General features: G+C 55.7%; 54 protein-coding genes and 1 other RNA gene (2 of these 55 cut by a window edge). 18 read left to right on the plus strand and 37 right to left on the minus strand.

Going from position 1 to position 57671, the window contains the following annotated elements:
• Both ptsP and rppH read right to left on the minus strand, forming a co-directional pair.
• Positions 1 to 577, minus strand: the start of a protein-coding gene (gene ptsP / locus AFL22_RS12185) for a phosphoenolpyruvate--protein phosphotransferase (protein ID WP_010248647.1). Its footprint begins 1670 nt before the window's first position; only the first 577 of its 2247 coding nucleotides appear in the window; it begins with the start codon at positions 575 to 577; its stop codon lies off the left edge, out of view.
• A 12-nt stretch (positions 578 to 589) separates the two neighbouring features.
• A complete protein-coding gene (gene rppH, locus AFL22_RS12190; protein WP_009087042.1) occupies positions 590 to 1117 on the minus strand; it encodes an RNA pyrophosphohydrolase in 528 nt (175 codons plus the stop codon).
• Positions 1118 to 1801: 684 nt separating this feature from the next.
• On the opposite strand from rppH, the gene mutH reads away from it, so the two are divergent.
• From mutH to AFL22_RS12210, 4 genes are all read left to right on the plus strand, one after another.
• A complete protein-coding gene (mutH, locus tag AFL22_RS12195) occupies positions 1802 to 2479 on the plus strand; it encodes a DNA mismatch repair endonuclease MutH (RefSeq protein ID WP_010248652.1) in 678 nt (225 codons plus the stop codon).
• A 99-nt stretch (positions 2480 to 2578) separates the two neighbouring features.
• Positions 2579 to 3289, plus strand: coding sequence for a TerC family protein (locus AFL22_RS12200; RefSeq protein ID WP_010248654.1), 711 nt, complete (start codon positions 2579 to 2581; stop codon positions 3287 to 3289).
• Between the two features lie 118 nt (positions 3290 to 3407).
• Entirely contained in the window at positions 3408 to 3626 is a 219-nt protein-coding gene (locus AFL22_RS12205) for a YgdI/YgdR family lipoprotein (protein ID WP_003853956.1), read from the plus strand.
• Between the two features lie 140 nt (positions 3627 to 3766).
• The gene (locus AFL22_RS12210) at positions 3767 to 4807 is read left to right on the plus strand and encodes an NADP(H)-dependent aldo-keto reductase (protein WP_010248659.1); all 1041 of its coding nucleotides are present in this window, start codon (positions 3767 to 3769) and stop codon (positions 4805 to 4807) included.
• Positions 4808 to 4846: 39 nt separating this feature from the next.
• Here AFL22_RS12210 and AFL22_RS12215 read toward each other — a convergent pair whose 3' ends face one another.
• The 5 genes from AFL22_RS12215 to AFL22_RS12235 all read right to left on the minus strand — a co-directional run bounded on the left by AFL22_RS12215 (position 4847) and on the right by AFL22_RS12235 (position 9281).
• Complete coding sequence (locus tag AFL22_RS12215; protein ID WP_022623821.1) at positions 4847 to 5299, minus strand: GNAT family N-acetyltransferase; 453 nt, start codon at positions 5297 to 5299, stop codon at positions 4847 to 4849.
• The gene (locus AFL22_RS12220; RefSeq protein ID WP_010248663.1) at positions 5296 to 6069 is read right to left on the minus strand and encodes an FCD domain-containing protein; all 774 of its coding nucleotides are present in this window, start codon (positions 6067 to 6069) and stop codon (positions 5296 to 5298) included. Before AFL22_RS12220 ends, AFL22_RS12215 begins: the two co-directional genes overlap by 4 nt.
• A 96-nt stretch (positions 6070 to 6165) precedes the next feature.
• Positions 6166 to 6483 (minus strand): PTS sugar transporter subunit IIB, encoded by a 318-nt coding sequence (locus AFL22_RS12225; protein WP_010248665.1) that lies wholly within the window; start codon positions 6481 to 6483, stop codon positions 6166 to 6168.
• Positions 6484 to 6498: 15 nt separating this feature from the next.
• Positions 6499 to 7926, minus strand: a complete 1428-nt coding sequence (locus tag AFL22_RS12230; RefSeq protein ID WP_052271506.1) for a glycoside hydrolase family 1 protein — start codon at positions 7924 to 7926, stop codon at positions 6499 to 6501.
• Entirely contained in the window at positions 7923 to 9281 is a 1359-nt protein-coding gene (locus tag AFL22_RS12235; RefSeq protein WP_010248669.1) for a PTS transporter subunit EIIC, read from the minus strand. The genes AFL22_RS12230 and AFL22_RS12235 overlap by 4 nt, the downstream gene beginning before the upstream one ends.
• A 178-nt stretch (positions 9282 to 9459) precedes the next feature.
• On the opposite strand from AFL22_RS12235, the gene AFL22_RS12240 reads away from it, so the two are divergent.
• On the plus strand, positions 9460 to 9768 hold the full coding sequence (locus AFL22_RS12240; RefSeq protein WP_052271507.1) for a PTS lactose/cellobiose transporter subunit IIA: 309 nt from the start codon (positions 9460 to 9462) through the stop codon (positions 9766 to 9768).
• A gap of 32 nt (positions 9769 to 9800) precedes the next feature.
• On the opposite strand, the gene lysA is transcribed toward AFL22_RS12240, so the two are convergent.
• A complete protein-coding gene (lysA, locus tag AFL22_RS12245; RefSeq protein ID WP_052271508.1) occupies positions 9801 to 11057 on the minus strand; it encodes a diaminopimelate decarboxylase in 1257 nt (418 codons plus the stop codon).
• Positions 11058 to 11159: 102 nt separating this feature from the next.
• Between lysA and AFL22_RS12250 the strand changes: the two genes are divergently transcribed.
• Positions 11160 to 12080: a LysR family transcriptional regulator gene (locus AFL22_RS12250; RefSeq protein ID WP_010248675.1), complete on the plus strand. Its 921-nt coding sequence runs from the start codon at positions 11160 to 11162 to the stop codon at positions 12078 to 12080.
• Here the strand turns inward: AFL22_RS12250 and AFL22_RS12255 are convergent.
• Positions 12077 to 13240 carry an MFS transporter gene (locus tag AFL22_RS12255; protein ID WP_010248677.1) on the minus strand — a complete coding sequence of 388 codons (1164 nt, stop codon included), beginning with the start codon at positions 13238 to 13240 and terminating at the stop codon, positions 12077 to 12079. The genes AFL22_RS12250 and AFL22_RS12255 overlap by 4 nt on opposite strands.
• Positions 13241 to 13601: 361 nt before the next feature.
• Between AFL22_RS12255 and AFL22_RS12260 the strand changes: the two genes are divergently transcribed.
• Entirely contained in the window at positions 13602 to 14228 is a 627-nt protein-coding gene (locus tag AFL22_RS12260; protein WP_031291943.1) for a serine protease, read from the plus strand.
• A 300-nt stretch (positions 14229 to 14528) separates the two neighbouring features.
• Here AFL22_RS12260 and lysS read toward each other — a convergent pair whose 3' ends face one another.
• The 5 genes from lysS to xerD form a co-directional block, all read right to left on the minus strand.
• Positions 14529 to 16049, minus strand: coding sequence for a lysine--tRNA ligase (lysS, locus tag AFL22_RS12265; RefSeq protein ID WP_010248682.1), 1521 nt, complete (start codon positions 16047 to 16049; stop codon positions 14529 to 14531).
• Between the two features lie 9 nt (positions 16050 to 16058).
• Positions 16059 to 17157, minus strand: a protein-coding gene (gene prfB / locus AFL22_RS12270) for a peptide chain release factor 2 (RefSeq protein WP_099257461.1) whose coding sequence is annotated in 2 segments (ribosomal slippage) — positions 16059 to 17081 and positions 17083 to 17157 — 1098 coding nt in all. Because the reading frame shifts where the segments join, the coding sequence is not laid out codon by codon here.
• A 231-nt stretch (positions 17158 to 17388) separates the two neighbouring features.
• Positions 17389 to 19122 (minus strand): single-stranded-DNA-specific exonuclease RecJ, encoded by a 1734-nt coding sequence (recJ, locus tag AFL22_RS12275; protein WP_033769918.1) that lies wholly within the window; start codon positions 19120 to 19122, stop codon positions 17389 to 17391.
• Between the two features lie 3 nt (positions 19123 to 19125).
• On the minus strand, positions 19126 to 19839 hold the full coding sequence (gene dsbC, locus AFL22_RS12280) for a bifunctional protein-disulfide isomerase/oxidoreductase DsbC (RefSeq protein ID WP_010671049.1): 714 nt from the start codon (positions 19837 to 19839) through the stop codon (positions 19126 to 19128).
• A 21-nt stretch (positions 19840 to 19860) separates the two neighbouring features.
• Positions 19861 to 20754 carry a site-specific tyrosine recombinase XerD gene (gene xerD / locus AFL22_RS12285; protein ID WP_010248689.1) on the minus strand — a complete coding sequence of 298 codons (894 nt, stop codon included), beginning with the start codon at positions 20752 to 20754 and terminating at the stop codon, positions 19861 to 19863.
• 102 nt (positions 20755 to 20856) lie between these two features.
• Here xerD and fldB point away from each other — a divergent pair, with 102 nt between their 5' ends.
• Positions 20857 to 21375, plus strand: a complete 519-nt coding sequence (gene fldB / locus AFL22_RS12290; RefSeq protein WP_010248777.1) for a flavodoxin FldB — start codon at positions 20857 to 20859, stop codon at positions 21373 to 21375.
• 128 nt (positions 21376 to 21503) lie between these two features.
• Here fldB and AFL22_RS12295 read toward each other — a convergent pair whose 3' ends face one another.
• Positions 21504 to 21914, minus strand: a complete 411-nt coding sequence (locus AFL22_RS12295; RefSeq protein WP_052271509.1) for a protein YgfX — start codon at positions 21912 to 21914, stop codon at positions 21504 to 21506.
• A complete protein-coding gene (sdhE, locus tag AFL22_RS12300; protein ID WP_010248781.1) occupies positions 21889 to 22155 on the minus strand; it encodes an FAD assembly factor SdhE in 267 nt (88 codons plus the stop codon). The genes AFL22_RS12295 and sdhE overlap by 26 nt, the downstream gene beginning before the upstream one ends.
• A 226-nt stretch (positions 22156 to 22381) precedes the next feature.
• On the opposite strand from sdhE, the gene ygfZ reads away from it, so the two are divergent.
• Positions 22382 to 23368, plus strand: a complete 987-nt coding sequence (ygfZ, locus tag AFL22_RS12305) for a tRNA-modifying protein YgfZ (protein WP_052271510.1) — start codon at positions 22382 to 22384, stop codon at positions 23366 to 23368.
• Positions 23369 to 23429: 61 nt separating this feature from the next.
• On the opposite strand, the gene AFL22_RS12310 is transcribed toward ygfZ, so the two are convergent.
• Entirely contained in the window at positions 23430 to 24095 is a 666-nt protein-coding gene (locus AFL22_RS12310) for a hemolysin III family protein (protein ID WP_052271511.1), read from the minus strand.
• A 169-nt stretch (positions 24096 to 24264) separates the two neighbouring features.
• Here AFL22_RS12310 and AFL22_RS12315 point away from each other — a divergent pair, with 169 nt between their 5' ends.
• The gene (locus AFL22_RS12315) at positions 24265 to 24984 is read left to right on the plus strand and encodes a MurR/RpiR family transcriptional regulator (RefSeq protein WP_010248792.1); all 720 of its coding nucleotides are present in this window, start codon (positions 24265 to 24267) and stop codon (positions 24982 to 24984) included.
• 115 nt (positions 24985 to 25099) lie between these two features.
• Positions 25100 to 26539: a 6-phospho-beta-glucosidase gene (locus AFL22_RS12320; protein WP_033758722.1), complete on the plus strand. Its 1440-nt coding sequence runs from the start codon at positions 25100 to 25102 to the stop codon at positions 26537 to 26539.
• 30 nt (positions 26540 to 26569) lie between these two features.
• Here AFL22_RS12320 and AFL22_RS12325 read toward each other — a convergent pair whose 3' ends face one another.
• The 8 genes from AFL22_RS12325 to AFL22_RS12360 form a co-directional block, all read right to left on the minus strand.
• Positions 26570 to 27313 (minus strand): SDR family oxidoreductase, encoded by a 744-nt coding sequence (locus AFL22_RS12325; RefSeq protein WP_052271512.1) that lies wholly within the window; start codon positions 27311 to 27313, stop codon positions 26570 to 26572.
• Between the two features lie 66 nt (positions 27314 to 27379).
• The gene (gene gcvP / locus AFL22_RS12330) at positions 27380 to 30253 is read right to left on the minus strand and encodes an aminomethyl-transferring glycine dehydrogenase (protein WP_052271513.1); all 2874 of its coding nucleotides are present in this window, start codon (positions 30251 to 30253) and stop codon (positions 27380 to 27382) included.
• Positions 30254 to 30333: 80 nt separating this feature from the next.
• A complete protein-coding gene (gene gcvH / locus AFL22_RS12335; protein WP_010248802.1) occupies positions 30334 to 30720 on the minus strand; it encodes a glycine cleavage system protein GcvH in 387 nt (128 codons plus the stop codon).
• A gap of 23 nt (positions 30721 to 30743) precedes the next feature.
• The gene (gene gcvT, locus AFL22_RS12340) at positions 30744 to 31841 is read right to left on the minus strand and encodes a glycine cleavage system aminomethyltransferase GcvT (RefSeq protein WP_052271514.1); all 1098 of its coding nucleotides are present in this window, start codon (positions 31839 to 31841) and stop codon (positions 30744 to 30746) included.
• A 432-nt stretch (positions 31842 to 32273) separates the two neighbouring features.
• Positions 32274 to 33476 (minus strand): FAD-dependent 2-octaprenylphenol hydroxylase, encoded by a 1203-nt coding sequence (ubiI, locus tag AFL22_RS12345; RefSeq protein WP_052271515.1) that lies wholly within the window; start codon positions 33474 to 33476, stop codon positions 32274 to 32276.
• Between the two features lie 13 nt (positions 33477 to 33489).
• Positions 33490 to 34668 carry a 2-octaprenyl-6-methoxyphenyl hydroxylase gene (gene ubiH, locus AFL22_RS12350; RefSeq protein ID WP_033758727.1) on the minus strand — a complete coding sequence of 393 codons (1179 nt, stop codon included), beginning with the start codon at positions 34666 to 34668 and terminating at the stop codon, positions 33490 to 33492.
• Positions 34665 to 35987 (minus strand): Xaa-Pro aminopeptidase, encoded by a 1323-nt coding sequence (pepP, locus tag AFL22_RS12355; RefSeq protein WP_082239207.1) that lies wholly within the window; start codon positions 35985 to 35987, stop codon positions 34665 to 34667. The genes ubiH and pepP overlap by 4 nt, the downstream gene beginning before the upstream one ends.
• 46 nt (positions 35988 to 36033) lie before the next feature.
• Positions 36034 to 36612 carry a YecA family protein gene (locus AFL22_RS12360; protein WP_022623836.1) on the minus strand — a complete coding sequence of 193 codons (579 nt, stop codon included), beginning with the start codon at positions 36610 to 36612 and terminating at the stop codon, positions 36034 to 36036.
• Between the two features lie 170 nt (positions 36613 to 36782).
• On the opposite strand from AFL22_RS12360, the gene zapA reads away from it, so the two are divergent.
• The 3 genes from zapA to AFL22_RS12370 all read left to right on the plus strand — a co-directional run bounded on the left by zapA (position 36783) and on the right by AFL22_RS12370 (position 38020).
• Positions 36783 to 37112, plus strand: coding sequence for a cell division protein ZapA (zapA, locus tag AFL22_RS12365; protein ID WP_008925677.1), 330 nt, complete (start codon positions 36783 to 36785; stop codon positions 37110 to 37112).
• A gap of 39 nt (positions 37113 to 37151) precedes the next feature.
• Positions 37152 to 37334, plus strand: a non-coding RNA gene (gene ssrS, locus AFL22_RS23445) — 6S RNA.
• Positions 37335 to 37426: 92 nt separating this feature from the next.
• Positions 37427 to 38020: a 5-formyltetrahydrofolate cyclo-ligase gene (locus AFL22_RS12370; RefSeq protein ID WP_010671060.1), complete on the plus strand. Its 594-nt coding sequence runs from the start codon at positions 37427 to 37429 to the stop codon at positions 38018 to 38020.
• A gap of 344 nt (positions 38021 to 38364) precedes the next feature.
• Here AFL22_RS12370 and serA read toward each other — a convergent pair whose 3' ends face one another.
• Both serA and rpiA read right to left on the minus strand, forming a co-directional pair.
• Complete coding sequence (serA, locus tag AFL22_RS12375) at positions 38365 to 39603, minus strand: phosphoglycerate dehydrogenase (RefSeq protein ID WP_010248817.1); 1239 nt, start codon at positions 39601 to 39603, stop codon at positions 38365 to 38367.
• A gap of 279 nt (positions 39604 to 39882) precedes the next feature.
• A complete protein-coding gene (gene rpiA / locus AFL22_RS12380) occupies positions 39883 to 40542 on the minus strand; it encodes a ribose-5-phosphate isomerase RpiA (RefSeq protein WP_010248819.1) in 660 nt (219 codons plus the stop codon).
• Between the two features lie 182 nt (positions 40543 to 40724).
• Between rpiA and AFL22_RS12385 the strand changes: the two genes are divergently transcribed.
• The gene (locus AFL22_RS12385; protein ID WP_010248822.1) at positions 40725 to 41630 is read left to right on the plus strand and encodes a LysR family transcriptional regulator ArgP; all 906 of its coding nucleotides are present in this window, start codon (positions 40725 to 40727) and stop codon (positions 41628 to 41630) included.
• Positions 41631 to 41886: 256 nt separating this feature from the next.
• On the opposite strand, the gene AFL22_RS12390 is transcribed toward AFL22_RS12385, so the two are convergent.
• The 7 genes from AFL22_RS12390 to tkt all read right to left on the minus strand — a co-directional run bounded on the left by AFL22_RS12390 (position 41887) and on the right by tkt (position 50301).
• The gene (locus AFL22_RS12390) at positions 41887 to 42609 is read right to left on the minus strand and encodes an oxidative stress defense protein (protein WP_010248826.1); all 723 of its coding nucleotides are present in this window, start codon (positions 42607 to 42609) and stop codon (positions 41887 to 41889) included.
• Positions 42610 to 42752: 143 nt separating this feature from the next.
• Positions 42753 to 43376: an arginine exporter ArgO gene (gene argO / locus AFL22_RS12395; protein ID WP_010671062.1), complete on the minus strand. Its 624-nt coding sequence runs from the start codon at positions 43374 to 43376 to the stop codon at positions 42753 to 42755.
• A gap of 124 nt (positions 43377 to 43500) precedes the next feature.
• Positions 43501 to 44382: a small-conductance mechanosensitive channel MscS gene (gene mscS / locus AFL22_RS12400; RefSeq protein ID WP_010248833.1), complete on the minus strand. Its 882-nt coding sequence runs from the start codon at positions 44380 to 44382 to the stop codon at positions 43501 to 43503.
• A gap of 190 nt (positions 44383 to 44572) precedes the next feature.
• Positions 44573 to 45652 carry a class II fructose-bisphosphate aldolase gene (gene fbaA / locus AFL22_RS12405; protein ID WP_010248835.1) on the minus strand — a complete coding sequence of 360 codons (1080 nt, stop codon included), beginning with the start codon at positions 45650 to 45652 and terminating at the stop codon, positions 44573 to 44575.
• 105 nt (positions 45653 to 45757) lie between these two features.
• Positions 45758 to 46921, minus strand: coding sequence for a phosphoglycerate kinase (gene pgk, locus AFL22_RS12410; RefSeq protein WP_010248837.1), 1164 nt, complete (start codon positions 46919 to 46921; stop codon positions 45758 to 45760).
• Positions 46922 to 46972: 51 nt separating this feature from the next.
• Positions 46973 to 47992 carry an erythrose-4-phosphate dehydrogenase gene (gene epd, locus AFL22_RS12415; protein WP_010248839.1) on the minus strand — a complete coding sequence of 340 codons (1020 nt, stop codon included), beginning with the start codon at positions 47990 to 47992 and terminating at the stop codon, positions 46973 to 46975.
• Positions 47993 to 48306: 314 nt separating this feature from the next.
• Positions 48307 to 50301, minus strand: coding sequence for a transketolase (gene tkt / locus AFL22_RS12420; RefSeq protein ID WP_052271516.1), 1995 nt, complete (start codon positions 50299 to 50301; stop codon positions 48307 to 48309).
• A 271-nt stretch (positions 50302 to 50572) separates the two neighbouring features.
• Here tkt and AFL22_RS12425 point away from each other — a divergent pair, with 271 nt between their 5' ends.
• A complete protein-coding gene (locus AFL22_RS12425; protein WP_010671064.1) occupies positions 50573 to 51328 on the plus strand; it encodes a M48 family metallopeptidase in 756 nt (251 codons plus the stop codon).
• A gap of 55 nt (positions 51329 to 51383) precedes the next feature.
• Here AFL22_RS12425 and AFL22_RS12430 read toward each other — a convergent pair whose 3' ends face one another.
• The 3 genes from AFL22_RS12430 to speA all read right to left on the minus strand — a co-directional run bounded on the left by AFL22_RS12430 (position 51384) and on the right by speA (position 55057).
• Complete coding sequence (locus AFL22_RS12430; protein ID WP_010248845.1) at positions 51384 to 51794, minus strand: YidB family protein; 411 nt, start codon at positions 51792 to 51794, stop codon at positions 51384 to 51386.
• 196 nt (positions 51795 to 51990) lie between these two features.
• Complete coding sequence (gene speB / locus AFL22_RS12435; protein ID WP_010248847.1) at positions 51991 to 52911, minus strand: agmatinase; 921 nt, start codon at positions 52909 to 52911, stop codon at positions 51991 to 51993.
• 169 nt (positions 52912 to 53080) lie between these two features.
• Positions 53081 to 55057 (minus strand): biosynthetic arginine decarboxylase, encoded by a 1977-nt coding sequence (gene speA, locus AFL22_RS12440; protein ID WP_010248849.1) that lies wholly within the window; start codon positions 55055 to 55057, stop codon positions 53081 to 53083.
• A gap of 843 nt (positions 55058 to 55900) precedes the next feature.
• On the opposite strand from speA, the gene metK reads away from it, so the two are divergent.
• On the plus strand, positions 55901 to 57052 hold the full coding sequence (metK, locus tag AFL22_RS12445; protein ID WP_052271517.1) for a methionine adenosyltransferase: 1152 nt from the start codon (positions 55901 to 55903) through the stop codon (positions 57050 to 57052).
• A 535-nt stretch (positions 57053 to 57587) separates the two neighbouring features.
• Positions 57588 to 57671, plus strand: partial view of a sugar porter family MFS transporter gene (locus tag AFL22_RS12450; protein WP_010248855.1) — the start only. It continues 1314 nt past the right edge of the window; the window shows 84 of its 1398 coding nt (coding positions 1-84); it begins with the start codon at positions 57588 to 57590; its stop codon lies beyond the right edge, outside the window.

Here is a 57671-nt window from a genome sequence, read left to right on the forward strand (position 1 = left end):
GTGGCTGCGTCTCATCTACCCAGCCCGGTGCCACCGCCACGCCAGGCGCAGCTGCAATCGCGCGCACCCGCGTCTGCCGGAACTGACCAAACAGCTGAGCCATCTGCGACTGCGACAGCAATGCCGCCATCTGGGTGGCAAGGGTGACCAGAAACGACTCTTCGCTTTCATCAAACTGACGGTGCTCGCGCTGCTGTACCACCAGCACGCCCAGTAACTGGCGACGGCTGATAATCGGCACGCCGAGGAAGGAGCGGTAGCGCTCCTCTTTCACTGCGGGGATATATTTAAAGCTGGGATGACTCTGGGCGTCAGCAAGGTTAATCGGTTCGGCCAGACGGCCCACTAAACCGACGATCCCCTCGTCAAACGCCAGGGTCACGGTGCGGCCACGCGGTTTTTTAAGTCCGCGCGTCGCCATCAGGTAGTAGCAGTGACGATCGTGGTCGGCGAGGTAAACGGAACAGACTTCCGTATCCATCGCCAGACAGATCTCATTAACCAGGATGTCGAGTGCTTCATTGAGACGCGGCGCACTCGCCACTTTTTCTACAATTTCGCGCAACTGAGTGAGCATAAAGGGCGTGGCCTATCCTCTCTTACGTCGATGGGCAGGATTATTTCGCTGCCCCGCACTCTCCTGCATAGACATCACCACGCCAGCGAATTCCTTCATCACCCGACGATAAACGTCGCGCTTAAAGGAGACAACCTGACGCACCGGATACCAGAAACTGACCCAGCGCCAGCCATCGAACTCGGGCGTGCTGCTGTGCTGCACATTGATATCCGCGTCATTACACATTAACTGCAGAAGAAACCACTTTTGTTTCTGGCCGATACATACCGGCTTTGTGTCCCAACGCACCAAACGTTTTGGCAACTTGTAACGTAACCAGTTACGGGTAGAAGCAAGTATTCGAACATCTTTCCGGTGTAATCCGACTTCTTCGAACAGTTCGCGATACATCGCCTGTTCTGCGGTTTCACCGGGATTGATGCCTCCCTGAGGAAATTGCCAGGAGTGCTGTCCAAAGCGCCTGGCCCATAACACTTGTCCCTGCCGGTTACAGATTACGATACCAACATTCGGGCGGTAGCCATCATCATCGATCACCGGACTACCTCAAAGCAAAATTTGAATGAGCTGATTGTTTCACACTCCTTACAGGCGGTAAACCACTGGATTCATGGGGGGTTAAGCCATCATCGCCGGGATAACTCACAGAAAATGGCAAAGTTATAAACAATGACCGAGAAAAAGATCGATCTTATTCACCTTTTCTGTGGATAGCTTTGTGCAGAACGCGGGAGTTATCTGAATAACCTTTTCCGTGCGCGCTGAAGAGCCAAAATGAGCCAGCAACACATCCATCTGATTTTTAATGAAATTAAATCGAAAACCTTACCGGTAAATCTTTTATAAACAGTGAATATTTTCATGGCAACTGACAATTGCTTAAAATATAAGCACACTGCTTTTTATCCACAGATAATCGCTCAGGGTTAGGCCAGAGCGGCGAAATTATGGCCAGATCGTGAAAAGTCAAGGCTGTAAATGGAACCAGTACCGCACTCAGACGGTGGTTATCCCATTTTTCTGTGGATAACCGGGCTGGAGATCCTGTTCATTGTTGCGGGTAAGCTGGGATAACCCTGAAGCACCTGGGGCGGCGAGCGTGCAATCCGCTAAAAAAAGCACGATCTATCATGTTATTATCGATCCCTGACGCGGATTATTTATGTGAGAAACGTGAGTCACCTGCTGCTGTACAAATTTTAATCATTGCGAGTGTTCACCATGAGTTACCAGCCAGGACCACCTGAAGATGAAGCCAGCCTGCTGGCACGCGCGCAGGATTTAGCCGGTTTAACCCTGGAAACCCTGGCCGCGCGCGCCGGTCTGCCCATGCCTGCGGATCTCAAACGCGACAAGGGCTGGGTCGGCATGCTGCTGGAGTGGCATCTTGGTGCCAGCGCAGGCAGCAAAGCGGAGCAGGACTTTGCCCATCTGGGTATCGAACTGAAAACTATCCCGATTGATGCGCAGGGTAAGCCGCTGGAAACCACCTTTGTCTGCGTGGCACCTCTGACCGGCAACAGCGGCGTGACCTGGCTCACCAGCCATGTGCGCCACAAGCTGGCGCGGGTATTGTGGATCCCGGTTGAAGGCGGACGTGAGATTCCGCTGCGGGAACGCCGTGTCGGCGCGCCGCTGTTATGGAGCCCCGATGCGGAAGAAGATGAGATGCTGCGGCAGGACTGGGAAGAGCTGATGGATATGATTGTGCTGGGTCGCGTAGAGCAGATTACCGCGCGACATGGTGCCTGGCTGCAAATACGGCCCAAAGCCGCCAATAGCAAAGCGCTGACAGAAGGAATCGGCGATCAGGGCCAGCCAATCATGACGCTGCCGCGCGGTTTCTACCTGAAGAAAAGCTTCACCGGGCCCCTGCTGGCGCGTCATTTTCTCCTCTGAACGTCGCCACCCGCGTTGATGTGTCGCAATTTTGTGGGAGATCGGCGAAATGAATGCGTATAATCGCCGTTTACTTTTCGTTTAGGATTAAATGTCGGTATGTTTGAGTGGATTTCCGATCCCAACGCCTGGCTGGCGCTGGGCACCCTGACCATCCTTGAGGTGGTGCTGGGTATTGATAACATCATTTTCCTGTCGCTGGTGGTCGCTAAACTGCCAAAACACCAGCAAGCCAGCGCACGTCGCATTGGTCTGATGGGCGCGATGCTGATGCGTCTTGGCCTGCTGGCTTCTATCGCGTGGGTAGCCCGTCTGACTAACCCGCTCTTTACGCTGATGGATCATGCGTTCTCGGCGCGCGATCTGATTCTGCTGTTTGGCGGACTGTTCCTGCTGTGGAAATCGAGCATGGAGATCCATGAAACGATCGAAGGCAGCGAAGGCGAACACAACACCCGCGTCCATTCCTTCCTGGGTGCGATTGTGCAGATCATGATGCTCGACATTATTTTCAGCCTCGACTCGGTGATCACGGCCATCGGCCTCTCCGATCATCTGTTCATTATGATGGCGGCGGTGGTTATTGCCGTGCTGATGATGATGTTCGCTGCGCGCGCGATCGGTGAGTTTGTTGACCGCCATCCGTCAGTGAAAATGCTGGCTCTCTCTTTCCTGATTCTGGTCGGTTTCACCCTGATCCTGGAGAGTTTTGCGGTCCACGTACCAAAAGGTTACATTTATTTCGCTATGTTCTTCTCAATGGCGGTTGAGTGTCTTAACCTGATGCGCAGTAAGAAAAAGCACGCCTGATAAAGTCAAGGGCGAGCCTGCTCGCCCGGTTATTTTCAGATTCATACGATTAACCCTGCCGGCAAAACCATTTATTACTACACTGTTTGCACTTGACCATTTGTGAGGATTAGGCGTGATGAAAGGGTTGGCAGGAGTAGCACTGGTGATGGTAACCGCCGCATTCTTAAGTGGATGCAGTTCTGATTATGTCATGGCGACCAAAGATGGCCGGATGATCATGACCGAAGGCAAGCCGAGCATTGATAAAGAGACCGGCCTGGTGGAGTACACTGACCAGACGGGTCATATGGTGCAGATTAACAGCGATGAGGTTTCTACGATCATTGAACGTTAAGTGCCCGATTTAATCACCTGCCACCGATTCCCGGCTGGCAGGTGATTTCCCCGACTTTTCCCCCTTCCTTCCCCGCCATTGCTCGCGCTATAGTCCCTGAGGACACAACATTCCATTCCATAAAGAAAAGGAAGCTGGCAATGCACTATCATCGTATTCCCCACAGCACGCTGGAAGTGAGTCAGCTGGGGTTGGGCACCATGACGTTTGGCGAACAGAACAGCGAAGCCGACGCCCATGCTCAACTGGATTTAGCTATCCGTTCCGGCATCAACTTTATTGATACTGCCGAGATGTATCCGGTGCCCCCGCGTCCGGAAACCCAGGGTCTGACCGAACAATATATTGGCAGCTGGCTTAAACAGCGCGGCAGCCGCGACAAAATCATTCTTGCCAGTAAAGTGGCCGGGCCTTCACGTGGCAATGATGCGTCGATTCGCCCGGATATGGCGCTGGACCGTAAAAACATCCGCGCAGCACTCGATGCCAGCCTGAAACGCCTGAATACTGACTACCTTGACCTCTACCAGCTGCACTGGCCACAGCGTCAGACCAACTATTTTGGCAAGCTTGGCTATCAGTACAGCGAAACCACTGCTCAGGTGACGCTGCTGGAGACGCTGGAAGCGCTGACCGAACAGGTGCGCGCTGGTAAGATCCGCTATATCGGGGTGTCGAACGAAACCGCGTGGGGCGTGATGCGCTATCTGCAGCTGGCGGAGAAGCATGAGCTGCCGCGCATTATCAGCATTCAGAATCCCTACAGCCTGCTGAACCGCAGCTTTGAAGTGGGTCTGGCCGAAATCAGCCAGCATGAAGGCGTAGAGCTGCTGGCGTATTCCAGCCTGGCGTTTGGAACGCTGAGCGGCAAATACCTGAATGGCGCGCAGCCTGCGGGCGCACGCAACACGTTGTTCAGCCGCTTTACCCGCTACAGCGGTGAGCAGTCACAAAAGGCGATTGCCGAATATGTGGCACTGGCTCAGCAGCATCAGATTGACCCGTCGCAGATGGCCCTGGCCTATGTGCGTCAGCAGCCGTTTGTGGCCAGCACGCTGCTGGGCGCCACCACGCCTGAACAGTTGCAGATCAATATCGACAGCTTCAATCTGACCTTAAATGCAGAGATTCTGGAAGGCATTGAGGCGATCCACCGTCGTTATACCTATCCGGCTCCCTGAGCGCTCTGTTGCCAGCTGCCGCGTGGCGGCTGGCATCACTTACAGGTCGCGATAATAGAGTTTTACCGGCTTAGCGGGATACTCCAGCGCTTCGCCCTGTGGCAGCCAGCCATAACGTTCGTAGTAGCCCCCAAACGTTGACCATAACCACAGCCGTGGATAGCCCTGTGCCTGCGCATAGGCGATGACATGCTGCTGCAGTGCTTCACTGACACCTTTGCCGCGCACCGACTCATCAATATAGAGCGCCGCCAGCCAGGGGAAAAGATCCTGACGGCTGATCAGGTCGCAGCGCCAGAATCCCACCGTGCCGACTGCCCTGCCCGCCTCCACGGCAACGAAAGTCACCGGAAAATCAGCACCGATAAGGCTGCTGTTCACCACACTGGCAAAGAACGCCCGGCTGGTGGCTTCACCAAATGCGCGCCACTGCCAGTCGATGATCTGATCGGCAAATTGGGGGGCATCGCTGAGCGATACAATCTCAATCACATCAGTTTCCCCTGAAAGATCGGGACTGAATCAAACAGGTAGCCATCAAAGTCAGGCGCATCGGCGTCGGAAAGCTCCAGCAGCGTATTCTTGACGTTCTCAAGGTGCTGCCAGGTGGATTGCCAGGCCCCCATCACATCACGCCGACGCAGAGCGGCCAGGATTGTCTGGTGATCGCCGAGCCACTTCAGGCGATAGGCGCGGGTTTCAAACTGCGGGCGCAGCTGCTGCCAGAGCGGGCTGCTGTCATGATGTCGCCAGATACTGGTGACGGTATCGAGCAGCATCTGGTTCTGACTGGCACCCGCCAGCAGCAGATGAAACAACTTGTCGTTGTCCTGACTGCTGTCGTTGGCGGCGATAGCACGCTGCTCCTGTTCCAGCGTTCGGCGCAGATTTTCAATGTCCGCTTTGGTCGCCATTTTTGCGGCAAAGGCTGCAATATTGCTCTCCAGCAACTGACGTGCCTGTAGCATTTCAAACGGGCCAACGTCGCTGCGGAAGAAGGCCTCTTCTTCATCATCACTGGCGGAAGGAATACGCATCACATAGACGCCGGAGCTCTGGCGGATATCCACCGTACCTTCCAGCTCCAGCATCAATAATGCCTCGCGCACGATGGTCCGGCTGACGCCCCAGGTTTCAGCCAGCTGACGTTCAGGCGGCAGGCGCGATCCCACCGGATAGTGCCCGTCACAGATCTGCTGACGCAGGTGCTGACCAATTTCCTGATACTGCTTTTTTTCTTGCGGCGCTTCGGCTTTGTCCACACTGTCACCCTTTGCAATCAATGCGCTAACGGCATTGCCGCGGTTCCCTGCGCGACAATGCCCGCGAACCGGAGAGGCTGGCTCGCAAACTGGGGCTCAGTGTATCAAAGCCAGCGCCTGATCGAGTACCTTTGCACCATTCAGCGTGCCGTAAGCAACCGTATCGATCACCGCGATGGGCAACTGATAGCTGTCGGTGAGTTTTCTGTTCTCCTCCAGTTTGAAGCGCACCTGTGGCCCCAGCAGCACGACCACCACCTCGTTGCCGTAGTTTTGCAGCTCTTCACGCAGATTTTGCTCCGGAATGGCGTAGATCTGAAATGCCAGTCCGCGAGCGGCAGCCTCCTTTTCCATCCGCGTCACCACCATTGAGGTCGACATGCCCGCAGCACAGGCCAGAACAATTCGTTTCATGCTCGTTTCCTCGCGTTATTTCGGCTCATCATCAAGCCACAGGGTAAATTGCTGCGTGTCGCGCAGCGTACGGAACCAGTGGGCAGATTTCTTCATACGGCGCTGACGCTGCTTATCTAAGTCGATTTCGATAAGACCATAGCGATTTTTAAAGGCATTCATTGGCGAGACATTGTCGGTAAACGCCCACAGCATGTAGCCCTGACAGTTAATACCCGCCTGACTGGCGCGTATCGCCTGATGCAGGTGCTCGCTGATAAACGCGATGCGGTAATCGTCCTGAATCTCCCCGTCGGCATTTTTGAACTGCGCTTCGTTCTCAATTCCCATACCGCTTTCCGCCACAAACCACGGGATATTGCCGTACTCATCGCGCATCCGCTGCGCCATATCCCAGATAATTTCAGGCTGAATTTCCCAGCCGCGTGAAGGGTTCATCCGCCGCCCCGGCAGTTCAAAGTGTTCGTAATACCAGGCGGGATGAAAGGGCGTCTCGGGATGCCAGGCGCGGGACGGTGCCTTCACGCGATGCGGATAGTAGAGATTAAGCCCGACTTCATCGATGGTATTGGCGGCAATAATCGCCAGCTCTTCCGGAGTGGTTTCCCACTCAATCTGATGCTTATCAAGCAGCGCCAGCAGCTCCGCCGGATACTCGCCTTTAATGGCGGGATCGAGAAACACCCGGTTGTAGAACAGGTCATAAATATGCGCCGCCTTCTGGTCGTGCGGGGCTGACGATCGCGGATAGGTGACTTCCGGATTGAGTATGGTACCAATGCGACCGGCATAGCCTGCCGCGCGGAACAGCTGCACTACCCGGGCGGTCGCGAGATTCTTGTGGTGGTTCCACTGCATCCATTTATGGGTGCTCTGCTCATAAGGCCAGCGCAGCGCGTCGAGATAGACGCGGGTCTGAACCACAATCGGCTCGTTAAACACAAACCAGCGCGTGACCCGACCGGCATAGCGTTTAAACACCTGTTCGACATAACGGACAAAGAGTTCAACGACATGCTTTGACTGCCAGCCGCCATACTGGTCCAGCAGCGTGGCGGGCAGCTCGTAGTGCTCCAGACAGAGCATCAGTTCAATGCCCTGGCGCTGCATTTCATCAATCAGCCGATCATAGTAAGCCGCGTATTCCTCATCGACCGTGGCGGTTTCGTAATCGATCAGGAAACGCGACCAGTTGATTGAAGTGCGGTAGTGGGTCAGCCCGCTGGCCTTCATTAGCGCCACATCCTCACTAAACCTGTTGATAAAGTCGGTGGCAACCGCCGGGCCATAACCGTTGTGCCAGACGTGACGATCCTGCTGATACCAGGCGTCAGGCCAGGAGTCCTGCCCCGCTTTTTTTCCGCTCCAGCCTTCCGTCTGCCAGGCGGAGGCAGCAGCTCCCAGAATGAAATTCTCAGGTATGTGGACAGTCTGACGACTCATAACACCTCCGTTCGGTTGGGGTTCAGCTCAGGTTGCAGGCTCTTTGCTTCCGCTGCTTCTGCTGCATCCGCGCGGCGGGCTGCGACTTTCACAAATGGCAGATAGATAAGTACTGACACCAGAATGCAGACGATCTGCGTCACCACCGCACCCATCGATCCGGCCGTTGACAGCCAGGCATTGATAATCGGAGGCGTGGTCCATGGCACCATCACCACGGCTTTCCCGGCAAATCCCATCACCGTAGCGAAGTAGCCGATAGAACCTGTCACTAGCGGTGTGATGATGAAAGGGATAGCCAGTATCGGGTTAAGCATAATCGGCATACCAAATATAACCGGCTCGTTGATATTGAAAATGCCTGGCCCGAACGACAGTTTGGCGATTTCACGCATCTCTTTGCGTCGCGTTGCCAGCATCACGGCGGTGAGCAGCCCGATGGTCAGGCCGGAGCCGCCGATGCTCATATAAACATCCCAGAACGGCATGGTGATGATGTTCGGTGCCTCTTTTCCCTGCTCAAAAGCGGTCATGTTGACCATAATCGCGCCCAGCAACAGCGGCTCACGGATCGGCTTCACCATCTGGTTGCCGTGAATACCAATCACCCAGAACAGCTGGGCAACGAACATCAGAATCAGAATGCCCCACAGGCTCTGCACCACCGACTCCAGCGGCTGCTGCACCACCTGGTATACCGCGTCGTAAAGGTACATGCCGGTGACGCGATGGAAGATAAAGCCAAAAGTCGCTATCAGCGTCACGGTGATGATTGAGGGGATCAGCGCGGAGAAAGAGGCGGCCACATTGGGCGGCACCGTGTCGGGCATTTTGATTTTCAGCCGTTCAACCTGTTCGAGGCGGCAGTAGATCTCTACCGACAGAATGGCGATAAACATGCCGAGAAACAGGCTTTTGGTATCGGAGAATTGTTTGGCCAGCACGTCGGTGACCAGGTGCATCTGCCCATCGACCATCATCTGTAAGGTGGTCGGCGTTACGGATACAAAGCAGATGATCGCCAGCAGGCCGGGAAACAGCGTTTTTATACCGTTGATGCGCCCAAGCTCAATACCAATCAGGAACACCGCACCAATGTTGAGAAAGCTGAGCGTAGCGTAATTGATACTGCTGGTGATGGGCTTGAGGTCAGCTAAAAAAGCCAGGGCGGCAAAGCTGGCAAGGCCATTTTTGCTGTCCAGCACCATGTTAGAGATCAATACCGAGAAGGCGCCAACAATGATCACCGGCATCAGGGTAATGAACGAGGCTTTAATCGCCATGATGTAGCGATAACTGTTAAAGCGGGTGGCAAAGCTGCCCAGGGAATCGATAAGGCGGTCCTGTAGAGACATGATCAACCCTCAGAGATGTAAGATCGGTATTCCTGTAATCGTCGTGGTCTTCCCTGTTAGTGGCATACCAAAATGACGAATCCCCTCGGTTTTTACTGTGACGAACCTCCCGGAAACGTTTATTGGCATTCCAGTATGATTAAAACGGCCAATTTGGCATACCAATAGCGGAGGCGTTATGGATTACGAACAGACCATGATGGAATTGCTGATCAATGCAGGGGAAGCCCGTTCGTCGGCGATGATGGCGATTCAGTGCGCGCGCAAACGCGACTGGACCAGGGCTGACGCGGCGCTGGCAGCTTCAGATACCGCGGCAAAAGCGGCACATAAAATTCAGACCGCGTTGATTGGTGCAGACGAGGGAAGCGGAAAATTGCCGGTCACGCTGATTCTGGTGCATGCGCAGGATCATCTGATGAATGCAATGCTGTGCCGCGAGCTGGCAGAGGAGCTGGTCATGCTGCGCAAAGAGATCTATGGCTGACAGGCGGCGCGCTGGCCGCCCGGGTGAGGTGATTAGCTGTTTTCCAGTGCCAGTAGCGACTCAATAGTCTGCGCGCGGCGGATTTCGCGCGGCTGGCCCTGCTCAAACAGCACTTCCGGGATCAGCGGACGGCTGTTGTAGTTAGAAGACATGGATGCACCGTAAGCTCCGGTGTCGTGGAACACCAGGTAATCGCCAACCTTTGCCGCCGGAATCGCGCGTGGTTCGACCATGCCGCCCTCCAGCTGGGTAAAAACATCACCCGATTCGCACAGCGGGCCAGCGACCACGGTGTCGATAGTCTGCTGCTCATCAATGGCCCGCTCATCGCCCGCCATCAGCGAGATATGGTGATAGCTGCCATACATGGAGGGGCGCATGAGGTCACTGAAACCGGCATCGACCAGCACGAAGTGACGGCTGCCCATCGACTTAACCGCCCGAACCTGAGAGACCAGCACACCGGCCTCGGCCACCAGGAAACGGCCCGGTTCGATCTCCAGCTTTATCGCGTGACCCAGATGCTGAGCGATACGCTGCCGCGCTGCATCCCACAGGCCGAAATAGTGATCGGTATCGATCGCCTCTTCGCCATAGCGATAAGGCACAGAGAGGCCGCCGCCCGCAGAGATCGCGGTCAGATCCTGACCCGACGCCATCACCAGTTCAACCATCGCATCACAGACCTGCTGCAGATGCGCATAATCGACGCCTGAGCCGATATGCATATGAATGCCCACCAGCTGCAAGCCGTGCTGCTTAATCGCCGCCAGCGCCTCGGCTAAATCGGCATGCCAGATACCGTGCTTGCTGTTTTCGCCACCGGTATTGGTTTTCTGACTGTGGCCGTGACCAAAACCAGGATTGACCCGCAGCCACACCGCATGTCCCGGTGAGACCGCGCCGAGCTGATGCAGCATATCGATCGATCCGGCATTAACCGGCACCTTTAACGCGGTCACCCGCTCCAGCGTCGGCTGATCGAACAGATCCGCGGTAAAGACGATCTCATCACCGCCAGGCTGGTAACCCGCGGCCAGCGCACGTTCGATCTCACCCAGCGATACCGAGTCCACTTTCACGCCTGCTGCGCGCATCAGGCGCAGGATATGCGTATTCGAGCAGGCCTTCTGCGCAAAGCGCACCACATCAAATGCCTGCAGCTGGGCAATACGCGCCTGAATAATCTGCGCATCATAAGCCCAGAATGGCCCGGTGTAGCGGCGTGCCAGCGGCAGCAGGTTAGCGGCGCTGAGTGCGGTTTCGGTACTCTGTAAGGAACGTGGCATGGCAATTCTCCTGTGGCAATAGCTGCATTAAGCCAGAATCGTGTCATAGCGAAAAATATCTGTTTTAATAGCATCTATGCAGAATGGATATAGGAAGGGTGCGTGGCGAACATTAACTGGCGGCATATCGAGATCTTTCACGCGGTGATGACCAGCGGCAATCTGACCCAGGCCGCGACACTGCTGCACACCTCACAGCCGACGGTGAGCCGGGAGCTGGCACGCCTGGAGCAGCAGCTGGGATTAGAGTTGTTCGGACGGGTTCGTGGTCGCCTGCAACCGACGGTGCAGGGATTGCGTCTTTTCGAAGAGGTGCAGCGATCCTGGTACGGACTGGATCGCATCATGGAAGCGGCTGAAGGGCTGCGCCAGTTCCGTCAGGGTGAGCTGTCGATCGCCTGCCTGCCCGTTTTTTCGCAGTCGCTGCTGCCACCACTGTGTCAGCCCTTTTTACAGCGCTACCCGGATGTGAGCCTGAATGTGATTCCGCAGGAGTCGCCGCTGCTGGAGGAGTGGCTGTCAGCACAGCGCTACGATATCGGCTTAACCGAAACCCAGCACGCTCCGGCCGGCACTGACCGTCTCGCCCTGCTCACCTGCGATGAAGTGTGTGTATTGCCTCAGCATCACCCTCTGAGTCAGCGTTCAGAGCTGACGCCGCACGATTTTGCGGGCGAACAGTATGTGAGCCTGTCGCGCAGTGACAGCTATCGTCAACTGCTGGATGCGCTGTTTCATGAGCAGGGCGTCGAGCGGCGGCTGGTGATGGAGACGCACAGTGCCGCTTCGGTGTGCGCCATGGTCAGAGCGGGCGTGGGCATTTCAATTGTGAATCCGCTGACGGCGCTGGATTACGCCGACAGCGGTGTGGTGATGCGTAAGTTCAGCGTGGCGGTTCCGTTTACCGTCAGCCTGGTGAGGCCGCAGCACCGCCCTGCATCGGCGCTGGTCGATGCCTTTGTCAGCCATCTGCAACGGCAGGTGGCTGACTTTCCGGCACGCATCGCCGCCCGCCTGGCTTAAGCGCGAACCCTGGCGGCTGCGCGGCCCGATTTGCGGAAGGTGATCAGACAGATCAGCAGGCCGATTGCCGCCAGCGCAGCGGCAGCAACCGGCACCGCCGTCAGGCCATATCCACGGCCAATCACCGCACCGCCGACCCAGGCACCCAGCGCATTGCCCACGTTAAACGCCGAAATGTTCAGGGTTGAGACCAGGTTAGGCGCCTCTTTGCCGTGCCGTACCACGTTGATCTGCAGACCCGGCACCGTCGCAAAGGTCGCCATCGCCCACAGGAACAGGGTGATCTCCGCCAGCCACAGCGCATGGCTGGTCCAGCTGAACAGCAGCGAGAAGATGGCGATCAGTGAGAAGCTGAGGATCAGGCTAAAGGAGACTTTCCAGTCGGCCAGTTTGCCGCCAAGAATATTACCGACCGTCAGGCCTGCGCCAATCAGGAACAGCGTCCAGCTGACGCCGCGATCGCTGATGCCCGTCACCTCTAGCAGCAGCGGCGCAATGTAGCTGAACAGCGCAAACATCGCCGCGGCAAAGAACACCGTCATCAGCAGCGACAGCCACAGTTTCCCGTTGGCCAGTGCACCAATTTCACTCGCCAGGTGAACCGGCTTTTCCTGTTTATTGTTGGGCAGACTCACGATCAGGGCGATAAACGCCAGCACGCCAATCACTGCCACGCCCCAGAAGGTGGCTCGCCAGCCAAACATCTGTCCGAAACTGGTTCCCAGCGGAACGCCCAGCACGTTGGCTAAGGTCAGTCCGGTGAACATCAGTGCGACAGCGGAAGCCTGGCGACCGGCTGGTACCAGACTGGCGGCGACCACCGCGCCAATACCGAAGAAGGCACCGTGACAAAGCGCGGTGACGATGCGTGCCAGCATCAGCAGGTTATAGTTGTAAGCCAGCGCACACAGCAGGTTGCCGACAATAAATATCACCATCAGCAGAATCAGCGTTTTTTTACGCGGCAGCCTGGCGGTGAGCAGCGCCATAATCGGCGCACCAATCGCCACGCCCAGCGCGTAGCCGCTGATCAGCCAGCCCGCCGACGGAATTGACACCTGAAGGTCACGCGCCACCTCCGGCAGCAATCCCATAATGACAAACTCAGTGGTTCCGATGGCGAACGCACTCAACGCCAGCGCCATTAATGCTACAGGCATAACACTCTCCCAATATCATTTGCAGGTGAACTGCACAGACGCGCAGCCCCTCGACGCTTATTAAAATTTGATCTGCGTCACGGTGAGCATTACAGCACAGTGCTGATGCGCGACATAGCCTGCGCGCAGCAAAGGATTATTGCCGGGGCCGCAATAATCCTGCCGCTTTGCCGGAACAAATGGCTTTGTCAGCCTGCTGGCTAAGCCCGTTAAAGCGCACATGACCCAGGGTCAGGTTGTCATTTCCCGCGAACCCGTTACGCTTTTTAGTGCGTATTTAATTAATAAATCCTTAACGTTGCCGATATATCCCTCATCAATTGCCAGGTGATGTGATCAACTTCTGACGCAGGGAGAGAGAATGCAACGACTCATAGCCTTAATGGTGTTTGGCTTAACCGGCTGCTCGGTGGGTCATTATGAGTACAGTAAAGAAGCTGAAAAACGGGTGGATATGACCGTGACCGGCATTCCCACCGTGCTGGGTTTAGGCACGCTCGGTACCACCATCCCACTGACGCCGGAGTACAGCCTGACCGCCGCCCATGTGGCAAAGTTTTCGCTTTACCGGGTAAAAGCCTGGCATCCGCAATGCGATCTGGCCGTGGTCTACCACAAAAACAGCGAAATGAACCTGCCACCCAACTTTCGTAACAGCCACATCGGCGATCAGGTCAATCTCTACGGCTACAGTTTTATTTCGGCCATGCCGGTCAGTTCCAGCGGGCAGAACCTGATCAATACCACGCTGGCAAACAGCTGGAACAAATCAGACTGCGTCGTGGTGGCGGCGAATGCGGGGGTGGTTAAAGGGATGTCAGGCGGCGCAGTCTATAACGCCTCTGATGATACGCTGGCGGGCGTGATTATTGGCTACAGCAATAACATCAACGACAATATCAGCGGTAAGACACTCTATAAGAACGTTGCGCTCTATGTGCCTTACTCGCGATTTCAGACATGGCTGGATCAGGCGATTAAATCCTGATATCTGCTGAACGAACAGATGTAAAAAAGGCCGGAATTTCCGGCCTTAAGCTTGGTGACAAAGTCGGGCCTGGTTCGCTGTAAGACCGAGCCTGCACAGGTAACACGGTCAGATCGGAAAGACGCAAAAACTGTCATCCATGACCGCTCGGCCCACGCCATCCATGGCGCGGGACGCTTTCCTCTTCTGACCGTGTTCCCTGTGCCGTGAGTTTATCAGTTGCTGCCAAATTCACTCTGATTCGGCTTTGTCATCACGCTGTCAGGCCTGAAGATCAGGCCTGACAGCGACTCATAACGATTACTTGCTGCCTGGGCGCAGTGCCGGGAACAGAATCACATCGCGGATAGTGTGGCTGTTGGTAAACAGCATCACCATACGGTCAATACCGATACCCAGACCGGCGGTTGGCGGCAGACCGTGCTCCAGTGCGGTGACATAGTCTTCGTCGTAGAACATCGCTTCGTCGTCGCCAGCATCTTTGGCATTCACCTGCTGCAGGAAACGCTCAGCCTGATCTTCCGCATCGTTCAGCTCGGAGAAGCCGTTACCGATTTCACGACCGCCAATGAAGAACTCAAAGCGATCGGTGATTTCCGGGTTCTCGTCGTTACGACGGGCCAGCGGAGAGACTTCAGCCGGATATTCAGTGATGAAGGTCGGCTGAATCAGATGCGCTTCTGCGGTCTCTTCGAAGATTTCGGTTACGACACGGCCCAGACCCCAGCTTTTCTCAACCTTGATGTGCAGTGATTGAGCAATCGCCACCGCTTTATCAAAGTCTTCCAGATCGGCCAGATCCGTTTCCGGACGGTATTTCTTGATCGCTTCACGCATGGTCAGTTTTTCAAACGGCTTACCGAAATCAAACTCCTGCTCGCCGTAAGGCACCACGGTGCTGCCCAGCACATCCTGCGCCAGCGTACGGAACAGGCTTTCGGTCAGCTCGATCAGATCTTTGTAATCCGCATAAGCCATATAGAGTTCCATCATGGTGAACTCTGGGTTATGACGTGGCGAAATACCTTCGTTGCGGAAGTTACGGTTGATCTCGAACACGCGATCGAATCCGCCCACCACCAGACGCTTCAGATAAAGCTCTGGAGCGATACGCAGATACATGTCGATATCCAGCGCATTGTGATGGGTGATGAACGGACGCGCAGACGCGCCGCCAGGGATCACCTGCATCATCGGGGTTTCCACTTCCATAAAGTCGCGGCCCACCATGAACTGGCGAATACCGGCCATGATCTGCGAACGAATTCTGAAGGTGTTGCGCGACTCCTCGTTGGCGATGAGATCAAGGTAACGCTGACGGTAGCGCGTTTCCTGATCGGCCAGGCCGTGGAACTTGTCCGGCAGCGGACGCAGTGCTTTGGTCAGCAGGCGCAGTTCAGAACAGTGAATCGACAGTTCGCCGGTTTTGGTTTTGAACAGTTTGCCGCGCGCGCCCAGAATATCGCCGAGATCCCACTTTTTGAACTGCTCGTTGTAGATGCCTTCAGCCAGATCGTCACGCGAGACGTAAAGCTGAATCCGGCCACCCACATCCTGCAGGGTCACGAAAGAGGCTTTACCCATAATGCGACGGGTCATCATACGTCCGGCAACGCTGACTTCGATGCCGAGATCTTCAAGCTCTTCGTTGCTCTTCTCGCCATAGCTCTCATGCAGCTGGTTTGAGAGACTGTCACGACGAAAATCGTTAGGAAACGCCACGCCATTTGCACGCAGCACGCTCAGCTTTTCGCGACGCGCTTTCAGTTCGTTATTTAACTCAACGGCGGCATCAGCGCTCTGCGGTTGTTGTTCAGACATGTCGGTTCCTTATAACCCTGCTTTTAAACTAGCTTCAATGAATCGATCCAGGTCGCCGTCCAGCACCGCCTGGGTGTTACGCGTCTCTACGCCGGTGCGCAGATCTTTGATGCGTGCATCATCGAGAACGTAAGAACGGATCTGACTTCCCCAGCCGATGTCGGACTTATTGTCCTCCAGCGCCTGTTTCTCAGCGTTTTTCTTCTGCATCTCAAGCTCGTACAGCTTCGCTTTCATCTGCTTCATCGCCTGATCTTTGTTCTTGTGCTGAGAACGGTCATTCTGACACTGGGTGACGGTACCGGTTGGAATATGGGTAATACGTACCGCAGATTCCGTCCGGTTAACGTGCTGGCCGCCCGCCCCTGACGCACGATAGACGTCAATGCGCAGATCGGCTGGGTTGATGTCGATATCAATATCGTCATCCACTTCCGGATAGATAAAGGCTGAGCTGAAGGAGGTGTGACGACGGCCGCCGGAGTCAAACGGGCTCTTACGCACCAGGCGATGCACGCCCGTTTCGGTACGCAACCAGCCAAAGGCGTAGTCGCCTGACACGCGAATGGTCACAGATTTAATGCCTGCAACTTCACCTTCAGACTCTTCGATAATTTCGGTTTTGAAGCCTTTGGCTTCAGCCCAACGCAGATACATACGCATCAGCATGCTGGCCCAGTCCTGCGCTTCGGTGCCGCCGGAACCCGCCTGCAGATCGATGTAGCAGTCGGCGCTGTCATACTCGCCAGAGAACATGCGGCGGAATTCCAGCTCGCCCAGCTTGCCCTCAAGGACATCCAGCTCGGCAACCGCTTCGTCGAAAGTCTCTTCGTCTTCCGCTTCTACCGCCAGTTCAAGCAGACCCTGCACATCTTCCAGGCCCTGCGACATCTGATCCAGCGTCTGCACGATCGCTTCCAGCGAGGAGCGCTCTTTGCCCAGCGCCTGAGCACGCTCAGGTTCGTTCCAGACATCGGGCTGTTCCAGCTCGGCGTTTACTTCTTCGAGGCGTTCTTTCTTGGCATCGTAGTCAAAGATACCCCCGAAGAACGTCGCTGCGCTCACTGAGGTCCTGAATACGGTTTTTGACCGGGTTGATTTCAAACATGGCTTTAGCGTCTTTCTTATGTTCGATGGGACAGGAAATTTAACGCACAAGTTTACCCGAAACTGGCGGCAGATTGTAGCGCTGAGACAGCGGGCTGATGCCGGGGCGGCGTGACGCGTTGCATTTGCTTATCGGGCTGCGACGACAACCGCTCGCACAGCAGGTTAACGCAGGGGAGAATCAGGCTGACGCGCCTCTGCCGTGGCCGGAGACGCGCGCCCCTTATAAAAATCAAAGCGGCCAGATATGGTCAATGATCAGCTGTACCGAGCGGTTACCGCGATACTCATTGATATCCAGCTTATAGGCCAGTTCGACCTGACGAATGCTGCTGTCGGGCCACAGGGTGGTATCGACATTAAAGGCGATCCCGTCGATCAGCGGACCGCCGTCCAGCGGTTCGACCATCACTTTCAGATGTCGCTCGCCCACCAGCCGCTGTTGCAGCAGCTTAAATTTGCCGTCAAAAGCGGGTTCCGGGAACGCCTGGCCCCAGGGCCCCGCTTCGCGCAGCATCTCAGCGGTCTGCAGCGAAAACTCCTGCGGCTGCAACGCACCATCTGACCAGATGATGCCCTGCAGAGATTCGCCATCCAGCCACTCACCGACCAGATCGGCAAAGCGCTGACGAAACTCCTCGTAGCGTGCGGTTTCCAGTGATAAGCCTGCCGCCATGGCATGACCGCCGAACTTCAGCATCAGGCCGGGATTCAGCGTATCCAGACGCTCCAGCGCGTCGCGCAGATGCAGACCGGCAATTGAGCGGCCTGAGCCTTTCAGCGTGCCGTCGCCCGCCGGAGCAAAGGCAATCACCGGACGATGGAAACGCTCTTTCAGACGGGAGGCGAGGATCCCCACCACCCCCTGATGCCATTCGGGATGATAAAAGGCCAGCCCCAGCGGCAGATCGCGCTGCTCACGCTCCAGCGCCTGACACAGCGCCAGCGCTTCGCTCTGCATGCCCTGCTCTATCTCTTTGCGCGTCTGGTTCAGCGCGTCCAGCTCACTGGCTAACATCCGTGCCTGACTGAGATCCTCAGTCATTAACAGCGCCACGCCCACCGACATATCGTCGAGCCGGCCTGCGGCATTGAGCCGTGGCCCCAGCGCAAAGCCGAGATCGCTGGCCGCCATCTGACGCGCATCGCGATTAGCAATCTCCAGCAGCGCCCGGATGCCTGGCCGGCATTTTCCGGCCCGGATGCGGCTGAGTCCCTGCCACACCAGAATGCGGTTGTTGACGTCGAGCGGCACCACGTCGGCAACCGTGCCGAGCGCCACCAGATCCAGCATCTCCGCCAGATTGGGTTCGGTGCGGGTGGCACCAAACCAGCCCTGGGTGCGCAGATGGGCGCGCAGTGCCAGCATCAGATAGAACGCAACGCCCACGCCCGCCAGTGCACGTGAGGGAAAGTTGCAGTCCGGCAGATTGGGATTAACGATCGCCTCAGCGGCCGGTAAGGTCTCGCCCGGCAGGTGGTGGTCGGTAATCAGCACCGGAATCCCGTGCTGATGGGCACATTCAACGCCGGCGTGGGAGGAGATGCCGTTGTCGACGGTCAGGATCATCGCCGCGCCGCGCGCGCGCGCCTGCTCAACCACTTCAGGGCTGAGGCCATAACCATCTTCAAAGCGGTTAGGCACCAGATACTGCACGTTGCCGCCGCCCATGCTGCGCAGCGCCATGACCGTCAGCGCGGTACTGGTCGCGCCATCGGCATCAAAGTCGCCCACCACCATAATGCGACGCCCATCCAGCAGCGCCTGATGCAGCAGTTCCACTGCGCTCTCAATCCCGCTTAAGGACTGGTACGGCAGCAGGTTTTTCGCCCCGCGCTCCAGCTCTGCCGCGTCGCGCACGCCGCGTTGCAGATAGAGTCGTTTCAGCAGCGGCGGCAGCGTCGCCGGAAGCGCATCATCAACCGTCACCTCACGGCGACGGAGTTCCACATCCTGTTTTACCACCGATTAACCACCACGCTTCTGATTGTCCAGCACCTGCTTCAGCTCCTGCGGCGACTGATAACCTGGGATCATCATGCCGCTGTCAGTCAGCATCGCGGGCGTGCCCTGAATGCCGAACAGCACGCCAAGCTTATAGTGCTGGGCAATATCGATTTTGCAACTGTCTGGTGCGGCCATCTTCGGCGCATTGCCTTTCATCGCCTCATCAAACGCTTTATTGCGGTCGGCGCTGCACCAGATCGCTTTCATCGCTGGCTCAATCTGACCATTCAGCCCTTCACGCGGAAACGCCAGGTAGCGCACGGTGATGCCCAGCGCATTGTAGTCCGCCATCTGCTCGTGCAGCTTGTGACAGTAGCCACAGGTGATGTCGGTAAAGACCGTGATCACGTGCTGCTCTTTAGGCGCTTTGTAGACGATCATCTCCGGCACCAGCGCCTCGACTTTTTTGTCCAGCAGCTGGTTGGTGACGTTGACCGGCTGTTTGCCGCTGACGTCATAGAGCGGCCCCTGGATCATATGTTTGCCGTCGTCGGTCACGTAGAGCACGCCGCTTTCTGACAGCACGGTTTTAAAACCCGGCAGCGGTGACGGGCTGATCTCCGTCTGGTTCAGACCGAGCTTTTTAAGTGATTGCTGAATGGCGCTGTCATCGGCCTGTGCGAGACCGGAAAAGGCGCTGGCTAAAAGAGCCAGCATGGCAAAATGCTTGTTCATTTTTGTCCTTATCGCCGCGGTTCAGGCCCGCGGATGGTGTTGTTGATGCAACTGACGCAGGCGCTCAGTGGCGACGTGCGTATAAATTTGGGTGGTGGAGAGATCGCTGTGTCCCAGCAGCATCTGTACGACACGCAGATCGGCACCGTGGTTCAGCAGATGGGTCGCAAAGGCATGGCGCATCACATGCGGTGATAACTTTTCGCTGTCGATCCCCGCCAGCGTGGCGTAATGCTTGATGCGATGCCAGAAGGTCTGGCGCGTCATCTGCTGCGCCCGATTACTGGGAAACATCACGTCCAGCGTCTGACCGTTGAGCAGCCACGGACGACCATGTTCCATATATTGCTCCAGCCAGTAAACCGCTTCTTCACCTAAAGGCACCAGCCGCTCTTTATCCCCTTTACCGATAACCCGCACAACGCCCTGGCGCAGGCTGATGTCGCTGAGCGTCAGGCCAATCAGTTCGGAGACGCGCAGGCCCGTGGCGTAGAGCAGCTCCAGCATCGCTTTGTCGCGCAGCTCCAGCGGGATATCGATATTCGGCGCCTGCAACAGTCGCTCGACCTGCGCCTCACTAAGATCTTTCGGTAAACGCTGCGGCAGTTTTGGTGCTGACAGCAGCGCGCTGGGATCGTCCGGGCGCAGCTTTTCGCGGTAAAGATACTGGAACAGGCGACGCATGGCGCTGAGCAGCCGCGCTGAGCTGGTCGCCTTGTAGCCTCCCTCCAGCCGTTCAGCCAGAAACTGCTGCAGATCCAGCGGCGCCACGCTAAGCAGCGTCAGCTGATGATGCGCCAGCCATCCGGTCAGCGTCTGGAGGTCCTGGCGATAAGAGGAGAGAGTGTTCTGCGCCAGATTGCGTTCAATCCAGAGCGCATCAAGAAACTGTTCTGTCAGATCGCTGTCCTGCACGTTATCTCCGCCGTCTGGTGTAAAATCATGCTCATTATGCCTGATTCAGCAGCGCTTCTGGTACAATTGCGCCAAAGTCAGTATTTACAGAGTGTTATCTGCATGAAAATCGGTCTTTTTTACGGTTCCAGTACCTGTTACACCGAAATCGTAGCGGAGAAAATTCGCGATTTTATTGGCGAAGAGTTAGTGACGCTGCATAACGTGAAAGATGACGACCCGCGCCTGATGGAGCAGTACGACTTGCTGATCATGGGCATCCCGACCTGGGATTTCGGTGAGTTGCAGGAGGACTGGGAGGCGATCTGGCCGCAGTTGCCCGCGCTGAATTTGCAAAACAAGATTGTCGCACTGTATGGCATGGGCGATCAGATTGGCTATGGCGAGTGGTTTTTAGATGCGCTCGGCATGCTGCACGATTTGCTGCAGCCGATGGGGGTACGTTTTGTTGGCTACTGGCCGCTTGAAGGCTATGAGTTCACCAGCCCGAAACCGCTGAGTGCCGATGGCTCGCAGTTTGTGGGTCTGGCGCTTGATGATGTGAATCAGTTCGAGGTCACCGATGAGCGCGTTGAGCAGTGGTGCGAGCAGGTGTTAACCGAAACCGCCGGACTGCTCTGACGGCCCTTCTGCCGGTGTCGAACCGTAGCCTGAACAGGTAAGCGGCTTTAACCGCCCTTGCCTGTCATTATTGAACCGCGATACAGGCAGAGGAACGGCTTCAGACGCTCTTGCCTGCCCTGCTGCCATTAATGCCGCGCCGGGCTGAAGCAGCAGGCGCGTAACGCCCGCCATTCGCCAGGCTGCATATTGTCCTGCATCAGCCACCAGCGCAGCGTGGCACCCTGTTCGCTCTTCGCCACCAGCAGCACGCCAACGGGTAACCAGCGTAGTGGCTGAGTTGGCCGCCAGCGTTTTCCCTGCCAGATCCAGCAATGGACGCTTTCCCGCTGTAACGTACCGTGCCGTTGAATCAATCGCCAAACGATGCGCCAGCCCTCAGCCAGCAACAGCAGAATAATCGGCGCTTTAACCAGCCAGCCGCCTGCAGGCAGCGTCATCAGCACCACGCCTGTTACGGCTGCTATTAGCCAGGCGCAGACTAACCCGCACGCCAGACGAGAGGGCCGCAGCTTACATTGCCACCGGGCCGCGAGCATGGTTACGCTGCTGGATCAGGTTCACCATCCGCTTAAGCTCCGGATCCTTTGGCTCACCGTGATTCATCAGCCAGTTAAACAGATCGGGATCGTCACTCTTTAGCAAATCCACAAAGACCTGCTTATCGGTGTCGCTCAGCGTCTCATACTCAAATTTGAAGAACGGCATAATAGCCACATCCAGTTCCAGCATGCCGCGACGGCAGGCCCACTGAATGCGTGATTTATCATTAATATCCATGCATCAATTTCCACAATTCACAACGTGGCGCCTAGTGTAACCTGGTTTAATGCGGCTCGCAGGCGCAGCGTCGCATGCTGTGCAACCTGCCACATTTCAGGCTGGATCTTTTCAGGGTTATCACGCCTTTTGTGCGCCGTTTTCCGTAAACAGGTTGCATTGCCAGTCGGCTCTTTTAACATTGAAGATATTATTCCGGATGAACCTTCTTATACAGGATATCTCCATGCCCACATTTACTTTACCGCCGCGCCAGCCTGCCGCGTCGTCTCGTCTGCCGTTAACCCTGATGTCACTGGATAGCTGGGCGCTGGTTTCCATTACCGGCGCCGACAGCACCTCTTACCTGCAGGGTCAGTTAACGCTGGATGTCGCCGCGCTGGATGCCGACCACCATTCGCTCGCCGCACACTGCGATGCTAAAGGCAAAATGTGGAGCAATATGCGCCTGTTCCATCGCGGTGAAGGCTATGCTTATCTGATCCGTCGTGAGCTGCGCGACATCCAGCTGCCCGAGTTAAAGAAATACGCCGTGTTTTCGAAAGTGTCGATGGTGGCTGATGATGAGTCAGGATTGCTGGGCGTGGCGGGTTTCCAGGCGCGCGCCGCGCTGGCAAATCTGTTTGATAGCCTGCCCGACAGCGAGAAACCGGTGGTGCAGCAGGGAGAAACCACGCTGCTGTGGTTTGCCCATCCGGCCGAACGTTTTCTGATTGTCACTTCGCTGGCCCAGGCAGAAGCGCTGAAGCAGAAGCTCAATGACGATGCACAGTTTAATGACAGTCAGCAGTGGCTGGCGCTGGATATTGAAGCGGGCATTCCGGTGATCGATCCCGCCACCAGCGTGCAGTTTATTCCACAGGCCACCAATCTACAGGCGCTGGATGCTATCAGTTTTAAAAAAGGGTGTTATGCCGGTCAGGAGATGGTGGCACGGGCGAAATATCGCGGCGCCAATAAACGCGCGCTCTACTGGCTGGCGGGTCAGGCAAGTCATCTGCCCGAAGCCAATGCCCCGCTGGAGTTGCAGATGGGTGAACGCTGGCGTCGAACCGGCAGCGTGCTGGCTGCGGTGCAGTTAGATGACGGGATTAGCTGGATTCAGGTCGTGATGAATAACGATCTGGAGCCGGACAGCGTGCTGCGGGTGGAAGGTGATGAAGGCGGACATCTGACCATTCAGCCACTGCCCTACTCGCTGGATGAAAGCTGATTGAGCGTATGGCCCTTCCGCTAAGGGAAGGGCCAGTGCCACAATTCAGAGCAGGCTCAATTCAGCGCACATAAAAGTAGATAGCGCAGAAGTGGCAGAGACTCCCACCCAGCACGAACAGATGCCAGATGGCGTGATTAAACGGAATACGGCGCGCCACATAGAAAATCACCCCCAGCGAATAGATAATCCCGCCTGCGGCAAGCAGCCAGATGCAGCCCGGCGGCAGGATCATCGCCAGCTGATAAACCACAATCAGCGACAGCCACCCCATACAGAGATAGGTCACCAGCGACAGCGCTTTAAAGCGATGCGCAATCGTGAGCTTGAACAGAATACCGGTCAGCGCCAGCCCCCAGATCACCGCCATCAGTCCATACGCCAGCGGCGTCCTCAGCGCGACCAGCAGAAACGGCGTATAGGTGCCAGCAATCAGCAGATAGATGGCGCAGTGATCAAACTTTTTCAGCCAGGGTCTGGCCGGGCCAGCCGGAATAGCGTGATAGAGCGTCGAGGCCAGAAACAGCAGGATCATGCTGCCACCATAGAGGCTGTAACTGATAAAAGTGATGGTGTCGGCCTGCCTCTCCGTTGCCTGATTGAGCATCAGCACCAGTCCGACGATACCGAACAGGCAGCCAAGACCGTGACTGATACTGTTGGCAATTTCCTCGGCGAACGAATAGCCCGCAGCGAGTTGATGTTTGTGAGAGAGTGTGGGGGTCATAACAGGTTCCTGATCAGCTCCATAGCAGTGATATCGTTATCCAGCGTAGCCAACAATTTTTTCAGTGTACACTTGTACGCTAAAATTATCCTGGTGAAATTCACTATCCCTTAAACCGGGTGATGAATCTGGTAAACTGGCCGCCAGTCAACTGTTCAATGAGTCATTCATGTTTTCGCATAGCGATCTCGCCCGCCTTAACGATCTGGAAATGCAGGTCTATCAGTTCATCATTAAGCACCGCGAAGGCGTCAGCTACATGACGATCCGCGAGCTGGCTGAGCAGGCTGGCGTCTCCACCACCACCGTGCTGCGTTTCTGTCGCAAGATGGGCTGTGAAGGCTGGTCGGAATTCCGCATCCGCCTGCGCTTAAACGAACAGCAAAGTGCGCCAATGCTCAACACGGCGGGCGTCAGTGAAATGCTGAGCTTTTTTAAGAGCATCAATAATCCGGAGTTTGAACAGCTCATCGCTGAGGCCGCGCAGAAGATTAATCAGGCTGAGCGGGTCTTCTTTATTGGCGTCGGCACCTCCGGCAGCCTGGCAAAATATGGCGCACGCTTTTTCTCTAACCTCGGTAAATTCAGCCACGCGATTGACGATCCCTATTATCCGGTCAGTCCCGATCTCTATGAAAACGCCATTGCCATTATTTTATCGGTTTCCGGCGAAACGGAAGAGATCCTGCGCATTGCCAGCCAGTTCAGCCTGAATAAGTGCAAAATCATTGCGATAACCAACACGGAAAGCTGCTCGCTGGCGAAGATCGGTGATTTCAACCTCTGCTACCATGTGCCCATCATCCGTATGGCGGACAATTCCGACATTACGACTCAGGTGCCAGTGACCTATATTATTGAAGCAATCGGCCGCCAGCTGGGGAAATAAAACAGCCTGTTTTTTGGATGTAACAAACGCAATTATTGCCGCGCTGTTATATCGTGACTTTCATTATTGCCTTGCTACACTCAGCTCAATTTCAATATCCGTAATGGGGTGAAGCATGAGTGCAGAATTGCAGTTACCAAAAGGCTTTCTTTGGGGCGGAGCGGTGGCAGCGCATCAGGTTGAAGGCGGCTGGGATCAGGGCGGCAAAGGCGTCAGCATTGCTGACGTGATGACCGGCGGTTCACATGGCGTTGACCGGGTGATCACCGACGGCGTGCAGCCGGGTCATTTCTACCCGAACCACAAGGGTGTGGAGTTTTACTCCCACTACAAACAGGATGTCGCGCTGTTTGCCGAGATGGGCTTCAAATGTTTCCGCACCTCGATTGCCTGGACCCGTATCTTCCCTAACGGTGACGAGCAACAGCCCAACGAAGCGGGCCTGCAATTCTATGACGACCTGTTTGATGAACTGCTGAAGTATGGCATTGAACCGGTCATCACCCTTTCGCACTTCGAAATGCCTTATCACCTGGTCAAAGAGTATGGCGGCTGGCACAACCGCAAAGTGGTCGACTTCTTTGTGCGCTTCAGCGAAGTGGTGCTGAACCGTTATAAAAGCAAAGTGAAATACTGGATGACCTTCAATGAGATCAACAACCAGCGTAACTGGCAGTATCCGCTGTTTGGTTACTGCTGTTCAGGTGTGATCTTTACCGAACATGAGAAACCGGAACAGGCGATGTATCAGGTGATGCACCACCAGTTTGTTGCCAGTGCAAAAGTGGTGAAACTCGGCCACGACATCAATCCTGACTTTCAGATTGGCTGCATGATCGCCATGGTGCCGATCTATCCCTTCTCCTGCCACCCGGACGATGTGGTGCTGGCGCAGGAATCGATGCATCAGCGCTATGTGTTCAGTGACGTGCAGATGCGCGGCTACTATCCGGCCTACACCCTGAAAGAGTGGGCGCGCAAGGGTTACGACATTCAGATGGAAGCGGATGATGCCGAGACGCTGCGCCAGGGCTGTGCAGACTATGTCGGTTTCAGCTACTACATGAGCAACGCGGTGAAAACCGATGCCAGCGGCGTTGACGATCCGATCACCGGCTTTGAAGGTGTGGTGAAAAACCCGCATGTGAAAGCGTCCGACTGGGGCTGGCAGATCGATCCGGTTGGCCTGCGCTATGCCATGAACGAGCTGTATGAGCGTTACCAGAAGCCGCTGTTTATTGTTGAAAACGGCTTTGGTGCTATCGATAAGCCAAACGCCAATGGCGTAATTGAAGATGATTACCGCATCGACTATCTGCGTGCGCATATCGAAGAGATGAAGAAAGCCGTGGCGTACGATGGTGTTGAATTAATGGGCTATACGCCGTGGGGCTGCCTCGATTGCGTCTCGTTTACCACCGGCCAGTACGACAAACGTTACGGCTTTATTCATGTGAATAAAAACGATGATGGCAGCGGCGATTTTTCTCGTGGGAAGAAAAAGAGTTTCAGCTGGTATCAGCAGGTTATCGCCAGTAACGGCGAAAACCTGTAAGTCATCACGCCGCATCAGCGGCGAAGTGAGTTAACGCCCACCGGCAGCGTCAATGATGCTGCCGGTGACGTAAGAGGCCGCGTCGCTGGCCAGCCAGACGATCGCTTCCGCCACCTCTTCTGCTTCACCGCCGCGTCCCATCGGGATCACGCTGGCAAGCCTGTCTACTCTGCCTGGCTCTCCGCCATCGGCATGCATCTCTGTATAGATAAATCCCGGACGTACGCCGTTGACCCGAATCCCCTGCTGCGCCACTTCCAGCGACAATCCTCTGGTCAGCGTGTCCATCACCCCTTTTGAAGCGGCGTAATCGACATATTCGCCAGGCGCACCGGTACGCGACGCTGCTGATGAGACGTTGACGATGGCTCCGCCCTGGCCGCCGTGATGTGTGCCCATCCGCTTAACCGCCTCACGACAGCAGAGAAAAGACCCAATCACGTTGGTGGCAAAGACCTTATGCAGGCGTGCCGCATCCAGCTGCTCGGTGCGACACTGCTGAAACAAAATCCCGGCGTTGTTCACCAGCAACGCCAGCGGTTCGGACTGCTGGTCGAGCTGCGCAAACATCGCCATCACCTGGGCTTCATCACTGATATCTGCCTGAACAGCAAAGGCTTCACCGCCCTGCTGCCGGATCTGCGCAACCAACTGTTGAGCTTCCGCTTCGCGCTGACGGTAGTTCACCGCAACACGATAACCCCGCGCTGCCAGTAACAGCGCCGTGGCCCGCCCGATACCGCGGCTGCCCCCCGTAACCAGTGCCAGTTTCATGCTGATTCTCCAGAACAAAGGGCCGACGAATCGGCCCTTTATGGTTAACGTTTGCCTGCGGGGAAGTTACTGATAGTCGCTCATCGGCACGCAGGAGCAGAAGAGATTGCGGTCGCCAAACACATCATCCAGACGTTTTACCGTCGGCCAGTATTTGTTGAGGCTGCCCGCCGGGAAGACTGCCAGTTCGCGGCTGTAAGGGTGTGACCACTCGCTGACGATTTCCAGCTGAGTATGCGGCGCATTAACCAGTGGATTGTCATCCAGCGGCCATTCACCCGACGTCACCCGGTCAATCTCCATGCGGATCGCCAGCATCGCGTCGATAAAGCGATCCAGTTCGATTTTGCTCTCCGATTCGGTCGGCTCCACCATCAGGGTGCCCGCCACCGGGAAGGACATCGTTGGTGCGTGGAATCCATAATCGATCAGGCGCTTAGCAATATCCAGCTCACTGATACCGGTCTGCTCTTTCAGCGGACGGATGTCGAGAATACATTCGTGCGCCACGCGACCATCACGGCCGGTGTAGAGCACCGGATAGGCCGACTGCAGGCGGCGGGCAATGTAGTTGGCATTAAGAATCGCGACTGAGCTGGCCTGTTTCAGCCCTTCCGCGCCCATCATGCGAATGTACATCCAGCTGATTGGCAGAATGGATGCACTGCCAAACGGCGCTGCGGATACGGCGCCCTGCTGCGTCAGTACACCGTCAATCTGCACCACGCTGTGTCCCGGCACAAACGGGGCCAGGTGCGCTTTGACGCCAATCGGTCCCATACCCGGGCCGCCGCCGCCGTGCGGAATGCAGAAGGTTTTATGCAGATTCAGGTGCGAGACATCCGCGCCGATATAGCCAGGCGTGGTGATGCCGACCTGCGCATTCATGTTCGCGCCATCCAGATAGACCTGACCGCCATACTGATGCACGATCTGGCACACTTCGCGGATGGTCTCTTCATAAACGCCATGAGTTGACGGGTAAGTCACCATGATGCAGGAGAGCCTGTCGCCCGCCTGAGCCGCTTTCTCGCGCAGATCGCCAAGGTCGATGTTGCCCTGTTTATCGCAGGCCACGACCACCACGTCCATGCCCGCCATCTGGGCTGAGGCCGGGTTAGTCCCGTGCGCCGAGCTCGGGATCAGGCAGAGATGACGATCGCCCTCGCCACGGCTTTCGTGATAACGACGGATCGCCAGCAGTCCGGCATATTCACCCTGCGCGCCGGAGTTTGGCTGCATACAGAGTGCATCATAGCCGGTGAGCTGCACCAGCCACTGTGAAAGCTGGCCGATCATCTGCAGATAGCCGGTAGCCTGTTCAGCCGGGCAGAATGGATGCAGCTCCGCAAATTCCGGCCAGGTGATCGGGATCATTTCTGCCGCTGCATTGAGCTTCATGGTGCAGGAGCCCAGCGGGATCATCGCCTGATTCAGCGCCAGATCCTTTTTCTCCAGGCTGTGCATGTAGCGCATCATCTCGGTTTCGCTGTGATGACGGTTGAACACCGGATGGGTCAGGATCTCGCTGTGGCGTTGCAGGCCAGCAGGAATTGCATGGCTCTCGCTGGCCACTTCGCTGTCGAGCTTTTCCAGGTCCTGACCGTGTTCATCACCCAGCAGAATGGCAAACAGCGCCAGAATATCTTCGCGGCAGGTGGTTTCATCCAGCGTGATGCCCACGGCGTTATGGATGTCGCTACGCAGGTTAACGCCAAAGCTCAGGGCGCGGTTCAGCACGGCGGCTTTATCCGCCACTTCCACCGTCAGCGTATCGAACCAGTGCTGATGGCGCAGCTTCAGGCCGCCCTGTTGCAGTCCCGCCGCCAGAATGTTGGTGAAGCGATGAATGCGTGAGGCAATGCGTTTCAGGCCCGCCGGGCCGTGGAACACAGCATAGAGACCGGCGATGTTTGCCAGCAGCACCTGCGACGTACAGATGTTGGAGTTGGCCTTTTCACGGCGGATATGTTGTTCGCGGGTCTGCATCGCCATACGCAGCGCCGTGTTGCCCGCCGCATCACGTGAAACACCAATGATACGGCCTGGCATAGAGCGCTTATGCTCGTCGCGGCTGGCGAAAAAGGCCGCGTGAGGGCCGCCGTAGCCCATTGGCACGCCGAAGCGCTGAGCTGAACCAAAGACAATGTCTGCACCCTGTTTGCCTGGCGCTTCCAGTAACACCAGCGACATAAAGTCCGCCGCTACGCTGACCACTACTTTGCGGGCTTTCAGTCCGGCAATCAGCGCGCTGTAATCGTGCGCTTCGCCGGTGGTGCCCACCTGTTGCAGCAGCACACCAAACAGGTCGTCATGATCGGGCGCTTTGTCCGCGCTATCAATAATCAGTTCGAAACCGAACGTCTCCGCACGGGTGCGGACCACATCCAGCGTCTGCGGATGGATATCATCGGCAATGAAGAATTTATTGGCATTTTTGAGCTTACTGACGCGTTTTGCCATCGCCATCGCTTCAGCGGCAGCGGTCGCTTCGTCCAGCAGTGAGGCAGACGCGATATCCATGCCGGTGAGATCCAGCGTCAGCTGCTGGAAGTTCAGCAGCGCTTCCAGACGGCCCTGGGAGACCTCGGGCTGATACGGAGTATAGGCGGTGTACCAGCCCGGATTCTCCAGCATATTACGCAGGATGACCGGCGGGGTGATCACCGCGCTGTATCCCATACCGATCCAGGATTTGTAACGCAGATTCTGGCTGGCAATCGCTTTCAGTTCGGCCAGAGCCTGCTGTTCAGTGGCGGCTTCGCCAACCGCTGGCGGGCCTGGCAGCTGAATGTCTGCCGGCACAATCGTGCTGATTAACGCTTCCAGCGAACGGGCACCAATAGCGTCAAGCATCTGCGCCTGCTGCTCAGGTGAAGGACCGATATGGCGCTCAATGAATGCACCGTTGTGTTCAAGCTGGCTGAGAGTCTGAGTCATTAGCAGTAAATCCTGAATCGGGCTGGGGGAACCGGAGAGCAAACATAAATCTGCGGCCTCTGTGTGAGGCCGCCTGACGACTACTCGTCGATGGAGGCTTTGTAAGCATCCGCATCCAGCAGCGTGTCGATTTCAGACGCGTCGCTGGCTTTGATTTTGAATAACCAGCCGCCTTCATAAGGCTCGCTGTTGACCTGCTCCGGTGAGTCAGTCAGTGCTTCGTTGACCGCCACAATCTCACCGCTGATCGGCGCATAGATATCTGAAGCCGCTTTAACGGATTCCGCGACCGCGCACTCTTCACCGGCGGCAAACGTCGCGCCCACTTCCGGCAGATCGACAAACACCATGTCGCCCAGTAACTCCTGCGCGTGTTCAGTGATACCCACGGTGTAGCTGCCATCTTCTTCTTTGCGCACCCACTCGTGGCTGTCGCGGTACTTCAACGTATTCGGCACATTGCTCATTGGCCATTTCTCCTGAATAAAATTTACTGAGCGACCGGTTTACCGGCGCGGACAAAAACGGGACGGGTAACCTGGACCGGCATCTGGCGGTTACGGATCTCAACGATGGCGGTGCTGCCGACTGAGGCCGGTACGCGCGCCAGGGCGATGCTGCAACCCAGCGTCGGAGAGAAAGAGCCACTGGTGATGATCCCCTCCTGCGGCTGCCCCTGGTCATCGGTGAAACGCACCGGCAAGCCGTTACGCAGCACCCCTTTTTCTGTGAGGATGAGTCCTACCAGCTTTTCGGTACCGCGTTCACGCTGCAGTTCCAGCGCTTCCCGGCCGATGAAATCGCGGTCAGCAGGTTCCCAGCAGACCGTCCAGCCCATGTTGGCAGCCAGCGGTGAAACGCCTTCATCCATCTCCTGACCATACAGATTCATACCCGCTTCCAGACGCAGAGTGTCACGTGCGCCCAGTCCGGCAGGTTTAACGCCAGCAGCCAGCAGACGCTGCCAGAAATCGGCTGCCTCCTCTGCAGGCATAGCAATCTCATATCCCGCTTCGCCGGTATAGCCGGTGGTGGCGATAAACAGGTCACCTGACTGCACGCCGAAAAATGGCTTCATGCCAGCAACAGCCTGACGCTGCTCCTCGCTGAACAGCGTCTGTGCCTTCTGCTGCGCCTGCGGACCCTGCACGGCAATCAGCGCCAGGTCGTCGCGTTCCGTCAGCGTAATGCCATAGCCCTGCGCGTGTTGCGTGATCCAGGCGAGATCGTTTTCACGGGTGGCAGAGTTCACTACCAGCCGGAAGAACTCTTCGTTCATAAAGTAAACAATCAAATCGTCAATGACGCCACCCGAGGCATTCAGCATCCCGGTGTAGAGCGCTTTGCCTGGCTGGGTCAGTTTTGCCACATCATTTGCCAGCAGGTAGCGCAGGAATTCACGGGTACGCGGGCCTGTCAGGTCGACGATGGTCATGTGAGAGACATCAAACATACCGGCGTCGGTGCGCACCACATGATGTTCATCCATCTGGGAGCCATAGTGCAGCGGCATCATCCAGCCATGAAAATCCACCATGCGGGCACCGCAGGCCTGATGCTGTTCAAACAGAGGTGTTTGCTGAGTCATAACCATCCTGTGCAGAAGCGAGTGAGTGCAAAAGTGCGCCGGCATTCAGTGCCGACGCAAACGTTCTCTTAGGGCTGACGTTACCACCGAATCTGACGATTAACCATAAGCAAACCGGGGTCGAAAGCAGAGGCACAGCCTAACCAGGAACGGCTGCCAACAGGATATAAAACTGCAATTTTGTGATTAATCGCGCAATAAATGCAGGGAATTTAAATATACGCAGCAAATTTATGCGGGATGGCATTCAGGATGTTAAAAAAATCCCGCGCCCAGCGGACAGAAGAATGAGAAAAAGTAATGCGAATTCGCCCGCAAAATTAGAATAAATCAAACGAAGACCTCTGCTGGTGCAGCGTTGCCTTTTTGTGGTGCAGAGCGGTGTCAGGCATAAAAAAAGCCAGCAGAAGCTGGCTTATCAGAAGGGCGAATTTAGCGTAGCCAGGCGGGCAGATCATTCAGCCCCATCGCCTGCTTAAGCATCATGGGTTTGACACCCGGCAGGCGGTCAGCCAGTTTCAGACCCACGTCGCGCAGCAATTTTTTCGCCGGATTATTGCCTGCGAACATTTCACGGAAGCCCTGCATTCCCGCCAGCATCATTGCGGCGCTGTGCTTACGGCTGCGCTCATAGCGTCGCAGATAGAGGTGCTGACCAATATCTTTGCCCTGCTGATGCAGACGGCGAATCTCACCGATCAGCTCGGCGGCATCCATAAACCCAAGGTTAACGCCCTGACCCGCCAGCGGATGAATGGTGTGAGCCGCATCGCCCACCAGCGCCAGACGGTGTGCCGCGAAGTTGCGGGCATAGCGCGCCACCAGCGGAAACGATTTGCGCTCGCTTTCCAGCTGGCACAGGCCGAGCCGCATATCAAACGCCACCGAGAGCTGCTGATTGAACAGCGCTTCCGGCATGGTTTCCAGACGGCTCGCTTCCTGCGGCGAGAGCGACCAGACGATGGAACTGAGATGCGGATCCTGCATCGGCAGGAAAGCCAGAATGCCGTCGCCGTGGAACACCTGGCGCGCTACTGCGTCGTGCGGCTTCTCAGTACGGACATTAGCCACTAACGCATGGTGATCGTAATCCCAGAAGGTCAGCGGGATATCGGCTTTGTTGCGTAGCCAGGAGTTAGCGCCGTCAGCGGCAATCATTAATCGCGCACTTAACATGCTGCCATCCTGCAGGGTAACAAAGGCTTCGTTGTCACCAAACGCGACCTGCTGTAACTGCGAGGGTGCCATTATCGTCACGTCGCTGCAGGCGCTGGCACGTTGCCAGAGCGCATTGTGGATCACCGGGTTTTCGATGATATGGCCCAGATGCGACAGGCCCTGCTGCTCATCATCAAAGGCGATGGAGCCGAAACTGTCCTTATCCCACACTTCCATACCGTGATAAGCGCTGGCGCGCAGCGAGATAATGGTCGACCAGACATCCAGCTTCTGCAGCAGCCGTTCGCTGGCGGCATTGATTGCCGACACGCGAACTGACGGTGACGCACTCAGCGCCAGCGGTGGCTCCGGTGATTTTTCCAGTACGGCGATGCGCAGTCCGCTGCCCTGCAAGCCGCAGGCCACCGCCAGCCCCACCATACCGCCACCGGCAATCACCACATCAAAAGTTTGCATCTGAGCCTCTTTATTAACGCTTAACCCAGCCAAGCGTGCGCTCAGCCAGTTGATTTCTTAACCACGGCAGATGATCCATCGCCAGCAGGCCCAGGTTCCGTCCTGCCACCAGCGGGCCATAGTGATTTGCAAAGACGCGAACCAGTCCGTCGGTGATACCGATGGTGGCGGCGCGGTCGGGCTGACGACGCTGCTGGTAATGATGCAGCACCGCATAGCTGCCGGGGTCCTGCTGCTGCCGATGGGCGGCTGCCAGCGTTTCAGCCAGCGACATTACATCGCGCAGGCCCAGGTTGAAGCCCTGCCCGGCAATCGGATGCAGCGTCTGCGCCGCATTGCCCACCACCGCCACGCGATGCGTCACTGGCGACATCGCCCGGTGCAGCGCCAGCGGGTAATACTCACGCTGGCCGGTGTGGGTGAATTTACCCAGCCGCCAGCCAAAGGCACGCTGCAGCTGGCTGAGGAATTCAGCCTCGCTCCACTGCTCAATGCGTTCACGCTGTGAAACCGGATGACACCAGACCAGCGACAGGCGATTGCCGGACATCGGCAACAGCGCCAGCGGGCCATGTTCGGTAAAACGTTCAAATGCCCGGCCCTGATGAGGCAGCGCGGTGGAAACATTGGCAATCACGGCAAGCTGTTCATAGTCGTCTCTTTGCCACTGAATGCCGCACGAAGCCGCCAGCGCAGAGCGCGTGCCATCCGCCGCCACCAGCAGTTTGCCGCTGAGTGGTTCGCCACTGTCCAGCGTCACCTCAACCTGCTGCTCATGGCGGTTAGCCTGGATGACACGAGCCGGACAGCGCAGCGTTACGCCGGGTGCTTTTTTCAGTTCCGCAAACAGACGCTGACCGACGTCAAACAGCTCGACAACCTGTCCCAGCGCCGGAATAGCGTAGTCAGACGCCGCCAGCGACACAAAACCGGCGTGACCGCGATCGGAGACATGGATGTCGGTAATCGGCGTGGCACAACGGGCGATGTGCTGCCACAGATTGATGTCCGCAAGCTGCTGGCAGGTACCGGCAGAGAGCGCAATAGCGCGGCCATCGAAACCGGGATGCGCCCGACTGCCAGGCTCGCTGCTTTCAATCAGCGTTACCGGCAGTGTGCCCTGGGTCAGATGGGAGATCGCCAGCGCCAGCGTCGCCCCGGTCATGCCGCCACCGGCAATCAGAATCGTCATGCCTGTTTTGCCGCCGCCATCAGTGCTTCAATCTCATCCGCCTCTTTCACGACGCTGTCGGTGAGATTTTCAATGCCATCTTCAGTGATCACAATGTCATCTTCGATTCGGATACCAATGCCGCGATACTGCGCGGGCACGTCGGCATCCGGTGCGATATAAAGACCCGGCTCGACGGTTAACACCATGCCCGGTTCCAGTACGCGGTCGCGGCTCGGGGTGCCGTAGTGGCCGACATCATGCACATCCAGCCCCAGCCAGTGGCCCAGGCCATGCATATAGAACTGACGATGGACTTCCTCGGCGATAAGCGTATCGACGTCGCCCTCCAGGATGCCCAGCTCCAACAGCCCGGTGACCATGATACGCACCACTTCATCATTCACTTCACGAATGCTGATGCCCGGCCGGAACAGTTCAAGCGAGCGGTTGAGGCAAGCCAGCACGATGTCATAAATCGCGCGCTGCGCCGGGCTGAATTTGCCGTTAACCGGGAAGGTGCGGGTGATATCGCCTGCATAGCCGTGGAACTCACAGCCTGCATCGATCAGCACCAGATCGCCGTCGCGCATTTCGCTTTCGTTTTCGGTGTAGTGCAGAATGCAGCCGTTAACTCCGGCACCCACAATGGTGTTATAGGAGGGAAAACGCGCGCCGTGACGGTTAAATTCGTGCTGAATTTCCCCTTCGAGCTGATACTCGAACAGGCCTGGCCGACAGGCTTGCATGGCGCGGGTATGCGCCAGTGCACTGATTTTCCCGGCGCGACGTAACAGTTCAATCTCATCCGCATCTTTAAACAGGCGCATCTCATGCACCCAGGGACGCCAGTCAGTGAGGGTATCGGGCGCACTGAGATGCTGGCGGAAGCCGCGACGCAGCTTATCCAGCGCGCTGAACACCAGTGTGTCCGCGTGGGCATATTCGCCCTGCGCATGGTAAACCACATCCAGGCCATTCAGCAGCAGGTGCAGCTGGTCACCAATATCATTCCAGGGTAAAGCGCGATCGACGCCCAGTTTGTCGGGTGCGGCCTCCTGACCCAGGCGACGGCCAGACCAGGTTTCCGCCGCAGGATCGCGCACGCGGTTAAACAACACGCTGTGGTTATGATTCTCATCGCTTTTGATCAGCACCAGCAACGCCTGCGGCTCGTTAAAACCGGTGAAATACCAGAAGTCGCTGCTCTGGCGGAACGGATATTCGGTGTCATTACTGCGCATCACTTCTGGCGCAGCAAAGATTAACGCTGCGCTGCCAGGCACCATCTTCGCCAGCAGCGCCTGACGACGCTGCAGGAATCGTTCCAGTGAAATCATCTCTGCACTCCCTGTAAACTGACCGGTTAAACTCGTTGACCTGAAATTAGTGTAGCGTCGGTTTTTGCACTTCTGGCGCGGTTGGCTGCGGGCGGGTGAACGTATCGTGGCACAGCAGCGCGGCGACACGTACATACTCAATCACCTCCTCCAGCGACTGCTCCAGCTCCTCCTGGTCTTCATCTTCTTCGTAACCGAGCTGTGCGATAGTGCGCAGATCATCGATCGCTTCGCCGGTTTCGCCGGTGACTTTATCCAGTTTAGGCTGTGTTACGCCCAGGCCGAGCAGAAAATGGTTAACCCAGCCCGCCAGCGCGTCGGCACGGTCAAATACAGTGATGTCGTCGTCAGCAGGCAGCAGCAGCTGAAACAGGAAGCCTTCATCTTCCAGCGTGGTCGCCGTATGCTCGTGTAGTTCCGCCAGCGGCACGGCAAGAGTGTGTGAAAACGCCATGCCTTCGTTAGCCAGATCGTGTACCAGCGTCTTCCAGCTGGTGTCCTGGTTACCACCGCAGAGGATCCCGCTCAGCAGGCCGTGCATTTCTGCGGGCGTCATTCCAACGCCCTGCTGTGAGAGCACCGCCGCGAGCGCGTTGTAATCGGGGGTTGCGTTCTGTAAGGACATAAGTTTTCATCGTCGTTGGCAGAATAAGTTCGTGTTATGCTACCACTAGCTGCCTCAAGGTTTCCAGAAAAGGGGTTGTATCTTATTTCGTGGGTCTATATAGTTGCCCGCCTCCCAAGCCATTGACTGCTAAGGGAGTTGCGAGCGAAGTAATCAGTCAGGAAGGTGGCATGTCTGCACAACCGGTAGATTTACAAATTTTTGGTCGTTCGTTGAGAGTAAATTGTCCGCCAGAGCAGCAAGATGCGCTCAATAGCGCGGCTGAAGATCTCAATCAACGGTTGCAAGATCTAAAAGTTCGCACTAGAGTCACCAATACAGAACAACTGGTGTTCATCGCCGCGTTAAACGTCTGCCACGAGCTGGCGCAAGAGAAAGTGAAAACGCGCGATTATGCTGCTAATATGGAACAGCGTATCCGTATGTTGCAGCAGACGATTGAACAGGCATTAGTTGAGCAGGGTCGCATCTCTGAGCGTGAGGGTGCGAAGTTCGAATAAAACTTCATGGTTGCTATACTTAAGTAACGGTGAGGTAAATTTTCTCTGAGATGTTTGCATGTGGGCCAGTCCCCTGAGCCGATATTTCGAAAAAACAGAATGTGACGCTCGTAACCTGTGTGCATGCTCGGTTCGTCCGAGAAGCCTGATGGTTATGACGGCATGTTCACCTTGAACCAAGGGTTCAAGGGTTACAGCCTACGGCGGCATCTCGGAGATCTCTCTTCCTGTAGTCCTGCTTTTTTCCCCTGACTGACATGTTATAGTCGCTCAACAGCGACTTATCCGGCGGGGAAATCATGTCTGAACCTTCCATGTCTGAACCTTCAATGACCCAGCGTCAGGCGATTCGCCAGCATGTGCGACATCTGCGACGGGCACTTACCGATGAGCAGCAAACGCAGGCCGCTGAGCAGCTCGCTGAACATGCGCTCAACTACGCCCCGGTGACTGAAGCGCGCAATATCGCCCTGTTTCTGTCGGTGGATGGCGAACTTAATACCCGTCCGCTGATTGCCCGCCTCTGGCATCTGAAGAAAACGGTCTGTCTGCCGGTTTTACACCCCTTCTCCCCCGGTAATTTGTTGTTTCTGCGCTATTCGCCCGATACCCCATTGCTCAAAAATAAGCTGCGCATTCCTGAACCGCCGCTGGATATCCGGCAGGTGATCACCCTTGATCAACTGGATCTGATGATGGTGCCACTGGTAGCGTTTGATCAGCATGGACAGCGTCTGGGGATGGGCGGCGGCTTCTACGATCGCACCCTGCAGAACTGGCGGCAGCACGGTTTTTTGCCGGTGGGCCTGGCACACGATTGTCAGCAGGTCGATAGCCTGCCGGTGGCAGAATGGGATGTGCCTTTGCCGGCGGTAATGACGCCATCAAAACTCTGGCAGTGGGAGTAGAAGAGTCGCTTTTGCAGACAAGTGAAAACCCATACCTGGGCGCATCTGGCAGCAATAAAATAGCTTAACGCGCAGGGAACATGGTCAGAAGAGGAAAGCGTCCCGCCGCCCGGATAAAAACGCCGGGAGCGTTTTTAAACAACGCCACGCGTTGGCCCGGTTACGGGCGCACCTCAGGGATGAGGTGCGTAATCGCGCGGGCCGGGCATGCCATGGATGGCGGCTTTTGCATCTTTCCGATCTGACCGTGTTCTCTTCGCAGTCTCGGTCTTACAGCAAATCGGGACAGCCTGTATTAACTACCTGAAGAGACGCGACTAAGCGCCTGTTCAGGTTGGTAGCGCTTAGTAAAGCAGACGGGCGCGAATGGTACCCGGAATCGCCTTCATCAGTTGCAGCGCGTTCTCAGCCACTTCCGGCTCTGCATCAATGTCGATCACCACATAGCCCATAAACGGCGAGGTTTGCAGATACTGGGCGGCGATGTTGATGCCCTGCTCGGCAAAAATCTGGTTGATGGCCGTCAGCACGCCAGGGCGGTTCTCATGGATATGCAGCAGACGACTGGCGCTGATACCGTGAATCGGCAGTGACACTTCAGGGAAGTTAACAGCCGAGAGAGTCGAGCCGTTATCGGAGTATTTCGCCAGCTTGCCCGCCACTTCAATGCCGATGTTCTCCTGCGCTTCTTCCGTCGAGCCGCCAATGTGCGGCGTCAGGATCACGTTGTCGAACTCACTCAGTGGAGAGATAAACGGCTCGCTGTTGGTAGCTGGCTCGCTCGGGAAGACGTCGATGGCTGCGCCACCCACATGCTTGCTGGCCAGCGCATCGCACAGCGCCGGGATATCCACCACCGTGCCGCGTGAGGCGTTAATCAGCAGCGCGCCAGGCTTCATCTGCGCCAGCTGCTCTGCACCAATCATATCCTGTGTAGAGACGGTTTCCGGCACGTGCAGGCTGACCACATCGCTCATGTTGAGGAGATCGGCCAGATGGCGTACCTGCGTGGCATTACCCAGCGGCAGCTTGTTTTCAATGTCGTAAAAGAAAACATGCATACCCAGGCTTTCTGCCAGCACGCCCAGCTGCATTCCGATATGGCCGTAACCGATAATACCCAGTTTTTTGCCACGCGCTTCAAATGAGCCTTTGGCAATCTTATTCCAGATGCCACGGTGTGCTTTCGCATTCGCTTCCGGGATGCCACGCAGCATCAGCAGCATCTCACCAATCACCAGCTCCGCAACCGAGCGGGTATTTGAGAACGGCGCATTGAACACGGGAATACCCCGGCTGGCAGCCGCCTGCAGATCAACCTGGTTGGTACCGATACAGAAACAGCCAACGGCGACCAGCTTTTCAGCCGCCGCAAAAATCTCTTCAGTGAGCTGGGAGCGGGAACGGATACCAATAAAGTGTGCATCACGGATCGATGCTTTTAACGCGTCGGAATCCAGTGCGCCCTTATGGAATTCGATGTTGGTATAACCTGCAGCCCGCAGGTTCTCCAGCGCGCTCTGATGGACACCTTCCACCAGCAGGAACTTAATCTTATCTTTTTCCAGTGATACCTTTGCCATTTCCCGATCCTATTCAGCATTCAATGAGGACTACCATAAGCCAGCCTTCTGTCAAAATATCAAAAAAATCGCGTCGGGCAATACAAACGATTGCCCGGCCGCCAGCACGGCAGCGGCTGACGGCAGCACATTGCCGGACAAAATAAGGAGGTCGGACTGGAAGAAAGAACGAACCCGCTGCCGATGACGGTTATGTGACATAAGTCACCAAATTTCACCGCAGCGAGAAAAGATGATTTGCAGGCAGAAATAACCGACGCCGCATCGACGCCGGACAGATCATTTTTTGATGGTTTTCACGCCATCAGGCCCGCCAATCAGTGCAATATCGGCACCACGCGCGGCAAAAAGGCCCACGGTAACGACGCCAGGCAAGGCGTTGATGGTTTTTTCCAGCTCAATGGGATCGAGAATGCGCAGATTATGCACATCGAGAATAATGTTGCCGTTATCGGTGACCACGTTCTGACGATACTCAGGCAAGCCGCCCATTTTCACCAGCTGACGCGCCACATAACTGCGCGCCATCGGGATCACCTCGACCGGCAGCGGGAAACGGCCCAGCACATCGACCTCTTTTGAAGCGTCAGCGATACAGATAAAGGTTTCAGCCACGGCGGCCACGATCTTTTCGCGCGTCAGCGCCGCGCCGCCGCCTTTGATCATCTGCATCTGTGGGTTGATCTCATCCGCGCCATCTACGTACACCGACAGCAGGTCAATCTCGTTCAGGTCGAACACCTGAATACCCAGACTCTTCAGCTTCTGGGTTGAGGCATCCGAGCTGGAGACGGCACCTTCAATCTGATGCCTGACTGTGGCAAGCGCATCGATAAAGTGGGCAGCGGTGGATCCGGTGCCCACACCAACAACGGTGCCCGGCTGCACGTACTCAAGTGCAGCCCAGCCAACGGCTTTTTTCAGTTCATCCTGGGTCATGGTATGTTTAAAACCTGTGCGACAACGAAGTGCGCGTAGTATAAAACAAGGCTTGCTGAAAATGCTCGGCTGACCGACGTGGATTTATCGCTTTGGAAGCCAGCCCACAAAAAACAAGAGAGCCATCACAGGTGATACTTTTGTGGCATAGTGACATCCATCCTGAAGGAGAGAGAAGAATAATGAAACGCCCGGATTATCGAACGCTTCAGGCGCTGGATTCAGTGATCCGCGAACGCGGATTTGAGCGTGCCGCTCAAAAATTATGTATCACCCAGTCAGCGGTTTCACAGCGTATCAAGCAGCTGGAGAATCTGTTTGGTCAGCCGCTGCTGGTGCGCACGGTGCCACCACGTCCGACCGAACAGGGTCAGAAACTGCTGGCATTGCTGCACCAGGTGGAACTGCTGGAAGAGGAGTGGCTGGGCGATGAGAACAGTGGCACCACGCCACTGCTGCTGTCGCTGGCGGTCAATGCCGACAGTCTGGCGACCTGGCTGCTGCCTGCACTGAAGGATGTGCTGGCAGATTCACCCGTACGCCTGAATCTGCAGGTCGAAGATGAAACCCGCACCCAGGAGCGTCTGCGTCGTGGTGAAGTGGTGGGTGCGGTGAGTATTCAGCCGCAGCCGCTGCCCAGTTGTCTGGTGGATCAGCTCGGTGCGCTCGACTACCTGTTTGTGGCGTCGCGTGACTTTGCCGATCGCTTCTTCCCCAACGGCGTCACCCGCTCTGCCCTGCTGAAAGCGCCTGCGGTGGCGTTTGACCATCTTGATGATATGCATCAGGCCTTCCTGCAACAGAACTTTGATCTCTCACCGGGCAGTGTGCCCTGCCACATCGTGAACTCCTCTGAAGCCTTTGTGCAGATGGCGCGACAGGGTTCGACCTGCTGTATGATCCCGCATCTGCAGATTGAGCGTGAGCTGGCGAGCGGTGAGTTAATAGATCTGACGCCAGGCTTGTGTCAGCGCCGGATGCTCTACTGGCATCGTTTTGCACCGGAAAGCCGGTTAATGCGTCGGGTGACCGATGCGCTGATTGCGCATGGACATCGGGTGCTGCGTCAGGATGACGTCGCAGCCTGAAAACAAAAACGGGGCGAAAGCCCCGTTTTTACTGCTGACAAATTATGCCCCGAACGGCTGTAAGGATGGATTGGCTCAGGGAACAAGGTCAGATCGGAAAGGCGCTTAAGCCAATCCCTGGCCGCTCGGCCCGCGCCGTCCATGGCGCGGGACGCTTTCCTCCTCTGACCATGTTCCCTTCGCTTTGAATTTATTCATTGCGGTCAGATCCTGAGATTCATCGGCAGTCTTAACGGGGCATCAGCCCCGTTTTGCACTATGGCGTATTGGGCTTGATCTCAAACACCACATCAACCTGATCGTCAAAGTTAATGCTCTGCTGATCGTAGGTCTCCTGCGCCGAGGTATCTGCCGCTGCAGCCGCTTTATACATACGGTTCATCGGCATCGGCTGATAGTTAGCGACCTGATAACGAATGCTGTAGATCGATCCCAGCTTGGCGTTAAAGCCTTCAGCCAGCTGTGATGCCTGCTGAGTCGCATTTTTAATCGCTGCTTTACGCGCCTGCTCTTTGTAACTCTCCGGATTTGCCACGCCTAACTCGACGCTACGCACCTCATTCAGACCGGACTTCAGCGCCCCGTCCAGCAGATCATTCAGCTTGTCCAGCTGACGCAGGGTTACCTGCACCTGACGCACCGCACGGTAGCCTTTCAGGACGGATTTACCCTCTTTGGTGTAATCGTACTCAGGCTGGGTGCTCAGGTTTGCCGCATCAATATCTTTCTTCTCAATGCCGTTTTTTTGCAGAAAATCGAAATATTGTGCAACCCGGCTATCCGCCTGCTTTTTCGCATCTGCGGCATCTTTTGACGACACGTTCACAACGATAGAGAGCGTGGCGATATCGGGACGGGCATCGACCGTTGCCTTGCCTGAGGTCACCACGTGTGGCCCGTTCGGTAACTCATCAGCGTGTACGCCAGGCAATGCCCCGGCGCTCATGATTGCGGCCAGAGCCAATGCTTTCAGTTTCATGAAAGTCCTCCTTGAAAAGGTACTATGACGGCTTCCAACCGGCGAAGCCCAACAGCGCATCGGTATGCGCCATGCTTTGAGTGGTCATTATGGCAAAAGTTCGGCCTCCGCGCGGCAATAACCGCACCGGATCGACGTTGGGATCAAAATCCGGCAATGCCCTGGCGCGCCAGTTGCAGGGCGATAAACCACATCACCGCGCCTACCAGCAGGTTAATGATGCGCTGGGCTTTGGCGGTGCGCAGGCGTGGTGACAGCCAGGCGGCCAGCAGCGCCAGACCAAAGAACCACAGGATCGACGCACTGATGGTGCCCAGCGCAAACCACTGACGCGCGGTGGTGGTCGGCAACTGACCGCCAAGACTGCCCAGCACCACAAAGGTATCGAGATAGACGTGCGGATTGAGCCAGGTCACTGCCAGCAGCGTCGCGATAATGCGTCCCCTGCTCTGCTTTAATGGCTCACCATCCGCCAGATCGGCGTCGCCGCGAAAAGCGCTACGCAGTGCGCCCCAGCCATACCACAACAGAAAGGCTACGCCCGCCCAGGTGATCACCATCAGCAGCAGTGGAGACTGGCTCAGCAAGGCACTGCCGCCAAAGATCCCACCGCAGATCAGCAGAATATCACTCAGCGAGCAGAGGGCCGCCGTCATCAGATGATACTGACGCTTTACGCCCTGATTCATCACAAAAGCGTTCTGCGGTCCCAGCGGCAGAATCAGCGCGGCGCCCAGGGCAAGCCCCTGAAAATAGAGAGATAACACAGGATTATTTCCTCACATCGTTAGAGGAGGAGAAGTATAAAGAGAGAGGATGATTAGCGGAAATTGAAAGAATTAATCTGCGATTAGCAAAATGAATGGGCGACAGACGCCGCCCACTGAAAGATTACTGTGGCTGAACCTGGGTTGCTTCTGCTTCAGGCGCCGGCTTCTGATGCAGATGCACATCCATCTGCGGATAAGGAATACCAATCCCTTTTCCATCCAGCGCACGCTTAAAGTTCTTCAGCAGATCCCAGTAAACGTCCTGCAGGTCGCCGCTGTTGCTCCAGCAACGCACCACAAAGTTCATAGAGGAGGCTGCCAGTTCGTTAAGACCGATCTGAATACCTTTATCTTTCAGCACGCGGCTATCCGCTTCTACAACCTGTTGCAGTAAGGCGATCACTTCATCCACATCCGCCTCGTAAGCCACGCCAATGATAAATTCATTACGGCGAACCGGTTCACGCGAGAAGTTGACGATGTTCCCGCTGATGATCTTGCCGTTTGGCACCACCACGATTTTGCCGTCTGCCGTTCTCAGCGTGGTGGAGAAAATCTGCACATGCAGCACGGTTCCCATAACGCCGCCCAGATCGACGAACTCGCCGGTGCGAAACGGACGGAAGGTGACCAGCAGAACGCCTGCAGCAAGGTTAGAGAGTGATCCCTGCAGTGCCAGACCCACGGCCAGACCCGCAGCACCCAGCACGGCAATCACCGAGGCGGTCTGCACACCGATGCGTCCCAGCGCTGCGATAACGGTGAAGGCGATGACCCCATAGCGCACCAATGCGGAGAGGAAGTCCGCCACGGTAGCGTCTATGTGACGGGCGCGCAGCAGGCGATTTACGGCATTAGAAATGATACGGGCGATAATCATCCCGATAATAATGATGGCAATAGCTGCAACGATATTTACGGCATAGCTGATGATCAGCGCCTGATTGCGAACCAGCCAGTTACCTGCGTTGTTTAAGCCGTCGACGACGTGTAACTCTTCCATTAATAAGCCCTGTTGTTAGATTCCCACCGGGAATGAAAAAACTGCCAGATGACATCCGACACCCTGCCATCAAGGGTAATCAATTATCTCCTTAAGCGCCAAACCGACCGGCGTTTAACCCTGTTTTTCCAGAAATTGTGCATAAAAAAAGGCCCTTTCGGGCCTTTTTTGTACGGTAACGACTCGTCAGTTACAGCACGTCGACAGCGTTAAGCTCTTTGAAAGCCTGCTCCAGACGCACCACCATAGAGGCCTGGGCTGAACGCAGCCAGACGCGTGGGTCGTAGTATTTTTTGTTTGGCTTGTCAGCGCCTTCCGGGTTACCCAGCTGCGACTGCAGATAGCCTTCGTTCTTTTTGTAGTACTGCAGGATGCCGTCCCAGGTTGCCCATTGGGTATCGGTATCGATGTTCATCTTGATCACGCCGTAGCTGATAGACTCTTCGATTTCTGCAGCAGAAGAACCTGAACCGCCGTGGAAAACGAAGTCCAGCGCGTTGTGCGGCAGGCCATGTTTTTCACACACATATTTCTGCGAATCGCGCAGAATGGTCGGAGTCAGTTTCACGTTACCTGGCTTGTAAACGCCGTGAACGTTACCGAATGATGCCGCAATGGTGAAGCGCGGGCTGATAGCATTTAGTTTTTCGTACGCGTAGTTCACATCTTCTGGCTGGGTGTAGAGTGCAGATGCGTCCATATGGCTGTTATCAACGCCATCTTCTTCACCACCGGTGCAGCCCAGTTCGATTTCCAGCGTCATGTCGAGTTTCGCCATGCGCGCCAGATATTTGCTGCTGATCTCGATGTTCTCTTCCAGTGACTCTTCTGACAGGTCGATCATGTGAGAAGAGAAGAGTGGCTTACCGTTTTTCTGGAAGTACTCTTCACCTGCGTCCAGCAGACCGTCGATCCATGGCAGCAGTTTCTTGGCACAGTGGTCAGTGTGCAGGATAACCGGCACGCCATACTGCTCAGCCATCAGGTGGACATGGTGCGCACCCGCGATAGCGCCGAAAATTGCCGCGCCCTGTGGTTTGTCAGTTTTGAAGCCTTTACCCGCGATAAATGCAGCACCGCCGTTAGAGAACTGGATGATGATTGGCGCTTTAACTTTCGCCGCTGCTTCCAGTGCCGCATTGATGGAGTCAGTGCCGACGCAGTTTACGGCTGGCAGTGCGAATTTGTTCTCTTTCGCAACTTTGAAGATCTTCTGTACGTCATCACCAGTGACAACGCCGGGTTTTACGAAATCAAAAATTTTAGACATGATTGTGTCCTGTTTCGTGACCGTTGTTCCCCTTGAGGAACGTCGATTTAAACGCCCAGACGGGCAAGACTTCAGGCGATGCCGCCAGGCATCGCCCCCAAAGGATTACTGCTTCGCACGCTCTTCCAGCATGGCAACTGCAGGCAGTTTTTTGCCTTCCACGAACTCAAGGAACGCGCCGCCGCCGGTAGAGATGTAGGAAATTTTGTCTTCAATGCCGAACAGGTCGATAGCCGCTAAGGTATCGCCGCCGCCTGCAACAGAGAAGGCATCGCTGTCTGCAATGGCGTTAGCCACGATCTCGGTGCCTTTACGGAAATTAGGGAACTCAAACACGCCCACCGGGCCGTTCCACAGGATGGTTTTAGCATCCTTCAGGATGGCAGCCATCGCCTGTGCGGTTTCATCACCAAAGTCCATAATCTCTTCGTTATCCGCAACTTCCGAAACCTTTTTCACGGTAGCGGTCGCAGTTTCAGAGAATTCTGTGCCAACGCGTGAATCAGTTGGAACCGGAATACCGTGCTGATCGCGCAGGCCTTTAGCCGCTTCAACGAAGTCTGGCTCATACAGAGATTTGCCGACGTTGTTGTCGATAGCGACGAAGGTGTTGGCAATGCCGCCGCCCACAATCACGGTGTCCGCGATTTTGACCAGAGATTGCAGCACGTCAAATTTGGTAGAGACTTTAGAACCCCCTACCACAGCCACCAGCGGACGCTCCGGGTTGCTCATGACTTTACCCAGCGCTTCCAGTTCTGCAGAGAGCAGCGGGCCAGCACAGGCGATAGGGGCAAATTTGCCGACGCCGTGGGTAGAAGCCTGCGCGCGGTGCGCAGTACCAAAGGCGTCCATCACAAATACGTCGCACAGAGCAGCATATTTTTTAGACAGTGCTTCGTCATCTTTCTTTTCGCCTTTGTTAAAGCGAACGTTTTCCAGCACAACCAGTTCGCCAGCGCCGACTTCAACGCCATCGAGGTAATCTTTTGCCAGGGTCACGGTGGTGCCGCTAAGCTTGTCTTTCAGGTAGTTAACTACCGGCAGCAGCGAGAACTCTTCATTGTATTCACCTTCGGTCGGACGACCCAGGTGAGAGGTAACCATTACTTTCGCGCCCTGTTTCAACGCCGCTTCAATGGTTGGCAGAGAAGCACGGATACGTGCATCAGACGTCACTTTACCTTCTTTAACCGGTACGTTCAGATCGGCACGGATCAGAACGCGTTTACCAGCCAGATCCAGATCGGTCATCTTAATTACAGACATGGTGAATCCTCTCGTTGATTCTCATAAGTTTTGCCAGACGCATACCGCGTCTTACCTGAAACCGCTTGCGGCCATCGCTAACGTCGTGTCGAGCATTCGGTTAGCAAAGCCCCATTCGTTGTCACACCAGACCAGGGTCTTGATAAGGTGTTGACCGCTGACCCGCGTTTGTGTTCCGTCCACAATGGCACTGTGCGGATCATGGTTAAAATCTACTGAGACTAACGGTAATTCCGTATAGTCAACTATACCACGAAATGTCCCTTCTGCCGCGCTTCGCAACAGGGTGTTAACTTCACACGCCGTCACCGCCTGATGCACAGAAACGCTGAGATCAATGGCCGTCACGTTAATCGTCGGGACGCGAACGGCTATCGCCTCGAAGCGATCGTTGAATTTCGGAAAAATACGGGTAATGCCAGCCGCCAGGCGAGTGTCCACCGGGATGATCGACTGACTGGCTGCACGCGTACGGCGCAGATCGCTGTGATAGGCGTCGATCACCTGCTGATCGTGCATCGCCGAGTGGATCGTGGTGACGGTGCCGGATTCGATACCAAACGCATCATCCAGCAGTTTAATCACCGGGATGATGCAGTTAGTGGTACAGGAAGCGTTGGAGACGATGCGGTCACTGGCGGTGAGTAACTGCTGGTTAACGCCATACACCACTGTGGCGTCGAGATCGTTTCCGCCGGGATGAGAGAAGAGCACTTTTTTGGCGCCAGCCTGAAGATGCGCTTCGCCATCAGCGCGTGAGCCATAGACGCCGGTGCAGTCCAGCACCACATCCACGTCGAGTTCACGCCACGGCAGATCGGCAATGGCTGCACGGTGCAAAATGCGCAGGGTATCGCCACCCACCCACATTACATCGCGCTCCTGGCGGACATCGAAAGCAAAACGGCCATGGCTGGTATCGTATTTCAGCAGATGCGCCATACCGGTGGCTTCTGCCAGCTCGTTAATCGCGACCACGGTGATCTCTGCACGTCGGCCCGTTTCATACAGCGCGCGCAGGACGTTGCGTCCAATCCGGCCAAAACCATTTATCGCTACCCGTACCGTCATTTCTCTCCTGCCACGTCAGACTGAAAAAAACGTGCCGTTAGCCTGAGCGTTTCACTGCATTTTGTACAGGAGATTCTTACCCGGCATTGTCCGAAACCAGGGCGATTCGCCTGGCGACTGAAACGGTTCAGCTACAATAATAGAAGGAAGGAATAACAGGAATGATTGTGATCAATCTGGCTGCTTAAATTTGGATCTGCGTCACAAATTAAGGCAAAAGGCGGTTATTACTGCAGGAATAAAAAAATAAAAGGGACGAAAATCTCGTCCCTCTTTTTTTACAGCCGGGCGGGAACAGGCCCGCCTGACCGGTTTTACGCCAGCAGCGCTTTCGCTTTCGCGACGACGTTGTCGACGGTAAAGCCAAACAGTTCGAACAGCTGATCGGCAGGTGCAGATTCGCCGAAGCTGGTCATGCTCACGATAGCGCCGTTCAGGCCGGTGTATTTGAACCAGTAATCAGCGATGCCCGCTTCGATTGCGACGCGGGCGCTGACCGCTTTTGGCAGTACGGATTCACGGTACTCATCACTCTGCTTGTCGAAGGCATCCGTTGATGGCATAGAGACCACGCGCACTTTGCGGCCTTCGCTGGTGAGTTTGTCCCAGGCACCGACAGCCAGTTCAACTTCGGAACCGGTGGCGATCAGGATCAGCTCAGGCGTGCCATCGCAATCTTTCAGCACGTAACCGCCGCGCGCTACGTTAGCCAGCTGTGCAGTGTCACGCTCCTGCTGCGCCAGGTTCTGACGGGAGAAGATCAGCGCAGTCGGGCCATCTTTACGCTCAATGGCATATTTCCACGCCACCGCGGATTCAACCTGGTCACATGGACGCCACAGGCTCATGTTTGGCGTGGTGCGCAGGCTCGCCATCTGTTCAACCGGCTGGTGCGTCGGGCCATCTTCGCCCAGACCGATAGAGTCGTGGGTGTAGACCATGATCTGACGGATCTTCATCAGTGCCGCCATACGCGCTGCGTTACGCGCATATTCAACAAACATCAGGAAGGTCGCGGTGTAAGGCAGGAAGCCGCCGTGCAGCGCCAGGCCATTGGCGATTGCGGTCATACCGAACTCACGCACGCCGTAGTGGATGTAGTTACCCGCAGCATCTTCGTTGATCGGCTTAGAGCCAGACCAGATTGTCAGGTTGCTGGGTGCCAGATCTGCTGAGCCGCCCAGGTATTCCGGCAGAATTTTACCGAAAGCTTCGATAGCATTCTGTGAGGCTTTACGGCTGGCGATCTTCGCCGGGTTCGCCTGCAGCTGCTCAACGAACTTCTGCGACTCTTCCTGCCAGTTAGCTGGCAGTTCGTTGCTGACGCGGCGTTTAAACTCGGCAGCAAGTTCAGGATGAGCCTGTGCGTAAGCGGCGAATTTCTCATTCCATGCAGACTCTTTCGCCTGGCCCGCTTCTTTCGCGTCCCACTCAGCGTAGATATCAGAAGGAATAACGAACGGCGCGTGGTTCCAGCCCAGCTGCTTGCGGGTCAGTGCCACTTCATCATCACCCAGCGGTGCGCCGTGTGAATCATGGGTACCGGCTTTGTTCGGTGAACCAAAACCGATAACGGTTTTGCACATCAGCAGTGAAGGCTTGTCGCTGACGCTTTTCGCTTCCTCGATCGCTTTCGCAATCGCATCCGCATCGTGACCATCGACGCCGCGCACCACGTGCCAGCCATAAGCTTCAAAGCGCTTAGCGGTGTCGTCGGTGAACCAGCCATCAATGTGACCGTCGATAGAGATACCGTTGTCATCATAAAACGCTACCAGTTTGCCCAGCTTCAGCGTACCGGCCAGTGAGCAGACTTCGTGCGAGATACCTTCCATCATGCAGCCATCACCCATGAAGACATAGGTGTTGTGGTCTACGATGTCATGACCCGGACGGTTGAACTGTGCTGCCAGCGTGCGCTCAGCAATGGCAAAACCGACTGCGTTAGCGATGCCCTGCCCCAGCGGACCGGTAGTGGTTTCAACGCCCACGGTGTAGCCATATTCCGGGTGACCTGGAGTTTTTGAGTGCAGCTGACGGAAGTTTTCCAGTTCGCTCAGGGGCAGATCGTAGCCGGTCAGGTGCAACAGGCTATAGATCAGCATTGAGCCGTGACCGTTAGAGAGCACGAAACGGTCGCGGTCAGCCCACAGCGGGTTGGTTGGGTTGTGGTTCAGGTAGCCGCGCCAGAGTACTTCAGCGATGTCCGCCATGCCCATTGGGGCACCCGGATGTCCCGATTTCGCTTTCTGTACTGCATCCATACTTAACGCACGAATGGCGTTGGCAAGCTCTTTACGAGAGGGCATTTTCTACTCCAGGTCGGATTAATGCTTCGCACCTTAACTTATTGTTATTAATGAGTTACCGGGCAAAACAAGGAAAAAGTTGCCCATCAATGTACATGAGAAACGGGGCAAAAGTACATGCTGTAAAACGCTAAATGCAGCCGCTTCGTATGGCTTTTCCAGCCATATCTGCTAGCAAAGTGCAGACTGGCACGCTATAACCAAATCGTTTATTCACCTGTCTGAGTTTCAGGTGTTTGTTTTTCTTACCTTGTTATGAATGGGATACAGCATGAAAATCAAAAAAATGGTGTTAGCGCTTGGACTGACGACGCTGCTCAGTGGCTGTCAGGGTTTAGACAACAATGCGCTGATGCAGTCGGGCGCGCAGGCGTATCAGGCTTATACCCTCAGCGACGATCAGGTAAAGCAGCTGAGCGATAAATCCTGTGAGCAGATGGACAAAGATAATCAGATTGCGCCTGCTAACAGTGATTATCAGCAGCGTCTGAACAAGATCGCGGCGGCGCTGGGCGATAACATCAACGGCGTACCGGCTAACTACAAGGTTTATCAGACCAAAGATGTCAACGCCTGGGCGATGGCAAACGGCTGTATTCGTGTTTACAGCGGTCTGATGGATATGATGACTGACAATGAAGTGGAAGGCGTACTGGGTCATGAGATGGGCCACGTCGCGTTAGGTCATACGCGCAAGGCGATGCAACTGGCATATGCCACAACTGCGGCCCGCACCGCAGCCGCCTCGGTTGGCGGCGTGATTGGTTCACTGTCGCAGTCGCAGCTGGGTGAAATGGGTGAAAAACTGGTGAATGCGCAGTTCTCCCAGACGCAGGAATCACAGGCGGATGACTACTCCTACGACCTGATGAAGAAGCGCAATATCGATCCAATGGGCCTGGCCACCAGCTTTGAAAAGCTGGCGAAGATGGAACAGGGACGTCAGAGTTCGATGTTTGACTCGCATCCCGCCTCTGAAGCGCGCGCAGCGCATATTCGTGAGCGAATTGCTGCCGACGGCAAGTAATTCCGCCGCTGAGCGCGCATGCATCCGGCGTGCGCGCTTAGCCGTGCGAAGTCCGCTAGCGCTTAAATATCTGATCTACCATCGAGCCCAGATCCAGCTTATTGTCATGCAGCGCCTGTTCATCCATGTGTCCCTGCGGCGACATTTTATCAATCAGCTGCGGCAATAGCGCGGCCAGCGTACCCGATGCCCCTTTCACATCGGTGCCGAGTTTGTCGGCCAGTGACTGCAGTTCATCCTGACCAAAAGCAGACTGAATCTCACTGTGGCCAACCGGATGGTTATCGCCGGTGCCGATCCAGGAACCAAACACCTCACCCAGCCCGCCCTGCTGGAATTTTTGCAGCAGCACTTCAATACCGCCCTGCTCCTGCACCCAATGCCAGACAGCCTGTAACTGTCCCGGCGGATGCCCTTCACTCTGGTTGCCATCCAGTGCGCCAGCCAGTTCATCAAGAAAGCCCATGATTATCTCCACTACGCCATTTTTACGCTGTAAGTTTAGTTGCAGATAGGGGTTCGCGCCTGACGGTTACCCGTCGGGGTCAGAAGGGAATCGATCGGATCCGGCAAAGAGAGGAAGATCACAGCAGCGGCGTCTGCCCGATGGACAGGACGCCGCGTTCAGCGCCTGCCGGACTGAAGCCGACAGGCAGCAGGCATCAGCCTTTGTTCACAGCCTGAACATGCAGCATATCCAGCGCCAGCGTAGCCGCTGCCAGTGCCGTCAGATCAGCATGATCGTAACCCGGTGCGACTTCCACCAGATCCATGCCGACAATGTTCATGCCCTGCAGGCCACGGATCAGCTTGGTCGCTTTATCGGTGGTCAGGCCGCCAATCACTGGCGTGCCGGTGCCAGGCGCATGCGCCGGATCCAGACAGTCAATATCGAAGGTCAGATAGACCGGCAGATCGCCGACGGTGCGTTTTACTTCGGCGAGAATATCGTCAACGCTGCGGTCATTGACCTGCGCCGCATCCAGCACGTTGAAGCCCAGGCTCTTGTCGAATTCGGTACGGATACCAATCTGCACTGAGTGCTGCGGATCGATCAGACCCTCTTTCGGCGCGGTAAAGAACATGGTGCCGTGGTCGAAGGTCGGGCCGTTGGAGTAGGTGTCGGTATGCGCATCAAAGTGCACCAGCGCCATCTTGCCGAAGTGTTTTGCATGGGCGCGCAGCAGTGGCAGTGTGACGTAGTGGTCGCCGCCAAAGGTCATCATGCGCTTGCCATTGGCCAGCAGTTTTTCAGCATGGGCCTGCAATTTGTCGGAGAGATCCTGCGAATCACCGAAGGCGTAAACCAGATCGCCGCAATCGACGACGTTCAGACGCTGACGCAGGTCGAAATCCCACGGCCAGCGGCAGCCTTCCCAGGCCAGATTGGTGGAGATCTGGCGAATCGCACCCGGACCCAGGCGGCTGCCCGGACGACCCGAGGTCGCGGCATCAAACGGCACGCCGGTGATAACCCACTCGGCGTCGCTGTCGTAAGGCTGAAAATTCAGCGGAAAACGCATGAAACCAAAGGCGTTAGAAACCAGGGAGTTGTCGTACTGATTGCCAAGCGTGTTATACATAATTGCTCTCTCTATGTGCGTAAGTCGGGCCAGCCCGCAAACCATTAAGGTTGAGATGAAAAAAATCCCCTCCGCGTCGTTAGGCCCGACGAGGAAGGGATTGAGTGAGTCAGATTATCGACATAGTTAACGGCAACTGCAATATGCGATTACCGGTCGCCATAATCGATTATTCATCTTCTAAATAGGTATAGCCGTAGAGGCCGCTCTCGAACTCTTCCAGGAACTGCGCGCGCAGCTCTTCGTCGAGATCGGATGCCTGAACCTGATTGCGGAACAGCGCCATCAGCTCGTTGGGATCAAGCTGCACGTAACGCAGCATGTCCGCCACGGTGTCGCCTTCATCGGAAAGCTGCACTTCCACATCGCCATTTTCGCGTGCGTAGACATCCACCGCTTCGGTGTCACCAAACAGGTTATGCATATTGCCCAGAATTTCCTGATAAGCGCCCACCATAAAGAAGCCCAGCATGGGCGGGTTATCGAGGTCATATTCCGGCATCGGCATGGTCGTCGCGATACCGTCGCCATCCACGTAGTGATCGATGGTGCCATCGGAGTCACAGGTGATGTCGAGCAGCACGGCACGGCGCTCCGGCTTCTTGTTCAGGCCTTCCAGCGGCAGTACCGGGAACAGCTGATCGATACCCCACGCATCCGGCATTGACTGGAACAGCGAGAAGTTAACGTAGATCTTATCCGCCATCCGCTCCTGCAGTTCGTCGATGATTGGACGGTGTGCACGGTTGCTCGGATCGAGATGCTGCTGAATATAGTGGCAGATGCTCAGGTAGAGCTGCTCAGCCCATGAACGCTGCTTGAGATCGTAGGTGCCTGACGAGTAGCCGGTATGGATATCAAACAGATCCATCTGGCTGTCATGCAGCCATTCACGCAGCGAACGGCGGGTACTTGGCTCGTGCATCTCCTGCCAGGTTTCCCACATGCTGAGGATCGGGCGCGGCGCATCCGCATCCGGCGTTTCAGGTTCGCTGAACTCGTTGCGCTCCACACCAATGATGTTGGAGACCAGCACCGTGTGGTGCGCGGTTACCGCACGACCCGACTCGGTGATCACCGTCGGATGCTCCAGACCGTGCTCATCACAGGCAGCACCAATCGCCCAGATTACGTTGTTGGCGTACTCATTCAGGCCGTAGTTGACCGAGCAGTCAGACTGCGAGCGCGTTCCTTCGTAATCGACGCCCAGACCGCCGCCGACGTCGAAACACTTGATGTTGACGCCCAGCTTGGCCAGTTCGACATAGAAGCGCGCCGACTCACGCACCCCGGTAGCGATGTCGCGGATGTTGGACATCTGCGAGCCCAGATGGAAATGCAGCAGCTGCAGGCTGTCGATGCGACCCGCTTCACGCATGATCTCAACCAGTTTCAGCACCTGGGTGGCTGACAGGCCAAACTTCGACTTTTCGCCGCCGCTCGACTGCCATTTACCGGAGCCCTGCGAAGCCAGACGCGCACGGATACCAAGACGCGGCACCACATTCAGACGCTCTGCTTCTTCCAGCACCAGCCGCACTTCGGTCATCTTCTCCAGCACCAGATAGACCTTGTGGCCCATCTTCTCGCCGATCAGCGCCAGACGAATATATTCGCGATCTTTATAGCCGTTACAGACGATCACCGAACGGGTCTGACCGGCGTGCGCCAGCACCGCCATCAGCTCGGCTTTTGAGCCCGCTTCCAGTCCCAGCGGTTCGCCGGAGTGGATCAGTGACTCAATCACGCGTTTGTGCTGGTTAACTTTAATCGGGTAAACCAGGAAGTAGTCGCCTTTGTAACCGTAAGATTCACGCGCACGTTTAAAGGCGGCGTTAATGGAACGCAGACGGTGTTGCAGGATCTGCGGGAAGCAGAATAAAGCAGGCAGACGCTGGCCCTGCGCTTCGCGCTCTTTGACCAGACGAGCTAAATCGACGCGCACATCAGGACGATCCGGATCGGGACAGACACTGATGTGGCCCAGTTCGTTAACGTCGTAATAGTTGTTGCCCCACCAGGCGATGTTGTACGTACGCAACATTTTGCTCGCATCCTGATCGTTCATTGCCACCTCCTGCATGGAGCGGAGTGTACCCTGTTCGCCAGCTGACGAACCTTTGATATTCTTCATGTCGTCAGACATCGCGAACCTCAATTTTCCGTTGAAAGATGAAACTGTTAACCGGCTTTATGGCCGCTAATCTGAAAACCTGTTGCCACATTAAACGCAATGTCCTGTTCACCTGACGTTGCCGTCAGCGCGATTCACGCATGAGAGTTAAGTGTAAAACACCCGGGCCATCTCCGTTTAAACAGAGAACATTTAACTGATCTGTATTGACCATGGATAACCTGCGTCGTTCCGCTGCGCGAGCGCAGAGAAGAGACAAAACCGATCGAGCAGAGATAAAGATTAGCCTGCGCCTGTGTCGGTAAAATTACCGCATCGGACATCGCGTCGGCAGGAAAGAGAAACAGATGGGAGGCAGGAGAGAGCCAGCGCAGCGCCGCAGCGCAGAGAACCGGAAGAAGAAAAAGCGTGGTTCATTACTTGTATCACCTCCGCATATGCCAGGGGCACATGGAAAACAACCTGGGTGAAAGCCAGACCAGAGTCTGACAGGCGCGACGCAAACAGTGGCGTCATCCTTGCTGCTGCTATCAAAGCAGCGGCGTTTTATACAGTTTACCGCCGTAAAATGCAAAAATATTATCGGGGAATTGCGTGTAGCGTCAGCAAATTATGCCGATAACAGAGACAGGTTAAATGCTGAAACAGAAAAAGGGCTGGTAATTGGTTTACCCTCTATCCTAAAATAGCCGTCCAGATGGTTTTCCATCTAAACAGGTTACTATCCAGGCGGTGTTGGCCTGCTGTGCTGACACAACCTCACTGCTCGCGGCTTTGCCTGAAGGGGCGTCAGGTCAGACCACCTCACTGGCGCTATGCAGTCGTACTCAAACCATATTTAAGGTAAAGAACAGAATGGCTAAACACCTTTTTACGTCCGAGTCTGTATCAGAAGGACATCCCGATAAAATCGCCGACCAGATCTCCGATGCTGTGCTGGATGCGATCCTTGAACAGGATCCTAAAGCGCGCGTGGCCTGCGAAACCTACGTTAAAACCGGTATGGTGCTGGTTGGCGGTGAAATCACCACCAGCGCCTGGGTTGATATCGAAGAGATCACCCGTAAAACCGTACGTGAAATCGGCTATGTCCATTCCGATATGGGCTTTGACGCCAACTCCTGCGCGGTATTAAGCGCGATTGGTAAACAGTCTCAGGATATCAATCAGGGCGTTGACCGTACCGATCCGCTGGAACAGGGCGCGGGCGACCAGGGCCTGATGTTCGGCTATGCCACTAACGAAACAGACGTGCTGATGCCTGCGCCGGTGACCTATGCGCACCGTCTGGTAAAGCGTCAGGCTGAAGTGCGTAAAAATGGCACCCTGCCGTGGCTGCGCCCGGATGCCAAGAGCCAGGTCACTTTCCAGTATGACGATGGCAAAATCGTGGGCATCGATGCAGTTGTGCTCTCTACCCAGCACGCTGAATCCATCAGCCAGAAAGATCTGCAGGAAGCGGTGATGGAAGAGATCATCAAGCCGGTTCTGCCTGCAGAGTGGCTGAGCGCCTCGACCAAATATCACATCAACCCAACCGGTCGCTTTGTGATTGGTGGCCCGATGGGCGATTGCGGTCTGACCGGTCGTAAAATCATCGTAGACACCTACGGCGGCATGGCGCGTCATGGTGGCGGTGCGTTCTCGGGTAAAGATCCATCTAAAGTTGACCGCTCTGCAGCCTATGCGGCACGTTACGTGGCGAAAAACATCGTAGCGGCCGGTCTGGCTGACCGTTGTGAAATCCAGGTCTCCTACGCTATCGGCGTGGCTGAACCCACTTCTATCATGGTGGAAACCTTCGGCACCGAGAAAATCTCTACCGAACAGCTGACGCTGCTGGTGCGCGAGTTCTTCGACCTGCGTCCATATGGTCTGATCCAGATGCTGGATCTGCTGCACCCAATCTATAAAGAGACCGCAGCTTACGGTCACTTTGGTCGTGAACATTTCCCATGGGAAAAAACCGACAAAGCTGCCCTGCTGCGTGAAGCGGCTGGCCTGTAAGGTTACCGGCTGCTGATAAAAACCCTGCCACTGCGGCAGGGTTTTTTATTGCCTTTTCAGCCCCATTGCTAACCGGAGCAATTTTGCTCCCGCTACCCTTCTGAACGACAGGCCAGCGCAATTTCTGGTGAGCGCGTGACGACAGAAAAAAACGCATCTGCCCGACATCTTCTTCTCTCTGCAGCAAATTTTCAGTTCTCAGCTACACTTCTTTTCGCTTTTTCTGACGACTAAATGTTAACGATTACAAATTGAAATGCTTTGTTTATCCGATATTTAGGAATTAACGCACGTAGTTATTCTGCTGAAAATGCGTTATTTTCAGCGTCGTCTGATAGCCAGTAAATAGAGCATTGTCAGAAACTTAATGAGTGCTATACCTCACTGGTTAATTAATCTTTCCGGGAAAAATATGCTGAATTTCAGGGTTTCAGCGTGTGTAAGCGATTACACTGATGTGATCAGGCTCACTTTTTTCCCGCAAAAGGTTTTTTAACATTGATAAAAACAATGATGGATAAACCTGGAGGCTAAAATGCCTGGCAATACACACAAAAGCAGAACTTCAAATAAGGCGATGACCTTATTTGTCTGCTTTCTGGCGGCCCTTGCGGGTCTG

The sequence above is a fragment of the Pantoea sp. CFSAN033090 genome, assembly GCF_001264395.1.
GTDB lineage: Bacteria > Pseudomonadota > Gammaproteobacteria > Enterobacterales > Enterobacteriaceae > Pantoea > Pantoea agglomerans.

Excerpts from the sequence above, each read along its gene's own strand:
- mutH (WP_010248652.1), top strand. The coding sequence starts at position 1,802 with ATGAGTTACCAGCCAGGACCACCTGAAGATGAAGCCAGCCTGCTGGCA.
- AFL22_RS12200 (WP_010248654.1), top strand. The coding sequence starts at position 2,579 with ATGTTTGAGTGGATTTCCGATCCCAACGCCTGGCTGGCGCTGGGCACC.
- AFL22_RS12205 (WP_003853956.1), top strand. The coding sequence starts at position 3,408 with ATGAAAGGGTTGGCAGGAGTAGCACTGGTGATGGTAACCGCCGCATTC.
- AFL22_RS12210 (WP_010248659.1), top strand. The coding sequence starts at position 3,767 with ATGCACTATCATCGTATTCCCCACAGCACGCTGGAAGTGAGTCAGCTG.
- AFL22_RS12225 (WP_010248665.1), bottom strand. The coding sequence starts at position 6,483 with ATGAAACGAATTGTTCTGGCCTGTGCTGCGGGCATGTCGACCTCAATG.
- AFL22_RS12230 (WP_052271506.1), bottom strand. The coding sequence starts at position 7,926 with ATGAGTCGTCAGACTGTCCACATACCTGAGAATTTCATTCTGGGAGCT.
- AFL22_RS12235 (WP_010248669.1), bottom strand. The coding sequence starts at position 9,281 with ATGTCTCTACAGGACCGCCTTATCGATTCCCTGGGCAGCTTTGCCACC.
- AFL22_RS12240 (WP_052271507.1), top strand. The coding sequence starts at position 9,460 with ATGGATTACGAACAGACCATGATGGAATTGCTGATCAATGCAGGGGAA.
- lysA (WP_052271508.1), bottom strand. The coding sequence starts at position 11,057 with ATGCCACGTTCCTTACAGAGTACCGAAACCGCACTCAGCGCCGCTAAC.
- AFL22_RS12255 (WP_010248677.1), bottom strand. The coding sequence starts at position 13,240 with ATGCCTGTAGCATTAATGGCGCTGGCGTTGAGTGCGTTCGCCATCGGA.
- AFL22_RS12260 (WP_031291943.1), top strand. The coding sequence starts at position 13,602 with ATGCAACGACTCATAGCCTTAATGGTGTTTGGCTTAACCGGCTGCTCG.
- lysS (WP_010248682.1), bottom strand. The coding sequence starts at position 16,049 with ATGTCTGAACAACAACCGCAGAGCGCTGATGCCGCCGTTGAGTTAAAT.
- dsbC (WP_010671049.1), bottom strand. The coding sequence starts at position 19,839 with ATGAACAAGCATTTTGCCATGCTGGCTCTTTTAGCCAGCGCCTTTTCC.
- fldB (WP_010248777.1), top strand. The coding sequence starts at position 20,857 with ATGAAAATCGGTCTTTTTTACGGTTCCAGTACCTGTTACACCGAAATC.
- AFL22_RS12295 (WP_052271509.1), bottom strand. The coding sequence starts at position 21,914 with ATGCTCGCGGCCCGGTGGCAATGTAAGCTGCGGCCCTCTCGTCTGGCG.
- sdhE (WP_010248781.1), bottom strand. The coding sequence starts at position 22,155 with ATGGATATTAATGATAAATCACGCATTCAGTGGGCCTGCCGTCGCGGC.
- ygfZ (WP_052271510.1), top strand. The coding sequence starts at position 22,382 with ATGCCCACATTTACTTTACCGCCGCGCCAGCCTGCCGCGTCGTCTCGT.
- AFL22_RS12310 (WP_052271511.1), bottom strand. The coding sequence starts at position 24,095 with ATGACCCCCACACTCTCTCACAAACATCAACTCGCTGCGGGCTATTCG.
- AFL22_RS12315 (WP_010248792.1), top strand. The coding sequence starts at position 24,265 with ATGTTTTCGCATAGCGATCTCGCCCGCCTTAACGATCTGGAAATGCAG.
- AFL22_RS12320 (WP_033758722.1), top strand. The coding sequence starts at position 25,100 with ATGAGTGCAGAATTGCAGTTACCAAAAGGCTTTCTTTGGGGCGGAGCG.
- AFL22_RS12325 (WP_052271512.1), bottom strand. The coding sequence starts at position 27,313 with ATGAAACTGGCACTGGTTACGGGGGGCAGCCGCGGTATCGGGCGGGCC.
- gcvP (WP_052271513.1), bottom strand. The coding sequence starts at position 30,253 with ATGACTCAGACTCTCAGCCAGCTTGAACACAACGGTGCATTCATTGAG.
- gcvH (WP_010248802.1), bottom strand. The coding sequence starts at position 30,720 with ATGAGCAATGTGCCGAATACGTTGAAGTACCGCGACAGCCACGAGTGG.
- gcvT (WP_052271514.1), bottom strand. The coding sequence starts at position 31,841 with ATGACTCAGCAAACACCTCTGTTTGAACAGCATCAGGCCTGCGGTGCC.
- ubiI (WP_052271515.1), bottom strand. The coding sequence starts at position 33,476 with ATGCAAACTTTTGATGTGGTGATTGCCGGTGGCGGTATGGTGGGGCTG.
- ubiH (WP_033758727.1), bottom strand. The coding sequence starts at position 34,668 with ATGACGATTCTGATTGCCGGTGGCGGCATGACCGGGGCGACGCTGGCG.
- pepP (WP_082239207.1), bottom strand. The coding sequence starts at position 35,987 with ATGATTTCACTGGAACGATTCCTGCAGCGTCGTCAGGCGCTGCTGGCG.
- AFL22_RS12360 (WP_022623836.1), bottom strand. The coding sequence starts at position 36,612 with ATGTCCTTACAGAACGCAACCCCCGATTACAACGCGCTCGCGGCGGTG.
- zapA (WP_008925677.1), top strand. The coding sequence starts at position 36,783 with ATGTCTGCACAACCGGTAGATTTACAAATTTTTGGTCGTTCGTTGAGA.
- AFL22_RS12370 (WP_010671060.1), top strand. The coding sequence starts at position 37,427 with ATGTCTGAACCTTCAATGACCCAGCGTCAGGCGATTCGCCAGCATGTG.
- serA (WP_010248817.1), bottom strand. The coding sequence starts at position 39,603 with ATGGCAAAGGTATCACTGGAAAAAGATAAGATTAAGTTCCTGCTGGTG.
- rpiA (WP_010248819.1), bottom strand. The coding sequence starts at position 40,542 with ATGACCCAGGATGAACTGAAAAAAGCCGTTGGCTGGGCTGCACTTGAG.
- AFL22_RS12385 (WP_010248822.1), top strand. The coding sequence starts at position 40,725 with ATGAAACGCCCGGATTATCGAACGCTTCAGGCGCTGGATTCAGTGATC.
- AFL22_RS12390 (WP_010248826.1), bottom strand. The coding sequence starts at position 42,609 with ATGAAACTGAAAGCATTGGCTCTGGCCGCAATCATGAGCGCCGGGGCA.
- mscS (WP_010248833.1), bottom strand. The coding sequence starts at position 44,382 with ATGGAAGAGTTACACGTCGTCGACGGCTTAAACAACGCAGGTAACTGG.
- fbaA (WP_010248835.1), bottom strand. The coding sequence starts at position 45,652 with ATGTCTAAAATTTTTGATTTCGTAAAACCCGGCGTTGTCACTGGTGAT.
- pgk (WP_010248837.1), bottom strand. The coding sequence starts at position 46,921 with ATGTCTGTAATTAAGATGACCGATCTGGATCTGGCTGGTAAACGCGTT.
- epd (WP_010248839.1), bottom strand. The coding sequence starts at position 47,992 with ATGACGGTACGGGTAGCGATAAATGGTTTTGGCCGGATTGGACGCAAC.
- tkt (WP_052271516.1), bottom strand. The coding sequence starts at position 50,301 with ATGCCCTCTCGTAAAGAGCTTGCCAACGCCATTCGTGCGTTAAGTATG.
- AFL22_RS12425 (WP_010671064.1), top strand. The coding sequence starts at position 50,573 with ATGAAAATCAAAAAAATGGTGTTAGCGCTTGGACTGACGACGCTGCTC.
- AFL22_RS12430 (WP_010248845.1), bottom strand. The coding sequence starts at position 51,794 with ATGGGCTTTCTTGATGAACTGGCTGGCGCACTGGATGGCAACCAGAGT.
- speB (WP_010248847.1), bottom strand. The coding sequence starts at position 52,911 with ATGTATAACACGCTTGGCAATCAGTACGACAACTCCCTGGTTTCTAAC.
- speA (WP_010248849.1), bottom strand. The coding sequence starts at position 55,057 with ATGTCTGACGACATGAAGAATATCAAAGGTTCGTCAGCTGGCGAACAG.
- metK (WP_052271517.1), top strand. The coding sequence starts at position 55,901 with ATGGCTAAACACCTTTTTACGTCCGAGTCTGTATCAGAAGGACATCCC.